The organism is Bacillus sp. EB106-07-01-XG149, from assembly GCF_058791555.1.
This window is the reverse complement of sequence record NZ_JBYTDP010000005.1, coordinates 497-58,167: the sequence shown is the minus strand read 5'-3', so window position 1 is coordinate 58,167 and position 57,671 is coordinate 497. Positions and strand designations below refer to the sequence as shown.

Genomic DNA, 57,671 nt, shown 5'->3' with positions numbered 1-57,671 from the left:
ACTTAACTTGATCTTCTTCTTTTAACTCTTTTTCAATTACTTTAGAAGCAATTTGAACAGATAAAGAAGCGACTTGTTCTTGTAAAGCAGCAATCGCTTGCTCTTTTTCGCGTTGAATTTCTTGTACAGCAGATGCTTTAATTGATTCTGCTTCTTCTTTCGCAGCAGCAACAATAACATCTTTTTGATCTACAGCTTGTTTTTTCGCTCTTTCGATTAACTCTTGTGCTTCAACACGCGATTGTTTTAACATTTCACGTTGTTCTTCTACTAATTTCTTCGCTTCAGCGTTACTTCTTTCTGCAGCGTCGATTTCATTAGTAACATGCTCTTCACGTTCTTTCATAATTCCCATTAAAGGACCCCACGCGAATTTGCGTAGCATTACTAATAGAAGTAAGAAAATGAACAATGTATAAGCAATCGTTCCAAATGGAATGGAAGCCCCTAATAATAAAGTTGGCACAAGGATTCACTCCCTTCAAAATATCTAAATTGATCATATGAAAAAAAAAGACATACGTTTCGTTCATAAAGCAATGGCGAAGAAAGTTCGGAAAAACACTCTTCGCCATCTATGTAAGGGGAGTCTCCCTTATTTGTTCATTACGATGAATGCAATAACTACACCGATGATTGGAAGTGCCTCAACTAAAGCAACCCCGATGAACATAATTGTTTGAAGCGCGCCTTTTAATTCTGGTTGACGAGCAACACCTTCGATTGTACGTGATACGATAAGACCGTTACCAATACCTGCACCTAATGCTGATAAACCAATTGCAATTGCAGCTGCGATTACACCTAAACTCATTTAATTTGTCCTCCTTTGTATTATAAAAAAATAAATTTTTTCTTACTTAAATTATATTAATGGTCATGGCTTACTTTATGAGCCATATAAACCATCGTTAACATAACGAAAATAAATGACTGGATTGATCCAACGAATACACTGAATCCCATCCATGCTAACATTGGTACAAGCGCACCTAATGCTCCAAGGAATGATGCCCCGCCTAACTTAGCAAGTAATCCTAATAAGATCTCACCTGCATAAATGTTACCGAATAAACGAAGACCTAACGTTAATGTGTTAGCAAACTCCTCAATAACCTTTAATGGGAATAAGAATTTCATAGGTTGGAAATAACCTTTTACGTATTCTTTCGTACCCTTCATCTTAATTCCATAATAATGGGTGAGGGTAACTACCATCACGGCTAATGTTAATGCAACTGCTGGATCAGACGTTGGTGATCTCCACCATGCAATATGTTCGCCAGCCTCAACTGTTGAATACATGAATGGTAAACCAAGGAAGTTCGATACGATGATAAACATGATAAGCGTAACGCCAAGCGTTAAGAAACGTCCACCTGTTTTCCAATCCATCGTACTATTGATAATCCCTTTCACGAAGTCAAACACCCATTCCATGAAGTTTTGCATCCCGGTTGGGCGAAGGGCTAAACTGCGAGTTCCAATAACAGCGATTAAGAAAACAATAACTGCTGCTACAGTAACCATCATAACTGATGACAAATCGAACGTTAAACCTAGAAATTCAACTAATTTACCGTGTTCCACTAGTAATTCACCTCTCTTCCCTGCTCTTATACTCTAAATAAAGAAAATCTATGATCATGACAAGGTATCCTGTCAGCAATCCTACACCTAGGCCCCACATCGCAATTAACTCTTGATATTTGGCTGCAAATAAAATTAATAATCCAATCGTGGCAAATCTCGAATATGTACTTACCGCTGTCGCCTTAAATTTCACGTTTTCTCCATTTGTTACGCGATCCAACAGCTTGTCTGTTCTACGTGCAATGATGCGCAAACTAAGAAAACTGAAAATCGTTCCGATAATCAGCCCAAGAAATACATCCTTGTAAGAGGTGAATCCCCATCCTAGCACTAGAAGCGCAAGCAAGTAGTACATATATTTCTTTTGTCTTTGGACAAGTCCATGTACGTCTATCATCATTGCTCTCCCGAATAGTAATGTCGAATGAGTCGAATCATTGCGTATATCCCTGTTCCTAATCCGAGTAATAACCCTATAATAAGAAACAATGGAAACGTTCCAACCTTACTATCAATCCACTGCCCACCAAAGATTCCAATAAGAATAGAACCGACTAACTGAGCAAGAATACCTGACATTAAAGCATAAGCTTTTATATGGCTGCGATCGTTTTTTTGCAAGGATTCATCCCTCCAATATGTAACCCTCATTCACGATGTGTTAATAATAACTCATTTTTTTGCATAAATCCTATACAAAATAAAAAGTTTACATTTTCGTCACGGAATAGATGTATTTTTGTCACTGAAAGCCCTACCATCTATCCCCGTTGTTAGCATACAATAGGGTATTAACAGTGTCAACGAGAAATCGTAAAAAATCAAAAAATTTGAGTATTAGTCATTTCCTCCCAAAAATGAAAACGTTCCCCTTCTAAATACTGGTTAGAGATATGCAATTTCTAACAGTTTTCTCTTTATAATAGAAGGAAATGTTCACAAGTTTGTCACTATTATATTTTTAAGATATAACGCTTTCCTTCCATAATATAGTGCTCTTTAGACGTAAGACTTCTATATTATATGTGATGTGTATGCAACTTATGTTGTATATACTATGTATATTTATCCCCCCTCCCCTACCTCATCAAGGTACAAAAAAACGAGAGGGAACCCCCTCTCGTCAGTTGTCTTACTTCGTTCCGAATAAACGGTCACCAGCATCACCAAGACCTGGTACTACATATCCGTGGTCATTTAATTTTTCATCTAATGCTGCTACATAAATATCAACATCAGGATGTTCTTCTTGTACTACTTTTACTCCTTCTGGAGCTGCAACGATACACATTAATTTAATTTGTTTTGCACCGCGCTTTTTCAGAGAGTTAATTGCTTCAGCTGCAGAACCACCTGTTGCTAGCATCGGATCTAGTACGATGAAGTCACGCTCTTCTACATCCGTTGGAAGTTTCACATAGTATTCTACCGGTTGCAATGTTTTAGGGTCACGGTATAAACCAACGTGTCCTACTTTTGCTGCTGGAATTAATTTCAGAATTCCATCAACCATTCCTAAACCTGCACGTAAAATCGGAATTAAACCAAGCTTTTTACCAGCGATCACTTTTGTTGTCGCTTTGCTTACAGGTGTTTCAATTTCAATGTCTTTAAGTGGAAGATCGCGAGTAATTTCGAAAGCCATTAAACTTGCTACTTCGTCCACTAATTCACGAAAATCTTTCGTACCTGTATTCTTATCGCGAATATATGTAATCTTATGTTGAATTAACGGGTGATCAAATACATACAGTTTTCCCATGTGAATCTCTCCTTTAGATGATATTCATGCGTTTGCACGCTTTTTTACACTATTTACGATTGTAAAGAAAACGCTACTAATATTCAAGGGCAAATTTGGCAAAATCATGATTTTACGATGAATCTATCTAGTATCTTTACCAATTATGGGAGCTGTATCCTTCATTATATCGCCAAAATTTATTCATCATTTGTATACATACTTAAAGAACAATATATGTCCAAAAAAAAAACTGCCAAAACAATTACGTCTCAGCAGTCTTCTTTAATCTATTATAGGTCTGTGTACATTGGGAATTTGCTCGTTAACGCTTCTACACGCTTACCTGCTTCTTCTAATGCAGCTTCATTTTCATGATTTTTTAATGTGTAAGCAATAAGTGACGCAATTTCATCCATTTCTTCTAAACCGAAACCACGAGATGTTACAGCTGCCGTACCGATACGTACACCACTTGTTACAAATGGGCTTGCTGTTTCAAATGGAATTGTATTTTTGTTCACTGTAATACCAACTTCATCTAATACGTGCTCTGCTACTTTACCTGTGATTTCTAAGTTACGAACATCAATCAGGATTAAATGATTGTCTGTTCCACCAGAAACAAGTGTAAGTCCTTCTTTTTGAAGACCTTCAGCTAAGCGGTTCGCATTATTAATGATATTTTGTGCATATGTTTTAAAATCATCTTGTAGCGTCTCACCAAATGCAACAGCTTTTGCAGCAATTACGTGCATAAGTGGACCACCTTGAATACCAGGGAAGATTGATTTATCAATTTGTTTTGCAAATTGCTCTTCACATAAAATCATACCACCACGTGGACCACGTAATGTTTTATGTGTTGTCGTTGTAACGAAATGTGCATGTGGTACTGGGTTTGGATGTAAACCAGCAGCTACTAAACCAGCGATATGTGCCATATCAACCATAAAGTATGCACCCACTTCATCTGCAATCTCACGGAATCGTTTGAAATCGATAACACGAGGATATGCACTTGCACCTGCAACGATTAATTTTGGTTTATGTTCTTTCGCTTTTGCTAATACATCATCGTAATTAATACGGTGAGATTCAGCATCCACGCCATATTCTACGAAATTATATTGTACTCCACTGAAGTTAACAGGGCTTCCGTGTGTTAAGTGACCACCATGAGATAAATTCATACCAAGTACTGTATCGCCTTGCTCTAAAATCGTGAAGTATACTGCCATGTTCGCTTGTGCACCAGAATGCGGTTGAACATTTACATGCTCTGCGCCAAAAATTTCTTTCGCGCGATCACGTGCGATATCTTCCACTACGTCTACGTGCTCACAGCCACCATAGTAACGTTTTCCAGGATATCCCTCAGCATACTTATTCGTTAAAACAGAACCTTGCGCCTCCATTACTGCTTCACTTACGAAGTTTTCCGAAGCAATTAACTCAATCTTTGAACGCTGTCTTCCTAGTTCTGCCTCAATTGCAGCAAATACCTTTTCATCTTGACGTTTTAAATGATTCACCAAAATCCCCCTTTTCTGAACGAATTACATCGATTCCCAATAGTTTTTTCTCATTTATTCAGAAAAAACGAAAATTCAGGTTGTAATTCTTTCGAACCTTCATGTTTTCAACTACATTCTAACATGACTTTCTATATCATAAAAGAAAAAAAAGACCGAAAATCGGTCTTTTCTTTCTTCTATTATAAGGTCAGACTACATACCTTTTATCTTTCGATATAAAGCTATTATGCGACTTTATAATTTTTCATGTCTAACGGCAAGAGATAGTCTCTTCCTTCGCCGCATAAACAGCACGTGCTCCACCAATTAGTTTTCCACGTGTAGTTGCCATCGTTACATGCGCACTTCCAATTTCCTTCACACCTGTACGAACCGGAACAGCTACATGCTTTAAATGCATACCAATAAATGTATCACCAATATCCATTCCTGCATCTGCTTTAATAAACTCAATTACTACCGGATCTTTCAAATTGTGATACGCATATGTTGCTAATGCACCACCTGCTGATCGAACAGGCGTAACTGTTACAATTTCAAATTGATATTTCATCGCTAACTCTCTCTCAACTACTAAAGCACGGTTTAAATGCTCACAACATTGAAACGCCAACTCAATACCTGTTTGCTCTTGAAATTGTTTTAACTCAGAAAAAATCGCCTCTGCTACTTCCATCGTTCCTGACGTCCCAATTCTTTCTCCTAGCACTTCGCTCGTGCTACACCCCACTACAAAAATTTGACCACTTTGTAATGAAGCTTGTTCTTGGAAATCAGAAAGCGAAATTTGTAACTGTTCTCTTACCTTTACGATTTCTGTCATTACGCCTCTTCCTTTCACAGGTTGGTTCACCAAATTATATTTAATACTACTTCTAGTTAGAATCTATTACTTTGTTTCGTATGTTTTAATTTTTCCTACGCGGTTTTCGTGACGGCCACCTTCATAGTCAGTTGTTAACCAAATTTTTGCGATGTCACGTGCTAGACCTGCACCAATTACACGCTCGCCCATTGCTAACATGTTCGTATCATTATGCTCTCTCGTTGCTTTCGCACTGAAAGTATCATGAACTAATGCACAACGAATACCATTTACTTTGTTTGCTGCAATTGACATACCGATGCCTGTCCCACAAACTAAAATACCACGATCTACTTCGCCATTCGCTACCATTTCCGCTGCTGGAAACGCAAAATCAGGGTAATCAACAGAACCAGCTTCACATTCACAACCTAAATCAATATATTCAATATTTAACTCTTCTAATAAACTTACAAGTTCTTTACGGATATTCATACCGCCGTGATCAGATGCTACTACTACTTTCATTTTTACCCCTCCAAAGTTTCAATCAATTATCTTCATTTCTCACTCTTTACCTTAATGGAACGAAGTGATCTCCAATATCGTATTATACACGAAACATCAACCTTCTGAATGTTTTTTCAGTAAAGTTTGTACAAGTTTTTCCATCTCTTCTAACGTTTCTTTATAAATAGAAAGTGACCCGCCAAATGGATCTGAAATATCCTTACTTATCCCCTCAGTTACTCCATATAATGTATCCACTTTCTTTTCAACCCTCGGATAATGCCCAAGTACAATTTGCTTATGGTTTTCCGTCATTGTTACTACAATATCTGCCCAATCAATCAAAGCTTCATTTATCTGCTGCGAAGCATGATCGATTGTAATTCCCTTTTCAGCTAAAGCTTCCTTTGCATATATCGACGCATCACTTCCAGGATAGGCGAAAACACCAGCAGATTGCACTTCAAACTTACCTTCTCCATGATGACGAAGTAACGCCTCCGCCATCGGGCTACGGCATGTATTTCCAGTGCAAATAAATAACACTCGTTTCATCCAAACCCACCCCTTTTCTTCTTTTTCCTATCTTTCATCATAACGTACATAAGAATAGAACAAAAGAAATGTGAATATACGAAAGGCACATTTCTCTTATATTTTTTCTAAGAAAAATGCGCCTTATCCACATATATGTGAAACCCTATTTCCAAGTGCCTAGAGTATTTTAACATACATAGCAAGCGTACTACAAAACAAAATAAGGAATCCATTTCATATGAAACGGACTCCTCTTATACAATAATTATTTCATTGTAACTTTCATTACTTCTGTTGAACCTTTTGTAGCTGTTACGCCTACAGTTGTCTTAATAGACTCAGCTGCATCTGTGTTTGTAATAACGATTGGAGTAATTGTGCTTTTCGCTTTTTCACGGATTAATTCTAAGTCGAATGAGATTAATTTATCTCCAGCTTTTACAGCTTGGCCTTCAGAAACGTGAGCTTCGAAACCTTCGCCTTCCATTTTTACAGTTTCTAATCCAACGTGGATTAAAATTTCTGTACCGTTTTTCGCTTTAATTCCAATCGCATGTTTCGTGTGGAATAATTGTACGATTTCACCATCAACTGGAGATACAACTACGCCTTCAGTAGGATCGATTGCAACACCTTCACCCATCATACGACCAGCGAATACTGGATCTGGTACTTCTTCAATATTTTTCACTGCTCCAGTTAATGGAGCTACGATTGTTTCTTCATTTGTTTTTGAACCAAAACCGAATAATTTTTTAAACATAGGATAGTCCTCCTCATAATTTACCTAAAAGTTTATAGGGCAATCCCTAGTAAAACTCGGGATACATGTAAGACTTCATACTTCGAATATTATACTGTAAAAACGCTTTCGAAATAAATTACGTCATTACTAATAGACTCTTATTGTAGCTCTTTGCAAAATTCCAGTCAATTCTGATTGTCTGAATAACAACAAGAAGTTAACTTCTACTTATATTTTCTCTTTTTTTATCCAACTTGTCTAGAGGTCTTCACTACATTTTGCTTTTTGTCGCTAATTTGTAAAATTAATTTCAAACTTTTTTCGAAATCCACTTGACTAAAGTAAGTAACTATTTTATTATTACTTACACAAGATAAGTTAATAACTTTTAGGGGGTTTTTGAAATGATGGATATCGGTCTTCTTATTATTCGTCTTATTATAGGTATTACATTCATGGGTCATGGTGCTCAGAAATTATTTGGTTGGTTCGGCGGTTACGGTTTAAAAGGAACAGGCGGCTGGATGGAGTCAATCGGTTTACGCCCTGGTGTATTCATGGCATTTATGGCTGGCGCAACTGAATTATTAGGTGGCTTCTTATTCGCATCAGGTATTTTCACTGCAATTGGTTCACTATTTATCGTTGGAACAATGTTAATGGCAATCTTCACTGTTCACGGAAAAAATGGTTACTGGGTAACACAAAACGGATATGAATACAATTTAATGTTAATCGCTGTTGCGATTGGTGTAGCTTTAATCGGACCTGGCGCATACGTTTTATTATAATTTTTATCTTGAATTCGAGATTATTTAGACAGAACTTACTTCATTGTGATTGAAGTAAGTTCTTTTCATGTAATAAAAATATTATTTTCAGCAGGAGTTTCCCACTAACATCTTGTAAACAAACAATAAGTCGTCATATTTAGAAAGGGGATTTCAATCATGTTATCCATTAATCCAAACGAACAAACAGAAAAAGAGAATTACAAATTATTAACGGGAAGTATCATTCCACGCCCTGTCGCATTCGTTACTTCTGTAACAAAAGACGGCGTATTAAACGGAGCACCGTATAGCTATTTCAATATTGTCGCTGCTAATCCACCACTTATCTCAGTTTCTGTACAACGAAAAGCAGGAACACCGAAAGACACTTCCCGAAACGCAATTGAAAAAGGTGAGTTTGTCGTACATATTTCTGATGAATCTTACGTAGAAGCAATTAACGAAACAGCGGCTAACCTCCCGCCAAATGAGAGCGAAATTGAACTAGCAAAACTAACACCAATTGAAAGTGATGTCATCTCCGTACCAGGTGTAAAAGAAGCAAATATCCGAATGGAGTGCGTACTAGAACGCGCAATCCCTCTTGGCGGAACAGAAGACTCACCAGCTTGCGATCTACTAATCGGGCGCGTCGTTCGTTTCCACGTCGCAGAACACCTATACGAAAACGGCCGCATTCATGCAGAAGGACTAAAACCAGTAAGCCGCCTAGCAGGACACAACTACGCGAAACTAGGAGAACAATTTGAATTGGTGAGGCCTGTTTAAAAGCGGAAGCGGCTCGCCCAGAATGGGAGGAGGATGGAGCTTCTGACGTAGAGGCGCTTTTTGCCTCGTAGGAAGACGCGAAGCCACCGACCATTCTAGCCGCTGGAGCTGGATATATTTTAAAGCAAATATAACTCAATTACTTCCATCACTCAAACATAAAATCCCCTGTCTTTTAGCAGGGGATTTTATCATTGTAATTCTTCCTTTTTTTCCTCTAAAGTAGGTACTTTTTCTTTTTTCGGTTTCCCAAGCTTAATTACTAAGAAATATAGGGAAAGCAATGTAATAAGAAAAACGATTATAAACGGATACGGAGAATAAAAGGCACGCGCCGCCTCCGTTTTTCCCGCAACAAACTTCAATGACTCAATATCTAAAAACTCAGCAAACATTTGTACACCGAGCATACTAAACCAAAAAACAAAAAAACTAATAATAATACCAAAAACTTGTTTCAATCTCGTCATTCATCTCATCCTTTCTATATGTGTAATTTTTTAGCGCAATCAGTATAGTATAAATAAAACTATGCACAGAAAGGAGCTATCTTACCATTCGCGAATTAACTTCATCCAACCTAAAATTGAAATTTGCAAAATAATACCCCAAATAACAAGCAGTCGCAACCATCTAGGAAAGAAAGTTACAAATCGAATATACCATTCCAATAGCTTGTTCATAACGCCCTCCTCCTTAAAATTATATAGGAAAAAGGAGATATAATCCAAATCCAACTAAAATGATACCGCCTACTATCTCGCCATATGTGCCGAGCATATCTTTCGCATGCCTACCAATTAATAAACCAAGCCACGCTAATAACATACTAACAAATCCAAAAAGTAATATCGTAATAAGTGTCTGCGCCCCGTAAATACCCAGACTAAGGCCTACTGAAAAACTATCTATACTAACACCAAATGCAAATACGAATAAACTAATTCCAATAGGGGCCGTTCTAGTCTCTTCATTCTCCAAAATAGATGAATATACAATATAAAATCCTAGTCCAATTAATAAAATAGCACCTGCAAAATGTGCAACATCTCCATACTGCTCTGATAAAAAACGACCTAATACCATCCCTATAAATGGCATGATAATATGAAATATCCCTATCGTCATACCGATATACAGGATTTGTCTTACTTTTAAGGTCATCATTCCCATACCAAGGCTCACCGAGAACGCATCCATCCCTAGGGCGAATGCCATAATTGTTAAAGGTATTAGCTGTTCAAACGTCATTCATGTCCCTCCTCGGACGTGCTACTTCAAAATATGCTTATCCGAGGAGAAATATTCGGTTTGCTAATCGTACCTTATGATTCAGTAATAACCTGATGTCCTGCCGCCTTCGTTAAGCGATTCATAATGGCATTCCCTATTCCTTCATTCGGGAATGATTCACTAAAAATAACATCCACTTCACTTGCATCAAACGTTCTAAGAACATCATATAATTTAGTCGCAACGCTAGCTAAATCACTTCGAACACCACAAGATAATACAACCTCCGCACTATATACATGCTGATACTCTTCTGTCGTTAATACACCTACTTTGAACCCTTCTTCTTTCTTCTCATCCACAAGGCGTTGAATAAATTCACGTGAACCTTCCACAATACTCAGTGGCGCTTTCGGTGCATAATGTGTATATTTCATTCCAGGTGATTTCGGTTTTTCCTTCTCGTCCTTTAAAGCCGGATCTAAAGAAACAGTACCGATTACCGCTTCCAATTGTTCTTTCGTAATCCCACCTGGGCGTAATATCGTTGGAACAGCGCTCGTACAATCAATTACAGTCGATTCAACACCTACTCCTGTTGCACCACCATCTACAATACCTGCAATTTTCTCATTTAAATCTTCATATACGTGAGAAGCTAGTGTCGGACTTGGGCGCCCAGAACGATTCGCACTCGGTGCTGCAACAGGTACATTTGCCTCTTCAATAAGAGCAAGCGCTACTGGATGATCAGGCATTCTTACTCCAACCGTATTAAGTCCTGCCGTCACCTTCTCTGAAATGCCTTCTTTTCTAGGTAAAATAATTGTTAACGGGCCTGGCCAAAAATGCTCCATTAACTTCTCTGCAACTGGCGGGATTTCTTTCACAATCCCATCTAACTGTGATTTTGTACCGATGTGGACAATAAGTGGATTATCACTCGGTCTTCCTTTCGCTTCAAAAATTTTCGCGATTGCTTCATCATTCATCGCGTTTGCGCCTAGTCCATATACCGTTTCTGTAGGGAAGGCAATCGCCTCGTTTTCCCTTAATAATTTTGCTGCTTCTTGTAACTGTGGATAATATTTTTTTCTTTCCACAACATTATCCACAACCCACATATTTGTATGCATTTTTTCCCACGTCCTTTTCTACCCTGAAATACTTGTCTATTTTTAGTTTACTATGAGATTTATCCAAAAGACAAACAAGGTTTATCCACAAAATGTGGATAAACCTAATTAATCCGTGGATAACTTTGTGAATAGCTGACAATTTAGTATTATTGCATTTGGCTCTTTTATATTTTTACAAAAATGTTCTAACTGTCGAATTCCCTCTGGTACGTTTTCTTTCTCTATAGTAACAAAGTCAAAAAACTGAAAGATTGTTATAGATTGTGGATGATTTGTTAGTAAGTACAATTGTCGAATATTCTTTTCTTTCATATACTGCAAAAACATTTCAAAAAAATATAAGAAAGTCTGTTTATCCACATTAGGTGTGAATAAACAAGAACGAATCAGTGCGTGTTCTTCACTTTGTTCATATCCGATAACAGCCCGTATTTCTTCCGCCTCTTCCAAAATCATAAATTGCGCGTACAACTCATTTATTTTATCATCTTTTTTATTAGCTTGTCCGAAAAAAGAATGCAATCTTTCCACATCTGCTTTCGTAGCAAAATATACTTTCTTCATAGTAAATCCCTCCTCTTTTTTATATATGAGAAGGTACCTACTAATAGTACTATTTAGAGAATAAAGATGTAAAAGCTTCTACAACAAATAACTTAACTTCTGGCTTTTCTTCTTCCTCCTCTACTTTTACATACTCATTTTGTTTTTCTTGCTTTTGTTCCACAGGTTTCCCCACTTTGTCCACAGTTTTTGTTTCTTCTTTACTTACAGGTTGTTCTTCTACTTTCGTTTCATTTTTTACTATTTTCTTTTCAGAAGCTGTTACTTTTTTTGTGACTTCCTGCTTTACAACTTTCGTTTCTTTCACTTTACCCTCTTTCTTCTCTGGTACATCCACTACTTCCTCATCTTGCTCCTTAACTTCCCCCTCTTCAGGAGATTCAGCCTTCACAACATGTTCTTCCTTCCTTACAGCTGTACCACTTGAAAAATCTAAGAAACACATCGGTGGAAATAATACACACCACCAGTTTGCCCCTTCACCTTCCCCAATTGTAATCAATACCGCCTCATATTCCCCTGCTGGATAAATAAAATTCCCATATACCTTTGTAGGAAACTTTACATTCTTACTAAATTTCACTTGAAATGAATCTTTACTTCCTTCTTTTTTCAACGTATTTGCCACTGTTTTTTCGATTTCTGGAATATGACTTTGAATGACTTTACGTGCCTCTTCAAAAGAAGTTAAATCCGCTACCCATCCATCAATTTGTGCTTTTACTTCATCACGCACTTTGCGCTTTAACGCCTGATCTTTATCTGAATCACTATTTGCTAAAATTCGTAATCGAACGGCCTCTTTCGGAATAACTGAAGGCCCTTTCGCATCAGCTTTCATATATCCAAACTGCACAAGCAACTGTGCACCAATTAATAATAGAAGAAGATAAGCAATAACTTGTTTTTTCATTTCCTCCACCGTCCCTTCTACAAACAGTGTGGACAGACTTTCATCTTTCTAAACTATTAAATTCAAAATCTATATAAATTTTTCCACAAAAAAATAAAGTAAGGTGTGAACCTTACTCCATCTCTGCAAATACCATACGATCTTTTCCATTAATATCAAAAACAACCTCAACATGAGCATGTGGAAAAGCTTGTTGTAACAACCCTTTTACATCCTCACCTTGCCCTACTCCAATTTCAAATGCCACAATTGCTTTCTTCTGCAACACATTCGGCAACTCTTCCATAAAACGGCGATAGAAATCTAATCCGTCTTCACCGCCAACAAGTGCTCTCTTTGGCTCATGCTCTTTCACCACAGGAGAAAGGCCACGCCAATCCTCTTCCGGTATATATGGGGGGTTTGAAACAACAACATCTAACTTTTGACCTGTTTTATAAAATGGTGACAATAAATCACCATGATAGAATGTTACTTCAGCGCCCAAAGTTTTTGCATTTTCTTTTGCAACTTCAATCGACTCTTGTGCAATATCTACCGTATACACATGAAGATTTTTATTTTCTAAAGCAAGCGTAATAGAAATCGCTCCACTACCTGTACCGATGTCCGCCACATGCAGTTTCTCATCACCGAAATGACGCTCGATTCTTTCTAACACTCCCACTATAAGCTCTTCTGTTTCCGGTCTTGGTATTAATACTTCTTCATTCACAAAGAACGACCGTCCATAAAACATTTCATAACCAATCATATATTGAATAGGAATACCTTCTACATGCTTGTGAATAAACTCCGTAAAACTTGTTTCTTGTTCCACAGTTATTTCTTCACGCATATTCATGAGCATTCCGGTTCTGTTCGTCTTTAATACATGACAAAGGACAAATTCTCCCGCATTTTCATCTCGTCCATTTTCCTGTAAAAAAGAAGAAGCCCATTTCAGGGCTTCATAGACACGCATTACTCAGCTGCCTCCATCTTTTGAGCCTGATCTTCCATCACTAAGGCATTGATGAAATCATCTAACTTACCTTGTAAGATTTGATCTAGCTTTTGAATCGTTAAACCGATTCGATGGTCTGTAACACGGTTTTGCGGGAAATTATACGTACGAATACGCTCTGAACGATCACCCGTACCAACAGCTTGTTTACGGTTTTGATCATACTCAGCTTGCGCTTCTTGTCTAAACTTATCATAAACACGTGCGCGTAATACTTTCATCGCTTTTTCTTTATTCTTGATTTGTGATTTCTCATCCTGACACGATACAACTACACCAGTCGGTAAATGCGTTAAACGTACCGCTGACATCGTTGTATTAACACTTTGTCCACCAGGACCACTAGAAGCAAACGTATCAACACGAACATCTTTTTCATGAATACTAATTTCTACTTCTTCTGCCTCTGGTAATACAGCTACAGTTGCTGTAGATGTATGAATACGTCCACCAGATTCCGTTTCAGGAACACGTTGTACACGGTGAGCACCATTCTCGAATTTTAGCTTCGCGAAAGCACCTTTACCGTTAATCATAAAGATAATCTCTTTATATCCACCTAACTCTGTATAGCTCGCTTCGATAATTTCAGTTTTCCAACCTTGTACCTCAGCATAACGGCTATACATACGATATAAATCACCAGCAAATAAAGCCGCCTCGTCACCACCAGCAGCACCACGAACCTCAACGATAACGTTTTTATCATCATTAGGGTCTTTTGGAACAAGTAAAATTTTCAGACGCTCTGACAACTCTTTATCTTGTCCTTCTAATTCAGAAACCTCTTCTTTTACCATGTCACGCATATCAGCGTCTAACTTATCTTCTAACATTGCTTTTGCATCTCTTAATTGCTCACGAACATCTTTATACTCACGGTACACCTCTACCGTTTCCTGCATATCAGATTGTTCCTTTGAATACTCACGAAGCTTATTCGTATCGCTAATAACCTCTGGGTCACTTAACAATTCATTTAACTTCTCATAACGATCTTCTACAGCTTGCAAACGATCTAACACACCATTCACCTCTACATCCTAGTATCTAATACAAATAGTATATGGTACTTAATCAAAAAAACGCAAATTATATTTAAAAGCGTAAGCGGCTCGCTCAGAATCGCAGGACATTGGAACTCTCGACCTTGAAGCGCTCTTTGCTTCGAGCGAGAGAGTGAAATGACCGGAGATTCTAGCCGCTGAAGCTAGATAATATTTAAAACCGTAAGCGGCTTGCTCAGAATGGGAGGAGGGTGGAGCTTCTGACAGAGAGGCGCTCTTTGCCTCGCAGGAAGAAGCGAAACCACCGAACATTCTAGCCGCTGGAGCTAGATAATATTTAAAAGCGTAAGCGGCTTGCTCAGCTCTGACTGCTAAAGTTCTTAGCTGTACGAAGAGCCGTCCAACAATCTTCATTTATTTTCGAAAAAAACCCGCTCTACATAGCGAGTTTCATTTATCTTTGTTTTGTAGGTACTGCATGACAATGACGACAACGTGGTTCATACGATTCTGAAGCCCCAACTAAAATAATTGGATCATCAAATGCCGCTGGTTCTCCATCGATTAAACGTTGCGTACGACTTGCAGGAGATCCGCATGCAGAACAAACTGCCTGCAACTTAGTTACATGTTCAGCAATCGCCATCAGCTGAGGAACTTGTCCAAATGGTAGACCACGGAAATCTTGGTCTAATCCAGCTACAATGACACGATAGCCACGATTTGCCAATACTTGCACCACTTCCACAATGTCCCCATCAAAAAATTGTACCTCATCGATTGCAATAACATCCATTTCTTCTGTTACATGGTTAAATATATCTTTTGAAGCTGAAACAGGAACTGCTTTAACCTTTAATCCATTATGTGATACAACATCTTCTTCACTATAACGATTATCAATACATGGTTTAAATACAATCGCATGTTGTTTCGCAAATTGCGTACGGCGTATACGGCGGATGAGCTCTTCTGATTTTCCAGAAAACATACTCCCGCAAATCACTTCAATCCAACCATTTTGATTCATTAAGTACATTGAGCTCTCCTTTCATCTACTTTCCTAATCCAAAGTAGGGTAAAGGTTTAATATTTTTGCAAAAAAAACAGACAAGCGAATACATACACTTGCCTGTTTTATGTTCTTTATTACTTGATACCGTATTTCTTATTGAAGCGGTCAACACGTCCGTCTGCAGTAGCAAACTTCTGACGTCCAGTGTAGAATGGGTGAGAATCAGAACTGATCTCAATTTTTAGTAATGGATAAGTGTTACCATCTTCCCACTCAACAGTTTCGCTAGAGCCTTTAGTAGACCCGCTTAAGAATTTGAAGCCTGTGTTCGTGTCCATAAATACAACTTTATTGTAATTTGGATGGATTCCTGCTTTCATTCTTTTCATCTCCTTCCGCCCTGAATCATTTTCGAAACAGAGTTTTTCATCTTCAGCTGCTTACACAACTATATTGATGAAACACATATGATGAAATTATAACAAGGCTAACTCCATTTTGCAACTACCTGTTTTTGTCTTTTTAAAATTTAAAAGCGCAAGCGGCTCGTTTAGAATCCAGGACACTTCAAACTCTCGACCCAAATATAATTTTCATCTCAAAAAATAAAATTTTTCCCATATATTACACTCTCTAATATTCCCTTAAAAAACATAAAAAACTCGCTTACCACAAAATAAGCGAGTCCCAATCGTTTCCCTTTACTTAGTTGTTACATATCTTTTTGAGTCTGCAACAATGTTTTGTAAAAATTCTTCATTTGTCTTTGTTTGACGAAGTTTACGTAAGAAACCTTCGACAAAGTCTGGTGTATCACGCATTGTTTTACGAATACCCCATAGCTTGTCTAAATGCTCTTTCGGAATTAATAGATCTTCTTTACGTGTACCAGAACGGCGAATATCAATTGCCGGGAAGATACGACGCTCAGCTAATGAACGATCTAAGTGAAGTTCCATATTTCCAGTTCCTTTAAATTCTTCGTAAATTACATCGTCCATACGAGATCCTGTATCAACAAGCGCTGTTGCTAAAATCGTTAAGCTACCGCCTTCTTCAATATTACGTGCAGCTCCAAAGAAACGCTTCGGTCTATGGAAGGCAGCTGGGTCGATACCACCCGATAATGTTCTACCACTTGGCGGAATAACAAGGTTGTAAGCTCGCGCTAAACGGGTAATACTATCCATTAAAATGATAACATCTTTTTTGTGCTCTACAAGACGCATTGCACGTTCTAACACAAGTTCCGCTACTTTAATATGATTTTCTGGCACTTCATCAAAAGTAGAGCTTACAACATCTCCTTTAACAGAACGTTCGATGTCTGTTACTTCTTCTGGACGCTCATCAATTAAAAGTACAATTAATTCAGCTTCCGGGTGATTTGTTGTAACACTGTGTGCGATTTCTTTTAATAGACTTGTTTTACCAGCCTTTGGAGGCGCGACAATTAAACCACGTTGTCCAAATCCAACTGGTGCGATTAAATCCATGATGCGTGTCGGTAACTTTTTCGGTTCCGTTTCCAATTTCATTTGGCGATCTGGGTATAATGGTGTTAATGCAGGGAAATGCACACGCTCTTTTGCTGACTCTGGATCATCTCCGTTTACAGCTTCAACTTGTAATAATCCAAAATAGCGTTCATTTTCTTTCGGAGGTCGTACTTTACCAGAAACCTTGTCTCCATTACGTAAATCGAAACGACGAATTTGCGAAGCTGAGATATAAATATCTTCTGAGCTTGGAGAATAGTTGATAGGACGTAGGAATCCAAATCCTTCTGATTGAATAATTTCTAATACGCCTTCCATGAAGAAGAAACCTTCTTTTTCTGCTCGAGCTTTTAGGATAGCGAAGATTAACTCTTTTTTCGTTAATTTGCTATAATACGAAATCTTAAATTCTTTCGCAAGCTCGTATAACTCTTTTAATTTCATGTTTTCTAATGCTGCAATTGACAAATTCATTCAGACACCACACTTTAACGTTATTCTCTTTTCACATGGGTAAAGGGAAAAAATACGGAAGGCAAATAATTAATAATGAAAGGCAATAAGTTCAAGTAGGGTAATATTCACTATTGTAACCCTTTTATCTAGTTTTAATCAATACGTTGAAACACAAATACAAGAAGCGAAGACAAGAAAATTTGTCTTCGCTTTTATTTAACCTAGTTCCAGTAGCTAGAATGGTCAGGAGCTACAATGCCCTGCGATTCTGAACGAGCCGCTTCCACTTTTTATTTAATAACCAAGTTTGGTTTTTTATTCAAGCTATGACGTCCGTCTACGAAGCGTACTGTGCCTGATTTTGCACGCATAACAAGGGATTGTGTTGTTCCTACGCTACCTTTAAATTGAACGCCGCGTAATAGTTCTCCGTCTGTTACGCCTGTTGCCGCAAAGATTGCATCGTCACCTTTTACTAAGTCTTCCATGCGAAGGATACGATTTATATCTTCAATACCCATTTTTTTACAACGAGCTAATTCAGCTTCATTTTGAGGCAGAAGCTTTCCGTGGATTTCTCCACCTAAACATTTTAATGCAACTGCTGCTAATACACCCTCAGGTGCTCCACCAGATCCGAATAAAATATCTACACCTGTGCGATCGAATGCAGTGTTAATTGCTCCAGCTACATCTCCATCGTTAATTAATTTAATACGAGCACCAGCTTTACGAATTTCTTCGATAATCGCTTGATGACGTGGACGGTTTAAAACTGTCGCTACAACATCTTCAATATCTTTATTTTTCGCTTTCGCAACCGCACGTAAGTTATCGATAATAGGCGCATCAATATCGACCGCCCCAACCGCTTCTGGGCCAACCGCGATTTTATCCATGTACATGTCAGGAGCATGTAACAAATTACCATGATCTGCAATTGCAATAACAGCAAGAGCATTCCATCCACCAGCTGCTACGATGTTTGTCCCTTCTAAAGGATCAACTGCAACGTCTACACGCGGTCCATATCCTGTACCTAATTTCTCTCCGATATACAGCATTGGTGCTTCGTCCATCTCACCTTCACCAATTACAACTGTACCCTTCATCGGGATTGTATCAAATACATCACGCATAGCTGATGTTGCTGCACCGTCTGCCTCATCCTTTTTCCCGCGCCCCATCCAACGCGCTGATGATAATGCTGCAGCCTCTGTTACACGTACTAACTCCATAGATAAACTTCTTTCCACGATAATCCCTCTCCTTTAAGTCTTTATATTTCTGCCGTATTTTGTGAACCGTGTTTCTCTACAAAGTATACTTCCGCAAGTAGTGATGCTTCGCTTCCCCCTTGCGGAAGTATCACTTATGCGTTCTTCATCTCTTCAATTTCTTGGCTTGTCATTTGTTCTCGCCAAATGTTTGCGCCAAGACCTTTAAGCTTGTCTACTATATTTTCATAACCTCGATCAATATGCTCAAGTCCGGTTACTTCTGTAATTCCATCCGCCATTAGCCCTGCAATAACAAGAGCCGCTCCAGCTCGCAAATCACTCGCTTTCACTTTTGCACCTTGCAATAAAACAGGACCAGTTACAATTGCCGAACGACCTTCCACTTTAATTTGTGCATTCATACGACGTAATTCATCGATGTGTTTAAAGCGTGCGCCGTAAATCGTATCCGTTACAACACCCGTTCCGTGCGCCTTTGTTAAAAGCGTCGTAAATGGTTGTTGTAAATCTGTTGGGAATCCTGGATATACAAGCGTTTTTATATCAACTACTTTTAACCTTCTATTACCGTTCACTGTAATTTGGTCATCGTTCGTTTCAACTTGGACACCAGCTTCTCTTAACTTCGCTGTAACTGACTCTAAATGCTGAGGAATCACATTATCAACCGTTACTTCTCCTCCTGATGCAGCTCCTAAAATCATATACGTACCCGCTTCAATACGATCCGGAATGATCGTATGGTGACAACCGTGCAGTGAATCCACACCATCAATTCGGATTACATCTGTGCCAGCACCTTTAATGCGTGCACCCATGCTTGTTAACAATGTAGCTACATCAATAATCTCTGGTTCTTTCGCTGCGTTTTCAATAACAGTTCTACCTTTCGCTCGCACAGCTGCTAGCATAATATTAATCGTAGCTCCTACACTAACAACATCTAAATAAATACGTGCACCGCGCAATTCATCTGCTCTTAAATAAATCGCACCCTGTTCATTCGTAACATGTGCACCTAATGCTTCAAACCCTTTAATATGCTGATCAATCGGCCTCGGTCCTAAATGACATCCACCTGGAAGCCCAATAACAGCTTTTTTAAAACGGCCAAGCATCGCACCCATTAAATAATAAGAAGCACGCAATTTTTTCACTTTTCCATTCGGTAAAGGCATTGCAACCATGTTAGAAGGATCGACTACCATCTCTTCCTCCTGTCCATAAGTTACTCTTCCCCCAATTTCCTCTAGCAAGTCTCCTAACATTTTCACGTCCGAAATATTAGGGACACCACCAATAGTTACTGGAGTATCTGCTAAAATTGTCGCTGGAATTAGTGCAACGGCGCTGTTCTTTGCACCACTCACTCGAATTGTTCCATTTAAAGCTCTTCCGCCTTCAATTAGCAATTTTTCCATATTGAGCTCCCTTCTTGTGAATGTATTTACTTTCTATATTTTTATAGAAAGCTCCCCTTAAGAATCTCAATTACTCTTTCCACCCTAAAACTCAATAAATAGGAAACCATTATCTTCATTTCTCCCGTAGTACGAATAGATAAAGATTAACTATTCATCGAATTTACTTTATCAATTTAGATACATTATCACATTTATTAATAGGACTATGCACATTATTTTCTATTTCAAAAACAAAATGATAAAAATCTTTAGACTTGTTCACGCTTTCATTATACAACGAAAGGAAACCGTCTAAAAGACTAGACGGTTTCCAAAACGGAATTTTATTCTTACGCTTTACCGTTAGAACCGAATTCACGCATTTTACCAGCAACAGTTGCTTTAATAGCGTCGCGGCCAGGTCCAATATATTTACGAGGATCGTAAACTTCTTGGTCTTTGCTTAATGCTTCACGAACAGCTTTTGTAAACTCAATTTGGTTCTCAGTGTTTACGTTAATTTTTGAAGTACCTAAAGAAATAGCTTTTACGATATCAGCAGTTGGGATACCAGTACCACCGTGTAATACTAAAGGTACGCCAGTGAAGTCACGAACTTGTTCCATTTCAGCGAATCCTAAGTTAGGCTCACCTTTGTAAGGACCGTGTACAGAACCTAAAGCTGGAGCTAGGCAATCGATACCTGTTGCTTCAACAAGGTGCTTACACTCTGCTGGATCAGCGTAAATTACGCCTTCAGCGATGATGTCGTCTTCTTGTCCGCCAACTGTTCCAAGCTCAGCTTCAACAGATACGTTACGAGCGTGTGCGTATTCTACTACTTTTTTAGTAGTTTCAACGTTTTCTTCGAATGGGTGGTGAGAAGCGTCGATCATTACAGATGTGAAACCTGCATCGATTGCTTCTTTACATTTTTCGAAGCTTGAACCATGGTCAAGGTGAATCGCTACAGGAACAGTGATGTTCATTTCTTCGATTAAAGCTTTAACCATAGCTACAACTGTTTTGAAACCAGTCATATGACGAGCTGCACCCTCAGATACACCTAGGATTACAGGAGACTTTTCTTCTTCCGCAGCAGCTAAGATAGCTTGAGTCCACTCTAAGTTGTTCATGTTGAATTGACCAACTGCGTATTTTCCTTCTAGTGCTGTGTTTAGCATTTCTTTCATAGAAACTAAAGGCATGGTGAATCCTCCTAAAAAACGTTTTTTGTATCCGATAAGTTCTTATCGCTGGTAGTATGACCAGAATAAGGTAAAATATGTATATTTACATACCGGACTTTTTTCTACACTCAATAGGATAACAACTTGTACTCAAAAACTCAACCGTATTCACCTGCTCAATAGTCCATGTAAACGCTTTTTTCCATATTTTTTATAAAAAATTCATTTTTTACGCCTCTACAGCAAGCTGTTCTCTCACCGCTTGACGAATCTCATCAATATCAAACGGTTTAGCAAAGTGCATTAAAGCTCCTAAATCTTTCGCTTCTTGGATCATATCAAGCTCTCCATAAGCAGTCATTAAAATTACTTTAATACTCTCATCAATTTCCTTTACATGTTTTAAAATCTCTATACCATCCATACCTGGAATTTTCATATCTAACACTACTAAATCTGGATTATCTTTTTTCACGATATCTAAAGCTTGAAATCCATTCGCTGCTTGGAATGTCTGATAACCTTCTTTTTGGAACACTTCATGTAATAACACACGAATGCCATATTGATCATCAACGATTAAAATTTTACCTTCCATAACTCCCAACCTTTCTGTGTAAATACAAGATTTAAAGCTTCTTATATCTTAACGATTAATTTTCGCTATTCTTTGGCAAATCCCTTCCTATTCTTTCTTATTTTACCGTTTCCTATTTTGTTATGCTACCCTTCGATTTCACCTTTCTAAAAAAATAAACTATAATGAAAGCCGGTAAACACGTACGAAAGGGAGTAACATTATGTTAAAAATTTTTTCAACTCAATTAAGTGGTTATTTCTCCAGAGTTTCTCAAAAAGAAGAAATGAATATAGAAGATAGCGCCCGTCTACTTGCTCAAGCATTAGTTGGCGACGGTTTCATTTATTTACATGGTACAAATGAAATGGAGGGCGTTGTTGCTGAAGCATTATTCGGTGCTGAGCCAATGAAGCAAGCAAAACGATTATTTAAAAATGGTAAAGAAGTAGAAGTAACTTCTGCAGACCGTGTACTTCTTATTAGCCGTTTTTCAACAGATGAAGAAGTTGTAGCAATGGCAAAAAAACTTCAAGCTGATGGACACTCTATTGTCGGCATCTCTGCTATTCAAGAAGGTACTGAATCACTAGAACAATATACAGATGTACATATTGATACTAAGCTGTTAAAAGGCCTTATTCCAGACGATGAAGGCAATCGCTACGGATTCCCAAGTTTAATGATAGCTTTATTTGCATATCATGGGATCAAATTTACAATCGATGAAATGTTAAATGAATATTAAAAAAAGCGCCCTATTTCAGGCGCTTTTTTTTTACTTGCTCTCTTTATTCGTAATAGAAGCACTTACGAAGTCATGGAACAATGGTTGTGGACGGTTTGGACGAGATACAAGTTCTGGATGGAACTGTGCTGCCACGAACCAAGGGTGGTCTTTTAATTCAATGATTTCAACTAGACGACCGTCTGGGCTTGTACCAGAGAATACAAATCCTGCTTTTTCCATATCCGGACGGAATTGATTGTTGAACTCATAACGATGACGATGACGCTCATATACAACCGGCTCGTTGTAAGCATTGTAAGCATTTGTTTCTTCAGCAAGCTTACATGGGTATAGACCAAGACGAAGTGTGCCACCTAAGTCTTCTACATCTTTTTGTTCTGGTAATAAGTCAATGATTGCATAAGGTGTGTCAGGATTAATTTCAGAAGAGTTAGCTCCTTCTAATCCTAATACGTTACGTGCGAATTCGATTGATGCAAGTTGCATACCTAGGCAAATTCCTAAGAATGGAACTTTGTTTTCACGAGCATATTGAATTGCAACGATTTTACCTTCTACACCACGATCGCCGAATCCACCAGGTACAAGGATACCATCTGTGTCACCAACTAATTCTTGTACGTTCTCTGGTGTTACGTGCTCAGCGTTTACCCATTTCACTTCTACATCTGTGTCGAATGAATAACCCGCATGACGAAGTGCTTCTACAACAGAAATGTATGCATCTTGAAGCTCTACGTATTTACCAACAAGAGCGATTTTTGTTTTCTTAGAAAGGTTACGTACTTTATTAACTAGCGCAGTCCACTCTGTCATATCTGCAGCTGGATTGTCTAATTTCAAGTGATCGCAAACGATTTGGTCCATATTTTGCTCTTGAAGAGATAATGGAACCGCATATAAAGTATCTGCATCGCGTGCTTCGATAACTGCTTTTGTATCAATGTCACAGAATAATGCAAGCTTGTCTTTCATATCTTGAGAAACAGGCAATTCTGTACGAACAACGATAATATTTGGTTGAATACCTAAGCTGCGAAGCTCTTTAACGCTATGTTGCGTTGGTTTTGTTTTCATTTCACCCGCTGCTTTTAAGTACGGGATTAACGTACAGTGAATGTACATTACATTGTCACGACCAATGTCGCTCTTAATTTGACGGATTGCTTCTAAGAATGGTAGAGACTCGATGTCACCAACAGTTCCACCAATTTCTGTAATAACAACGTCCGCGTTTGTTTCGCGACCAGAACGGTATACACGCTCTTTAATTTCGTTAGTAATGTGCGGAATAACTTGAACTGTTCCTCCTAGGTATTCACCACGACGCTCTTTTTGAAGAACTGAAGAGTAAATTTTACCTGTTGTTACGTTGCTGTATTTGTTTAAGTTGATGTCGATGAAACGTTCATAGTGACCAAGGTCCAAATCAGTTTCTGCACCATCATCTGTTACGAATACCTCACCGTGTTGGTATGGGCTCATAGTCCCTGGGTCTACGTTAATGTATGGATCAAACTTTTGAATAGTTACGTTTAAACCACGATTTTTTAAAAGTCTTCCAAGAGATGCTGCTGTAATACCTTTTCCTAAAGACGATACTACACCGCCTGTTACAAAAATATACTTAGTCATGAAAAAGCTCCCTCCTATTTTGCTGTTATATAATCACCGTTGCAAAGCGCAACGTATGTAGATAACACTGTATCCATCTTATTGTTAGACTCTTTTTATTTTCTAAACAAAAAACAAAAAAGAAAATTGCTCCCCTCATCACATAAAGTAATAAGTAGGGAGCAATTTTCTTTTATATTTACACTTTAAAAGTATTATCGTCCTTTTTTAAAGAGCCCAAAAATGATTCTACATGGACGATAATGAAAAGTCAAGAACTACAGTTCTTCCTCTTCTTCTTCTTCAGTTTCATCGTACTCAAGTTCTTCTTCGGCGAAGTCATCTTCATCATCTTCATCTAAATCATCAAGATCATCGTCATCTCCGTCTTCTTCTTCAAGAACCTTGTCCAAATCTTCTACCTCTTCTTCTTCATTTGCGTCTGCATCTTCGAAGTCTTCATCTTCTTCGATGTAGTCGTCAAAACCGTCCTCTTCAACTTTACGTTTCTTCTTCGGTTTTGGCTGAGGTAAGATTTCTTCATCAATTTGCTCATATGGGTACCAGCTACGTAGTCCCCAACGATTTTCTCCTAAATTAATGAAACGTCCATCGATGTTTAAATCTGTATAAAATTGTGCGAGTTTCGCATTAACTTGCTCTTGAGATAGTCCCAGCACTTGAGCGATTTCTCGAACCAACTCGTTGAATGTCGTTGCTTGTCTTTTATCCCCTAAAACGCTATGTACAACTTCAATCATTGAACATTCTTTTAGCTCTTCTGGTGAATATTGCTTAAAATTCACTTATGCGGCACTTCCTTTCTTCAAATATAACCTTATATATAACGGTCTGCTTAAAAAAATCCATACTATTCATTATAAACAAAAGTCGTACAAATATGCTACAAAAAAAACGGGAAACTTTAATATGGTAATAAAATTATAATTTGTCTATTCCTTATTTCGGAAACATATGCGCTCCTTGCAGTACATACCTAATTTGCATTTCTGTATATTCTTCAAGCGTATACAGTTTTTGCAGGGCCCAACGTCTAAATCCCCACATTTGTCCTTGTATGAAAATGTTATGTGCAAGAAGCTGTATCTCTTTTTTATTTAATGTAAATGTCCCATTTTCTGTACACTGCTCTAAAATATTCTCAAACATCCCGACCATTTGAAACTCTTTTTCTAATACATATGGAAGTGATTCTTTCGGTAAAAAACGTACCTCTTGATACATAATTAATACTTCTTCTTGCAATTCATCCATCACTTTAAAATAATTCGTTATCGCTATCTTTAAGCTTTCTATACTTCCCTTCTCTGTACACACTACTTCCTCTAATCTTTCTTTTACATGTTCATAAATACTATCACAAACTAAATATAAAACATCATCTTTTGTACGAATGTACTCATAAAGTGTTCCAATACTAAACCCAGCCGCCTTCGCAATCTCTCTCGTTGTTGTACGTGGGAACCCTTTTTGCTTAAACAATTGCACCGCACCTTTAATCATTTGTTCACGTCTTAACGCAACTAATTTTTCATCTTTCACGGACGCATGTACATTATGTTTAACCATCCCCTTCACCTCTCTCTATTATTTTTTGGAAGGAAAAAGCGTAGGAAAATACCTACGCTTTCATTCCTACTTCGTTAACATACGAGAAATTACAAGCCTTTGAATCTCTTGTGTTCCCTCATATATTTGTGTAATCTTTGCATCGCGCATATAACGCTCTACTGGATAATCTTTCGTATAACCGTAACCACCAAATACTTGTACCGCTTCAGTCGTCACCTTCATCGCTGTATCGCCTGCAAATACTTTTGACATCGCTGACTCTTTCCCATACGGAAGCCCTTCCGATTCAAGCCAAGCCGCTTGGTATGTTAGAAGACGCGCCGCCTCCACATCCGTTGCCATATCTGCAAGTTTAAAGCCAATTCCTTGCTGCGCCACAATTGGTTTCCCAAACTGATGACGCTCTCTTGCATATTCTACAGAAGCATCTAAAGCCCCTTGCGCAATACCGACTGCTTGCGCGGCAATACCGTTACGGCCGCCATCTAATGTTTGCATCGCAACTTTAAATCCTTGGCCCTCTTCCCCGAGTAAGTTCTCTACAGGAATACGGCAATCTTCGAACATAATTTCAGTTGTTGGTGAAGAGCGAATTCCTAACTTGCTTTCCTTCTTCCCAACTGAAAATCCTGGTGTATCACTTTCCACAATAAACGCGCTCGTACCACGCTGCTTCGATTCGGGATCAGTTAACGCAAAAACAACATAAATATCAGCAATACCACCATTTGTAATAAAGATTTTCGATCCATTTAAAATGTAATGGTCTCCATCTCGTTTCGCAGTTGTCCTCATTCCGCCAGCATCTGAACCAGAACTTGGCTCCGTTAAACCGTATGCGCCAATTTTCATTCCTTCTGCCATCGGTCGTAAAAACTTTTGCTTTTGTTCTTCCGTTCCAAATTTAAAAATTGGCCAACCAGCAAGTGAAGTGTGTGCAGACAGTGTTACACCTGTTGAAGCACAAACACGAGATAATTCTTCGATAGCAATTACATACGCTAAGTAATCGCTTCCAATTCCGCCGTATTCTTCAGGCCACGGAATGCCGGTTAAACCAAGCTCTGCCATTTGATCAAATAGTGCTCGATCAAATCTCTCTTCTTCATCACGCTCAGCTGCCGTCGGTGCTACTTCGTTCTTAGCAAAATCCCGAACCATTTTTCTTATCATTTCATGTTCTTCTGATAGTTTAAAATGCATTCCCGTCTCCCCCTTGTCCTTTTATAAAGCTCGACTAATAACAAGTTTCTGTATCTCACTCGTTCCTTCATATATTTGCGTGATTTTCGCATCACGGAAAAATCGTTCTACTGGATAGTCTTTCGTATAACCGTAACCGCCAAATACTTGCACCGCTTCAATCGCAACTTCAACAGCCGTCTTAGAAGCGAATAATTTCGCAATAGAAGCTTCTTTACCGCATGGTAATCCTTGCGCTCTTAGCGATGCCGCTCTGTATACAAGTAATCGCGCTGCTTCTACGCTAGTCGCCATATCTGCAAGTTTGAATCCGATTCCTTGCTGCGCCGCAATTGGCTTGCCGAATTGCTCACGCTCTTTCGCATAATCAATCGCACATGCTAGCGCCGCTTCCGCGATTCCTAATGCCTGCGCTCCGATTCCAATTCGTCCAACATCTAAATTCGCCATTGCCACCTTAAATCCTTGTCCTTCTTCACCAAGTAAATTCTCGGCCGGCACTTTCATATCTTCAAACGTAAGTTGTACCGTGCGAGAACCAAGAAGTCCCATTTTATGCTCATCTTTGCCGATAATTAAGCCCGGTGTATCTTTCTCTACTATAAATGCAGAAATCCCACTTTTTCCTGCCTCTGGATTTGTAGAAGCGAATACAATGTATGTACTTGCTTCACCGCCATTTGTAATAAATACTTTCGATCCATTAATAATGTAGTGATCGCCTTTCTTTACAGCTCTTGATTTCAAACTCCCTGCATCTGATCCTGCATTTGGTTCTGTTAATGCAAATGCACCTAAATATTCACCAGTCGCAAGTTTAGAAACATATTTCTGCTTCTGTTCTTCTGTTCCAAAATATAAAATCGGATTCATTCCAACTGACGTATGTACAGCTAAAATTACACCAACCGTTGCACTTACCTTTGAAATTTCCTCAATTGCTAAAATGTAAGAAATAAAATCCATTTCTGCCCCGCCATATTTTGCAGGCGCTGGAATACCCATTAGTCCAAGCTCACCCATCTTCTGCAAAATCTCTTTCGGGAACACCCCTTGTTCCATACTAGGAACAAAGGGAGCTATTTCCTTCTGCGCAAAATCTCGAACCATTTTCCTCATCATTTGTTGCTCTTCAGTAAAATGAAAATTCATGTACTCCGCCTCCGTTTGCTATATATCTTTTTAATAATTTGGTAAGACCACTATTTTAATAAAAGGAGGACTTTATTCGTAAACGTAGAAACCACGGCCTGTTTTACGTCCTAACCATCCTGCGTTCACATACTTGCGTAATAATGGACATGGGCGATATTTACTATCTCCTAATCCTTCATGCAACACTTCCATAATGTATAAACATGTATCTAAACCGATAAAATCAGCTAATGTAAGTGGTCCCATCGGATGATTCATACCTAGTTTCATTACTTCATCAATCGCTTCTTTAGTCGCTACACCTTCATATAACGTATAGATCGCTTCATTAATCATCGGTAATAAAATACGGTTCGATACAAATCCTGGGAAATCATTTACTTCAACTGGCACTTTTCCGATTTTTTTCGTAATATCTTCAATTGTTTCGTACACCTCATCATCTGTAGCTAAACCACGAATAATTTCAACAAGTTTCATAACTGGAACTGGATTCATAAAATGCATGCCGATTACTTTTTCTGGGCGTTTCGTTACCGCTGCAATTTCAGTAATTGGTAGAGAGGACGTATTCGTCGCTAAAATTGCGTGTTCTGGAGCGATTTCATCTAGATTCGCGAAAATTTTCTTTTTAATGTCCATTTTCTCAACAGCCGCTTCAATAACAAGATCCGCTTCCTTCACACAATCTAAATCAAGCGTTACTGTAAGGCGATTTAACGTCGCTTCCTTCTCTTCTTCCTTCATGCGTCCTTTTTCTACTTGGCGCGCTAAGTTTTTCGTAATAATAGCCAATCCTCTGTCTAATTGCTCTTGTTTTAAATCTTGTACCTTCACATCATATCCTGCCATTGCACATACTTGTGCGATTCCCGAACCCATTTGTCCTGCACCAATTACAACTATTTTTTGTACACCCATTCTTTCTTCCCCCTTAATATAAATTGTTAATAAATCAAAAATCACCTACACGTAAATTAACGAACTTCAATCATAATTGCGTCACCTTGACCGCCACCGCTACAAATAGAAGCAATTCCAATTCCGCCGCCGCGCTGCTTCAGTGCGTGGATAAGTGTAACGATAATACGCGCGCCACTTGCTCCAATCGGATGTCCCATTGCTACAGCGCCGCCATTTACATTCAATTTGTCTGGGTCAATTCCTGCGATTTCTGTACTTGCAATTGCTACCGCTGCAAATGCTTCATTAATCTCGAATAAATCGATATCTTCAATTGTCTTGCCTGCTTTTTTCAACAATTCGTTAATTGCATAACCTGGCGTTCTTGGGAAATCTTTAGACTCCACTGCAATTGCTGTATGTGCCAAAATTGTCGCTAATGGCTTTCTTCCTTCTTGCTTCGCTCTGTCTTCGCTCATTAATACGAGCGCAGCACCGCCATCATTTAGTCCAGGAGCATTACCCGCTGTCACTGCCGACGTCTTATCAAATACAGGTTTTAATTTCGCTAATTTTTCAATCGTTGTATCCGCGCGCGGTGCCTCATCTTTTGCAACGACGATAGGATCGCCTTTTCTTTGCGGAATCGTTACTGGCACGATTTCCTCTTCAAAACGTCCTTCTTTATGCGCTGAAACCGCACGCTGATGGCTACGATATGCCCATTCATCTTGCGCTTCGCGAGAGATTCCATCTTCCTTCGCAACTTCTCCGCCATAAACACCCATGTGTATACCTGAAAATGCGCATGTCAAGCCGTCAGCAACGTTTAAATCGATGATTTCGTTGTTACCCATTCTGTATCCCCATCTTGCACCTCGTAAAATGTAAGGACTGTTACTCATAGACTCCATACCGCCAGCTACAATTAGTGATTGATCGCCAGTACGAATAATTTGATCCGCTAACGTAACCGCACGAAGCCCTGATGCACAAACTTTATTCACTGTTTCCGTCTGTACTTCCCAAGGGATTCCAGCAGCCCTCGCAGCTTGGCGTGATGGAATTTGTCCCTGTCCACCTTGAATAACTGTTCCAAATATAACTTCCTCAACATCACTAGCAGAAACATTTGCTCTCTCAAGCGCCGCTTTAATTGCAATTCCCCCAAGTTCTGTTGCCTTCACGTCTTTTAAAGATCCTCCAAATTTCCCAACCGGTGTTCTTGCAGCGCTTAAAATAACTGTTTTACTCATATCTATTTCCCCCATCTCTTTTTTAGGACCGAGCGCTCGCTCGGTGTTCTTACGTTGAGAAGAGGTGCAATGATTGCACCTCTCTCTAAAGTTGTATTCATTCCTACAAATTACATCGCTTCTTTCTTCTGTCCGATAACAGAGCGTTCTAAAATCTCTGTTACATCAAGAGTTTGAACCTTCTCTTCTACTTCTTTCGCTTTCGTCCCATCGCTAATCATCGTTAAGCAATATGGACAACCTGTACCGATAATGGATGGTTGCACAGCTAGTGCTTGTTCTGTACGAGCAACGTTAATACGTGAACCTGCTGTCTCTTCCATCCACATTAAGCCACCACCTGCGCCACAGCACATTCCGGTTTCACGGTTACGTGCCATTTCTACAAGATTCACACCAGGAATTGCTTTCAAAATATCGCGTGGTGCTTCGTATACTTCGTTGTATCTTCCTAAGTAACAGGAATCATGGTACGTAACTGTTTCCTCAATAGCGTGAACGGGTTTTAAGCGTCCTTCTTTCACCCACTGAGCTAACAATTCTGTATGATGATAGACTTCTGCTTGCAAACCAAAGTCTGGATACTCATTTTTAAATGTGTTATAAGCGTGAGGATCAATCGTAACGATTTTCTTCACTCCTGCTTTTTCAAATTCCTCGATATTCTTTGTCGCCATCTCTTGGAAGACAAATTCATTTCCAAGACGTCGCGGTGTATCTCCAGAATTCTTTTCTTTATTACCAAGTATCGCGAATGAAATGCCTGCTTCGTTCATTAACTTCGCAAACGATATCGCAATCTTCTGACTACGATTATCATATGATCCCATTGAACCAACCCAGAATAAATATTCGAACTCCTCGCCAGCTTTCGATTTTTCTTTTACAGTTGGAACCGTTACTTCATCATCACCTTGGCGCCAAGTTTCACGCTCTTTACGGTTCAGTCCCCACGGATTTCCTTGACGCTCAATATTTGTCATCGCACGCTGCGCTTCCGCGTCCATCTTTCCTTCTGTTAAAACGAGATAGCGGCGTAAATCAATAATTTTGTCAACATGCTCATTCATAACCGGACACTGATCTTCACAGTTACGGCACGTTGTACAAGCCCAAATCTCTTCCTCTGTAATAACATCTCCGATTAAACTCGGATCGTAAGCAAGCGTTGTAGCTGCTGATTCTTGTTGCCCTTTCCCAGCTGCCATCATCGCTAACTGATTTCCTTGTGTATTATTAAAAGCAACTACTGGAACCCACGGTGCTTTTGATGTCACTGCTGCTCCTTTATCAGTTAAATGATCGCGAAGTTTTAAAATTAAATCCATCGGCGATAACATTTTCCCTGTCCCTGTTGCTGGGCACATATTTGTACAGCGACCACACTCTACGCAAGCGTATAAATCAATAAGCTGATTTTGTCTAAAGTCTTCGATTTTACCAACACCAAATGTTTCTTGCGTTTCATCTTCAAAGTCAATCTTTTCAAGTTTCCCTGGATTTGAAAGACGACCGAAGAAAACGTTAACTGGTCCCGCAATTAAATGCGCGTGTTTTGATTGTGGAACATACACTAAAAACGTTAACAAAATTAGTAGATGCACCCACCAAGAGAAATAGAACACAGAAATGGCTGCGGTTTCATTTATTCCCGAGAAAACGTAAGCGATTGCAGAAGCGATCGGTTCACTCCATGAAAGCTCCTCGCCGTGCCATATAATTCCCATCCCATTACCGAGTAGCACAGAAATCATTAAGCCACCAATAAAGATAAGAACAAGGCCTGATTTGAAATTACGTTTTAAACGAACTAGCTTCTCAACATAACGTCTATGAAAAGCCCAAAAGACTGCAATTAAAATAACAAGTGTGACAATTTCCTGGAAGAATGTAAATGCAGGGTATAGTGGTCCAAGTGGAAGATGTGATCCTGGTGCGAGTCCTTTCCAAACGAAGTCAATTGCTCCAAATTGGACAAGAATAAATCCGTAAAAGAACATAACGTGAATAATGCCGCTCTTCTTATCTTTCAGCAGCTTTTTCTGACCGAAAACATTGACCTTAAGGAGATCCCAACGCTCTTTAAAACGACGGTCAAATTCAATCTTTTTTCCTAACTGTATGTAGGCCATCCTCGTCCGTATAAGATACACAAACAAATATCCCGCATAAGCAATAACAGCAATGGCAGCCAGCCAATTAATGATCAGTAAGCTATTCATTTTTATGCTACCCCTCTCTTTGTAAGCCCTCTTTCTTTTTTAGAATCTTCAAAAACATATAATTTTCTGAATTTTTTCCCCTATCTTCATTATATAATGAGTGAGCATTCAGTCAACAGTTTTTTGTTATACAACAACATATTTTTTAATAAAGCTGTTTATTTCGGTGAAACTATAAAGTGAAACTTTAATCCGTAGGGGGTTGTTTCCTCTCGCCTGATTCCTTTAAGTAAGCCTAATTTTTAAGTAGGAGGCTTACCGCCCCTTAATATGGGATAAGGTGAAGCCAATCGGGATTTTCCGGGCAGCCAGCAAAATGAAGGCGAAAAGAATGCAAAGGAGGGAATTCACTTATGTTCTTCTTATCTCTCTTGTTAATATGCGTTACTCTTTGGATCACAATTGACCTTTTATATGGGAGGATTCTTCATTTAAAGCGTGTGCGCTCTCGTACTTTTCCTTTACGTCAAAGTAATTTTCACCTTTATACATACGGGCAAGATTTATATGATGCTTTATTTACTGATATACAACAAGCAAGGCACCATGTGCACGTTTTATTCTTCATTGTAAAAAACGATAAAATCAGTCGTGAATTTTTAAAGTTACTTATCGATAAGGCACAGGAAGGAATTGAAGTAAGACTATTACTCGATCGATTGGGAAGCCATTATTTATCAAACGAGGCAATTCGTTCCCTACAAAAACACGGCGTCTCTTTTTCATTTTGTCATAAAGTGAAATTTCCGTTCCTTTTCTTTTCTGCTAATCAAAGAAACCATAGAAAAATTACAGTTATTGACGGAAAAATTGGTTATATTGGTGGATTTAATATTGGAGAAGAATATTTAGGGCATAATCAAAAATTAGGATTATGGCGCGATTATCATTTACGTCTTACAGGCGAAGGTGTACAAGATTTACAAAAACAATTTTTACATGATTGGTTTGATGATACAAACCAAAACTTATTGGATACTTCTCTTTATTTTCCGAAACTGCAACCTGGTACCATCCAACACCAATTTATTCCGACCGATGGGGCCTATTTACAACATACTTTTCTACACTTAATTGAAAATACGAAAGAAGAACTCTTTATCGGTACACCATATTTCATTCCTGGAAAAAAAATTATGCACGCTTTATTAAAAGCACGAAAACGTGGGGTTCAAATAACGATTCTCGTTCCAGAAAAAGCTGATCACGCCCTTGTTCGAGAAGCAAAATTTCCATATTGCCGAAAGTTAATACAAGCCGGGTGTAATATTTATGCATTTCAACAAGGTTTTTTTCACGCTAAAGTTATTATAGTGGACGATTATATTTGTGATATCGGAACTGCAAACTTTGATATGAGAAGTTTATATATTAATCATGAAATCAACTGCCTTTTATATGATAAACATTTTATACAAACAGTAAAAAACAGATTCCATAAAGATTTAGAAAACGCGTCCTTACTTTCCTTTAAAGATGTTAGCCCCCTTTCTCTTATTGATAGAGGGAAAGAATGGATAGGAACGATACTTTCTTTCTTCTTATAGGAAAGATAATGAGTAAAAAGAGGTGTATCACATATGATTATGCGGTTCGGATATGTTTCACATGCAATGGCACTCTGGGACTGCTCTCCTGCCAAAACGATGACATTTACAAGCTTTCAAAAGCTCAGTAAACAAGAACGAGAAGATAAATTGTACGATGTTACAAGGCAAAATCTTGAGCATACAATACGTATTCTTCATTACAATATAGCGCATGAAATTCCGTTATATCGTTTATCCTCTTCCATCGTCCCACTTGCAACACATCCCGAAGTCGAGTTTGATTATATCGGGGCATTTACACCGCTTTGGCGTAAAATTGGGGCATTAATTAAAGAACACAATTTACGAGTAAGTTTTCATCCAAATCAATTTACGCTATTTACAAGCGACAAGCCACATATTACAACTAACGCTATTACAGATATGTCCTATCATTATAAAGTATTAGATGCCATAGGAATTGCAGATTCTTCTTATATTAACATCCATGTAGGTGGTGCCTATGGAAATAAAGAACAAGCGGTTGGACGTTTCCATGAAAACATAAAAAAACTTCCTGCACATATAAAAGAGCAAATGACGCTTGAAAATGATGATAAAACATATACAACTGCTGAAACTTTATCGATTTGCCAAAAAGAAAAGATTCCATTCGTATTTGATTATCATCATCACATGGCAAACCTTTGCGAAGAACCGCTAGAAGTATTACTCCCTGCAATTTTTGAAACTTGGTCACATACAAATGTCCCTCCTAAAGTTCACATTTCCTCCCCTAAATCAAAAAAAGAATTTAGGGCTCACTCTGAATATATTGATTTAGAGTTTATTAAGCCTTTCTTACACATTGCAAAAAAAATCAACCATAATTTCGATATTATGATTGAAAGTAAACAGAAAGATTTAGCAATGCTGCAATTAATACATGAATTATCCTCTATAAGAGGGATAAAAAGAATAAATAGCTCAACATTACAATGGTAAATTGTAATGTTGAGCTATTTTTTTCAAAAAAAGTAATTTTTATAGTAAAAAACAACCTATTGTATATGCTATGATTGGAATTAGCATTTTCCACCTGCGATTCAACTTTATTGAAACGGAGCCATAATATGATTAATCAAAAAAAATATGTACACTTTGTCATGATGTATATAATTATATTTTCCCTTTGGATATTTCTTATCCCTAAGGACTTGAATATAAAAGAAATTGGAATTCTCTTCTTATTTTGCTTTGCTACACTCTTTTCTTGCTACTGCCTATATAAGGCAATAAAAAAAATGAAGCGCGGTGACAAACTATTTTGGGTTTTAGTACTATGCACTTGCCTATGTGGATTGACAATGGAGATAACTTTATTCCTTCATTCACTTTCTATATATGACCAAGTCATATTCTCATATAAGGCATTGCCCTTTTTCATCGTACAATATATTTTGCTCTTCTCTGGCTTTGCTATCAAATTCATAAAACATTACTCTATTAGAGGCCTTGCTCAATTTTCATTCGATAGCATCTTTATTGTTATTATGAATATTTATTTTACTCTAACTTTTATTTTGGATCTTTCAAGCTTTCGTATGTTAACAACAGATACTTGGGTTTTAATTGGATACTTTATTGCACAATCATTAGTAATTTACGCCGTTATTAGCCTATATAGAAGAGAACAATATTCTTCAAGCAGAATTTCATTAATTATCGGCTTTACTATTATACTCGTTTACGGATATATACATCTGTTCCAACTAAACATGGGGATGAAAACTTCTTCTGAAGTCTCTTATTTAGTACATACTGCTTCAATTTTATTAATTGGTTTATCTTCCATACTATACATTTTGGACAAACCAATGCAGCATGAAACGAAAACAAAGTATTATCGATTTGATTATGTGCGCTTTATATTACCCTATTTCAGTATAATCATTACTTTTTTCTTTATTCTTATTCAACCTTGGGATGATAAGTTCATGCTAATTGGTCTAGTATTATCACTCATCTTATTATTCCTACGACAACTTTACATGTGGAAAGATAATCAAGCACTAATCGATACATATGAACAGTTGACTACACAACTAGAAGGCAAAGTAGAAGAGGGTGCATCTGCGTTATCAAAGAGTGAACAACGCTATAAATCTTTATTCGAAGATCATCCTGATGCCGTTTTCTCTTTAAATATGGATGGTATATTCCAACAATCTAATACAGCTTGTGAAAGCTTATTTACTGCCTACTATTGTGAAGTAGAAAGCTATTCTCTTCTACACTTTATTGACTCAAAAGACCATGATCTACTAAAGAAAGCTTTACAAATAACAAAAGAAGGTAGACCACAAACTTTAGAAGTTCGCACAAAAGAAAAAGAAGGCTACTACTATTACCTTCACGTTACACTCATCCCTACTTTCATAAACAAAGAAGTTGTTGGGATGTTCGGCATAGCACGTGATATTACAACTTTATATGAAAAACAAAAACAAGTAGAACATTTAGCCTTTCATGATGCACTTACTGGATTACCAAATCGCCGAAAGTTTGAAAAAGATTTAAAGAACATTTTAAATACAGCTCAAACTAGCGCAAATGATGTTGCCGTCATGTTCCTTGATTTAGATCGATTCAAAAAAATTAACGATAGACTTGGTCACGACGTCGGAGATCTATTATTAATTGAAGTAGCAAAAAAGTTACGCAGTTGCTTGCGTTCGAAGGATGTCGTTGCTCGCCAAGGCGGAGATGAGTTTACAATTCTATTACCAGATATGTACTCAGAAAAAAGTGCTGCTTTTATAGCTGAGCAAATTTTAACGGTTTTAAACAAACCATTCTTCATTAAAGATGAAGAACTTTCTATTACACCGAGTATCGGAATTGCAATGTACCCTGATTACGGAACAGATGTAACAGAATTAATGAAAAATGCTGATATGGCTATGTATCGCGCGAAAGCAAATGGAAAAAACAGATTTGTTTTCTTCTCAAAAGAAATGAGTATCGCCCAAAATGAAATTCAATTCTTAGAAGGCGAACTTGCAAAAGCATTACAACAAAATGAATTTTTCCTTGAATATCAGCCACAAGTAAGCACAAAAACAAAACAAATTATCGGTTTTGAAGCATTAATTCGTTGGAAGCACCCAAAACTCGGCATCGTGTCTCCTGCCCAATTCATTCCTCTAGCGGAGGAAACCGGATTTATTATTGAACTTGGAAATTGGATTTTACGTACCGCTTGCTTAGAGGCAAAAAGATGGCATAATCAAGGGTTTTCTCACTTAAAAGTCGGTGTGAATTTATCTGTTGTTCAATTTAACCATGCAGATTTAATCCCTACTATTTCAAAAGTGTTAGAAGAAACCGAACTAAAATCAGAAGCACTAGATATCGAAATCACAGAAAGTATCGCAATTAATCAAAATCAATCTGTCATTTCCAAACTAGAACAGCTTCAAAATCTCGGTATTCAAATTTCAATCGATGACTTCGGAACTGGTTATAGTTCTTTAGCTTATTTAACAAAATATCCAATCAACACATTAAAAATTGCTCGAGAGTTTATTTGCGGAATTACAACTAGTCCTTTAGAGGAAGCGATTATCTCCTCCATCATTACACTATCTAAAGAACTAAATTTAGAAGTTATTGCAGAAGGTGTAGAGACAGAAGAACAATGGAAGTTTTTATATGAACAAAACTGTGACCACATTCAAGGATTCCTTATTAGCAAGCCTGTTTCTAGTAAAGACGTTTGGATGTTACTACACAAAAAAACAACCGTCTAAGTAAGACGGTTGTTTTTTAATATTCAAAAGGTAGATCTCCAGCTAATTGTACCTCTTGATCATTATGAGAAATTACTTGGCTTTTCTCTAATGCTGTATTACCTAATGAAATACCCCATGCCATTGCTAACGTTAATAGGCTACCAATAAGTAGTTTCTTCATATTCCATCACCCACATTTTTTATTTTAATATATCATGAAAATTTATCCATATCCTATGCAATTATGCATATCCATTTTTTAGGTTATCTATCTACTGATTTTATCTGCGAGCGCTTCTTTATATGCATGCATTTCTAATATATCAAAAAAGAAACTTGCCTTTTTATATGCATCTTCAATCTCTGCCTCATCATACCCCAATTTTCCTAGGCATTCGCCTCTTTGATAATATAGCTGTCCAATTAATGCCATACTATTAATTCGGCATGATATTTCAATTGCTTTATTTACTTGATAAAGTGACCCCTCATATTGCTCGTCTAAGTATAATGCTTTTGCATGATTATATCTTACCTTCACGTCGAATTCTTCATTATCATGCAATGTCTCTAATTGTTTTAATATATCTTCAAATAACTCAATACTTTTCTTAAAATAATTATTTTCAGCATAAATATTTGCAATTGCATTTTCTATATAGAGATTTTGGTATACGTCTATTCCAGCTAATTGTTGATTTAACAATTTTTTCAATTCTAAAATACAATATTCGTAATCAATTTTCTTCAATATGTATGCTGCTACATGATATTGCCATTGAAGAAACTGCTGGAATTCAGGATGATATTCTTCCTTTTTTAGCTCATTCCATACTATATTATAAATCTCTTTATATTTTTTTTGCTTACACAGCATAATGACTTGATCTTTAAACTGTTTTTTTCTTTCAATATCAGAATAAATAAGTACCTCATAAAAGTGAATAATTGGAACTTGTAATTTTGCTGCGATACCTTGTAATATATCCATACTTGGGTATACCGCGCCCGATTCAATTCGACTCACTTCCGATTGATGACATATGTTATCGGATAACTGTTTTTGTGTTAATCCCCTCATTACCCTAATCTTCTTAATTTCACTTCCTAATTTTTCTGCGTGCATACTTACTCACCATCCCATTATAACAATCTAATTTTTTAAGTTGTCATACCACTACCATAATGTGAATTCGACAATTTTTGATATGAAATAATGCATAATATATATAAAATTCGGCAAATTCTTCATACAATCCATCTCACATACAATAATAGATTAGTAGTTTTATAGATAAATTATAGAATATTTGCCCGTGCCTTCGTTACATTCGGTCTTCTTTATCCTTTATCAGCAGAAGCTATTCACACCCAAAAACTAGATAAAAATGAAGTAAAAATTGAAATTGCTTAGCCTAGTTTAACGCTTAAAAAATTACACAACCTCAAAATGATACGAAAAATATGGCGAAAAAGTATTTAAGGGGTGAGATAAACGAGGCTAAAGCTCAACAAGGGTGAATGACAACTGAAATGAATGTAGATTCCCAACCTACAAATAAAGAAACAAAAGAAAATTAAACCGAAGTTCGCCTTGCACAAACTTACAAAAACTATAAAATATATAGAAAAGTAGATAAAAATGGAGTAATTACAACTGTTAGTGGCAAGGTTGTCCAAGATTTAGACCAATACCCTAATCTAACTATAACAAATTTTTTGTCGAAAAATGAAGTAAAATCTTCATTACGTACTACTCTTCAAATTCCAATCGATTCATCTGAGACAGAATTCTCTAATGAAACCGTTGTTTATAAGAAAAAAGAAGTTTACCACTCATAGGTAAACTTCTTTTCATATCCATCCCTTTTCTTCCGCAATTGTAATTGCCTCAATTCTATTTTTCGCATCGAGCTTCGTTAATACTTCAGAAATATAATTACGCACTGTTCCAGGTGAAAGATAAAGTGCCTTCGCAATCTCATTTGCCGTCTTTCCTTCTTTCGCAAGTAGCAATACTTCTTTTTCACGATCTGATAACGGATTTTGCTCCTGCCATAAGCCGAACATTAAATCTTGAGAAATCTCTCGCTTTCCTTTCATTACATTACGAATCGCTGCAGCTAAATCTTCACTTGGGCTATCTTTTAATAAATATCCGTGCACGCCAGCTTTCATTGCTCGTTCAAAATATCCAGGGCGCGCAAATGTTGTTAAAATCATTACTTTGCATGCTGATTTTTCTTTCTGTAACGTTTCCGCAACATCTAATCCGCTTTGAATTGGCATTTCAATATCCATAATGCTTACATCAGGTTTTAGCGATTCAATTAGTTTTAACGCCTCTTCCCCGTTCGCAGCTTGCCCAATTACTTCAATATCATCTTCTAGATCCAGTAGGGCCCCTAATGCACCACGAAGCATCCGCTGATCTTCTGCAATAATAATTCGAATCATGCCCTCACCTCATCTTTTCCTGTTCTAATAACAACTGGAACTTTTACTGTTAATAGTGTCCCTGGATTTATCGTACCCAGTTCAACAAACCCATCAATAAGAGCGATGCGTTCTTTCATGCCACGAATGCCATTTCCATCATGGTTTTGATCTGCTAAACCAATTCCATTATCTTCTACTGTCAAAATTAATTCACCTTGTGATTCTAAAACAGAAACTGTGCAACGTGTTGCCTTACTATGCTTTACAACATTCGTCACAGCCTCCCGTAAACACATTCCAACAATATTTTGCTCAATTGGTGATAACGAACTCGAACTTGCTTCCTGCTTCACTTCTAGTTCGATATTAGCCACTTGTAAGATCGCCCTTATTTGCTCTAGCTCTTCTTCTACTGTAATCATACGCATATCCGAAATTAATTCTCTTAGCTGCTTTAATGCTGTGCGGGATGTTTGTGTAATTTCCTTCGCTTCCACACTTGCGCGCTCTGGATTTTTTACAATTAACTTCTCCACGAGCTGACTTTTTAAAGTAATGAGTGATAACGTATGTCCTAATGTATCATGAAGATCCCTTGCAATCCGCTGACGTTCTTCACGTTTTACTAAGTCTTTAATTTGTTCGTTTGCTTCGTTTAATTGATTCTTTAACATCTTTTTTTGATTAAAGTTGCGCATTCCGAATGGTGTAAGAAGCATTAAAATAAACATTGGAACAATATTTACTAAACTTGTAGTTGTTAGTTGATTCATATTTACAAATAAAAATGCCCCCAGCATTATAACTAGCAAACATAATAGCACTCGAAACACTTTCTTATTTGGCGTAAATCCCATCGCACTTGCGGTGAAAAAGCCAAAGAATATCATGAAAGGATTGTAAAATAAAGCAAATAAAAAGATAAGTACCATTTGAATACATGCCCAAAAAACGAACGTCCTCTGCACAAAATAAAGCTGACGGTATGTGATAATAAAAACTATCAGCATACCGCTTCCAATTACAAGCTTCCACCCTGACGCCTGCACTAAATGGTAAATTGGAAATAACAGATACACGAACCACATATACGGGAAGAAACCCATATGTTTCGGAAAAATCTCAATCCTCTTCTTCTCTATCATTTATACCGCTTCCTGTCTTTTTCTTATATATATTGATACTACAACAAATATAAGGAAATAACCTCCTAATACCGCGATATTTTCCCAACCAACGGATTTCCCAGCTACAATATCCCATGCACCGCTTCCGAAGTGATATGTTGGTGTCCATTCACCAATCGTTCTTAATATTTTTGGGAATACTTCAATTGGCATCCATAGCCCGCCAATTACAGCTAGACTCATATTTAAAATATTCGCTAAACCGGCTGCTGCATCTGCCTTTTTAATAGAACCTATTACTGTTCCTAACGCTAAAAATGGTGTTACACCTAACAGCAACCATAATCCAGCGCCAATCCATTGCCCTACTGTTAACTCGACATGATTAATTAATATTCCTGCGATAAAGATAACTAAGATTGAAAAAGCATTCACTACAGTTTGAGCGATGATTTTGGCTGTTATATATGCCCCCTCTGGAAGTGGTGTAATTTTCAACAAATGTGTCCACCCTTGCCCCTTTTCCTGAGAAATCCTTACACCGAAACTAAAAAGTGCCGTCCCTACAATACTGAACGTCGCCATTGAGATTAAATAATGAGCTTTCCAAGCATCTCCGTTTTGTGGCACTTGAATAACATTTGTGAAAATATAGTAAAACATAACTGGCATTAGTAATGAGAAAAAGATAAACAATTTATTACGAAACGTACGTAAAATTTCTATTTTGCATTGCATCCATAAGGCTCTCATGCGATTCCCTCCTCCTGATTTGCGACAAACTGTTCAAATGCTTCATCAAGACTTCCACGTTCAACTGAAACATCTGTTACAGGTAAGTTCTTTTGATAAATCGCTTTTAAAGTTTCATCTGTATCTTCAGTTGTTAAAGTGAAGTGCCCTTCGTTTAATTGTACTTCTGTTACGCTCGGTAATTCTTTTAGTAATTTTGCAGGAATACTTTCCTTCGAATAAAACTTGATTGTTTTTCGCGAAATCGTTGCCTTCATCTCATCTGGTGTACCATCTGCGATAATCTTTCCATTCGCAAACAATAAAATACGATTCGCCAATGCATCCGCTTCTTCTAAATAGTGCGTCGTTAAAATAATTGTTTTCCCTTCACTTGCTAACTTTCGAATTGTTTCCCAAAACGTTCTTCGAGACGTAATATCCATCCCAACTGTCGGCTCATCTAAAAATAGCAAATCTGGATTTCCTGCAAGTGCGAGTGCAAAGTTTAACCTTCTTTTTTGTCCACCTGATAATTTCTCACATCTTTGCTTTCGCTCCGATTCTAAATTTGATAACTGTAGCAACGTTTCTTTCGCTACCGGATTCGTATAATAACTACGGAATAACTCAATTGCCTCTTCTACTGTAATGCTATCAATCACACTTACTTCTTGTAGCATCGCACCGAGGCTATTACGAACATCTCTATGCTTGGGACTCTTTCCAAATATAGAAACAGTTCCTTCCGTCGGATCCTTTAATCCAAGCATCATCGACATCGTCGTCGTTTTCCCTGCACCATTCGGTCCAAGTAGTGCTACAATTTCTCCTTTATTCACATAAAATGAGACGTTATTTACTGCCTTTTTATATTTAAATGTTTTAGAAACACCATTTACTTCTATAACCTTTTCCATCTCTCCACCCCCGCTGTTTCTTATATTTACATTGTATGTGTTGGAAAACTTAGGAAACAGTATGATGCGTCATGACATTGATATGACAATTGTCATGTATTCCTTATGAGAGGAATCAACCTACATACCGCAAGCGAGTAGCAGGACGAAAATAAACATGATACAATCGGGTAAGATATATATTCGAGGAAGGACAGTGGTTTTCATGATTATTCGTAATGAACAAGATTTAGAAGGCTTACGAAAAATCGGCCGCATCGTTGCACTTGCACGTGAAGAAATGAAAAAAGAAGCGAAGCCAGGTATGACAACGAAAGAGCTTGATTTGATTGGTAAAAAAGTATTAGATGAGCATGGTGCTATTTCTGCACCTGAAAAAGAATATGATTTCCCAGGTGTAACTTGTATTAGTGTAAACGAAGAAGTTGCTCACGGTATTCCAGGAGATCGCGTATTAAAAGAAGGCGACTTAGTAAATGTCGACGTATCTGCTGCACTTGATGGCTATTATGCAGATACAGGTATTTCATTTGTACTTGGAGAAGATGAAGCAAAAGAAAAGCTTTGCCAAGCAGCGGTTGATGCATTTTGGGCAGCAATGAAAAAGGTGAAGGCTGGTTCCAAACAAAACCAAATTGGTCGTGCTGTTTCAAACTTTGCACATAAAAATGGATATAATGTAATTCAAAACTTAACTGGTCACGGTATTGGTCTTAGCTTACATGAAGCACCGAACCACATTTTAAGCTACTTTGACCCAATGGATAATGCGCTTCTAAAAGACGGTCTTGTTATCGCTGTAGAACCATTCATTTCTATGAAAGCTGATCACATTATTGAGCGCGGTGACGATGGTTGGACATTCGTTACACCTGATAAAAGCCTTGTTGCACAATGTGAACATACAGTTGTTGTAACACGCGGCGAACCGATTATTTTAACAGAAATATAAAAAAGAACCGCTTCTTAGTAGGAAGCGGTTCTTTTTACATACTTTTTTGAAAAGAGGCAATACGGTTGAACTCTTTTTCATTTACGTATATAATTTTTAACGAAGGTTATTGATGATTATCTCTCATAAAAGATGATCAAGGGAGTACCTTCTTTTTTTGTTTAATAGCATCGATTAAAGTAACGCGTTCTATTTATTATAAAACGCTATCTTCGCTTTAATCTACGAATTGTATACTCTTTTAGATAGTACATATTTTCTTCATCCTGACCAAATTCAAGCTACATTTTATTACTACCTCAATACGAAAGACTTTTTTTACAATGGGATACATTATTTTGGTTAGCATGTATCGTAAAACTCACCTTTATAACGATTCTTTGCACATTGCAAGAATATAGATCATTATAAAATAGTTTAAGCATTCCACTGCATATTTTTTGTATGTACCTATTTTATAAAGAACCACGTAACAAGTCACATCCTATAAAGGTCTGATATCATTCCTTATCAGTATTTTTTTCGACATTTTTTGTCGAAAATTGTATATTCACTCCCTATATTATTAAAATATACATTTATTTTACGTTACAAAGCATCGAATATGAATACTTTTCCTAGAGAGTATATGCAGTAAAGGAGGAATCACGTAAAGCACATTGATCCATGACAAATAATCCCTTCACAAAGTATTTTTATGCAATAGAAGGATTCATAAAGGAGACACAATGAAAAAACTTTTCAATATATGTTTAATTGTATTCGTACTATTTTCGCAGCTTGCTAGTTTTCCATACAATCAAGTAAAAGCGGAAACATTAACAGGTAATTCATTATTTGACACTGTTGAAATGAAAGATGCAACGAATCATATTATTGACGAAGCATTAAATCCTAAAAACTTAATACAAGTAGGATCAACCATTCACCTAGAATATGCTTGGTCAATAAAAGATCAACAAACAGACTCAGCAGTGCTCCAAATACCTAACGCATTAAAAGTTAAAAGTAATCAACAAGGAAATCTGACGGCAGATCAGCAAATTATTGGTCAATATTTTGTTACAGCAAACGATAACAAAATGAAACTAGTATTTAACGATCAAGCAAAGGATTCCAAAAGTGCTAGCGGAAAAATCAATTTTGATACAGTATTCAATCCTGATTTAAAACCTGGTGCAAAATCTGTTCAACTCTCATTCCCTCTAGGCACAACAGCTAAGTCTATTTCAGTTCCTGTTCAAGTAGATAACCCAGCTTCACCTACTACGAATAAGGATACTGCCCAACAACCTACGGATGAGCAAAAGAACGGTGATGCTCAGCAACCTGCGGTAGAGAAAAAGAATGGCGATGCTCAGCAACCTGCGGTAGAGAAAAAGAACGCCGATGCTCAGCAACCTACGGAAACGCAAAAGAACGGCGACGCAGAGCAACCTGTGGTAGAGAAAAAGAACGCCGATGCTCAGCAACCTACGGAGAATCCTGTTGAGAATCCGGATCCATCACCTAAGCAAATTACAGAAAATATTTTAACAGGCGTAAAATTGACAGATAAAGACGGGAAACCATTTAATGATACGGATAATCGTCCCAATCCCGATTCTACTGCTAATATCGAATTTACATGGGAAATTTTAGAGTCATTAAAAGTAAAAAAGGGAGATTACTATACTTTCCAACTCCCAGAATATTTTATCGTTCACAACACCATTACAGAAACCTTAGTTGATGGAACAGGACAGGTGATTGGGGAATTCGTTGTTGGGTTAGATGGAAAAGTAACTATGACTTTTAACGAGTACGTTGAAGACCATCCCAATATAGCTGGTGATTTAAAGGTTGGTACGGAATTTAATAAAGTAAAAATTACAGGTACTACTGAACAAAAAATCCCTTTCCCAATTAAAGAAAAAGACGTTATTATTGAGCTTGATTTCAAACCAAATGTAAAGGAATCTGTAAATAAAAAGGGTGTACCCGATAGACCAATTAATACGAATCAAATTAATTGGAAAGTAGAAATGAACAAGACAAAAGATAAGCTTACAAATGCCGTCTTTCAAGATAACATTCCAAATGGGGCTAGCCTTAACGAAGATTCTATTAAGGTTTACTATTTAGAAGTGGATATTAATGGGAACACAACTCGTGGTGCAGAAGTTCCTAAGGAAGAATATGAACTTACTTCATCCCCTGATAAATTAAATATCGCCTTTAAAAAGGAAACGAATAAAGCATATGAAATAGAATATGCGACAAAGATTACAGATGAAAGTATTACAAGTTTCAAAAACAATGCAAAAGTATCTAGTGATAATCAAGATAGTGTATCAACAAATGCAACTGTAACTGTTTCACGTGGTACACATCTAGAGAAAACTAGCAAGTACAATCCAAAAACACAAACAATCGAATGGACAATCACTTATAACGGTGACCAGAGAGATATTAAAAAAGCTGATGCTCTTTTAAAAGATGTTTTGGATAAATCTCATAAAGTTGATAAAAATTCTATCGTAGTAAAAAATGCTTCTTATGATAATACAGGAAAACTTGTTACAGGTGACAACGCCACAAACTTTACTGTAAAGGAAACCGATGATGGATTTGATTTACAGTTTACTGAAGATATCAATAGCGCCTATGTCATTACTTATACATCGAAAGCTACGAGTGACGTCATAAAAGATGGCGAAATCGAAAATAAAATTATCGCAGATGGTAAGTGGAGTAAAACAAACAAAGTTACTTTAAAACAACAAAACATCATAAAGAAACATAATAAAAAAGATACGGATTACAATAAGAAAACAACAACATGGACAATTATTGTAAATGATAACAACTACGTGTTAAACGACGCTGTTATTACTGATACGTTTGACTTTGGTGGCCTAGCATTACAGGAAAATAGTTTCAAAATTACAGATGGATCGAGAGAGCTTAATCCAAATCTTGATTACACACTTCATGTAACAGATAAGGGATTTGAAGTGAAACTAACTGGTGATTATAAGTCTAATATGGATAAAACTTTAACTATCACATACACAACAGACTTTAATTACGAAAATCTATCCAAAGAGAAAGATAATAAATCCTTCAAAAATACAGCAAATTTATCATGGATAGACATAAATGATAACAAGAACAATAGTTCATCTGATGATACATTTGATCCTGATTACTACACAAAAGGAAACGGATTTAAATACGGTTCTTACAATGCCCAAACGAAAGAAATCAAATGGGACATTGGATTTAACTATAATAATAGGACGATTAAAGATCCTTCTATTGTTGACGTATTAAGAGATAACCAAAAATTAATACCGGAATCTATTGAAATTCGACATATGAAATTAACTGGTGGTGCACATGGATTTGAATTAGGTGATCCTGTTCCATCTAGCGAATATACGATAGAAACTCCAACAAAAGATAACAACAATACATTAACGGTTCATTTTAAAAATGAAATTAATTCTGCGTATTATATTAGTTTTAAAACTTCACTCGCAGGCGAACAAATTAATAAGCGCTACGATAATTATGCCGATGTAAAAGATGGATCGAAAACTGTTACTACTATCCATGGTGCATTTGAGATCAAAAACGGTGGTAGCGGTGTTACGAAAACAGCAAAGCAAAATGACAAGTACATTGATTGGAGCATTTCCATTAATGCGAGTCAATCAACTATTGAAAATGCTGTCGTAACGGATGATCCGACAGACAATCAAATTCTTGATGAAAAGTCCCTCCACCTATATCCGACAACAGTAGCCGTGGATGGCACTTTAACGAAAGATACAACAAATGAATTAAAAGAAGGAACAGACTATAAACTCAAAGTAACAACAGACAACAATACAGGAAAACAACAATTTAAAGTTGATTTTCTTCATACCATCGATCATGCTTATATTTTAGAATATCGCTCACTCATTAATGCAGACAATAATGAAACAGTGAGCAATAAAGTAAAGATTACTGGTAATCGTTTAACATTAACCCAGGTTGAAACAACAGAAGAAAAGGTAGTTAAAGTATCTTCTGGATCTGGAGGTGGTTCTGCTAACAAAGGACGCGGAAGCCTTCAAATTATAAAGGTTGATGACAAAGATCAAAAAGTACGATTAGCCGGAGCAGAATTTACTTTATATGATCAAACAGGTACAACCGCTATTCGACCAATTACAACAGGTGATGATGGTGTCGCTAAGTTTAACAACTTACGACGCGATAAATATATGATTAAAGAAACGAAAGCACCTAAAGGTTATGTAATTAGTAAAGAATTAAGAGAAGGTATACTTGTTGAGCTAGGTTCTGAAGAAATTACAAAATATACCCTTACAAATAAGAAATTTGTCGGGAAAGTAGTACTTACAAAAACTGATGCTAAGAGCGGGGAAAAACTTGAACATGCTGTTTTCTCTTTACTGGATCAAAACAAACAAGTCATTCCTGAACATAAAAAATTAACAACAAATGATAAAGGACAAATTACTGTAGATAATTTAAAACCAGGAACTTACTATTTACAAGAAACAACTGCTCCTGAGCATTATAAATTAGATGGTCGACTGATTGAGTTCAAAATTGAGGAAGATCAAACAACAGTAATAAACCGACCTGCAACAAACAGTTTGATTCCAGGATCGGCCATCTTAACCAAAGTCGATAAAGATGGAAAAACTTTAGCAGGCGCGGAGTTCAGTGTACGCGATCGACATAACAATGTAATTCGCGGCTATGAAAAATTAACGACAAATGACCAAGGTCAAATCGAAGCAAAAGATTTACTCCCTGGAGACTATCAATTTGTCGAAGAAAAAGCACCGAAAGATTACGACATAGATAAAAAACCAATTGAGTTTACAATTGTAAAAAGTCAAAAGAAAGCAGTTACTGTTACTGCGACGAATCACCTCATTAAAGGTGGCGTCACTTTAACTAAAGTTGATGATATCGATGGTACTGCCCTTAAAGGCGCAGTATTTAAAATTGTTGATGCTCATGATGAAAAGAAAGTCATTCGCGAAAATGTAAAAACTGGCGCAGATGGAACCGTTACTGTTAAAGACTTAGAGCCTGGCACATATAAATTTATTGAAACGAAAGCTCCACAGGATTATACGTTAAACACAGATCCTATTACGTTTACAATTGACAAAAGCCAACAATCTTTAGCTACCGTTACAGCAACAAACAGTTTAAAAACAGGAGAAGTGGAATTATTAAAAGTTGATGAGTTTGGTGAGAAAAAGCCGCTAGAAGGTGCAGTATTCAAACTTGTCGATGCTAATAATAATGAAGTTCCCCCTCACACTAACTTAACTACCGATAAAAAAGGGAAATTTAAAGTTAGTAATTTACGTCCTGGTACGTATAAATTTATTGAAACATCTGCTCCTGAACATTACGTTTTACGAGCAGAACCTATTGAATTTACAATCGATAGAAGTCAGAAAGAAACTCTACTTGTGAAAGCTGAAAATGCTTTAAAACCAGGGGATGTTGAATTAACAAAAGTTGATGATATCGATGGTACAGCTCTTGAGGGTGCTGTATTTAAAATTGTTGATGCTCATGATGAAAAGAAAATCATTCGCGAAAATGTAAAAACTGGTGCGGATGGTAAAGCTATCGCTACTGGCTTACGCCCTGGCGATTATAAATTTATCGAAGTAACAGCACCGAAGTATTATGATAAAAATACAACGCCTATCGAGTTCACAATTAAAGAAAGTCAAGGAACTTCACCAATTACTGTTACTGCTAAAAACAGCTTAACAAAAGGTGGTATTGAATTAACAAAAGTAAATGCTGCAGATGAAAGGGAAACACTTGAAGGTGCAGTATTTAAAATCGTTAATAGAGATACGAATGAAGATGTTCGTACGGACCTTGTTACAAATAGTAAAGGAATGTTAGCTGTAGATGACTTACGTCCTGGTAACTATAAACTTATCGAAACAAAGGCTCCAACTTATTACGACGTAAATGTAGAATCAATTGAATTTACAATCGAAAAAGGTCAACAAAAACTTCTTCCACTTACATTTAAAAATAGTTTAACGAAAGGAAAAGTTAAACTTATTAAAGAAGATGATGTGGAAAGTAGTATTGCTCTTGCCGGCGCGGTGTTCACATTAAAAGACGCAACTGGCAAAGAAATTGCAAAAGATTTAAAAACAGATGATTATGGAGTACTAGTTATTCCTGATTTAGCACCAGGAGATTACCAATTTATTGAAACATCAGCTCCTGAACATTATAAATTAGATCAAACACCTATTAAGTTCACGATTAAAAAAGGTAGCAAGGATGATCTGCCAGTCCCTGTAATTGTAAAAAACAGTTTACTTACAGGTGGCGTTACTTTAACTAAAGTAGATGACGTTGATGGCGTTACACTTAAAGGTGCAGAATTTATAATTGTTGATGCTCATGATACGAAAAAGGTCGTTCGTAAAGGGTTAACTACTGATGAACAGGGTAAAGTTTCTGCTTCTGATTTACGCCCGGGTGACTATCAATTTATTGAAGTAAAAGCTCCAAAAGACTATGATTTAAGCAAAAACCCTATTCCGTTCACTATCGGAAAAAGTCAACAAGAAAACATTACCGTTACCGCTACTAACAGCTTAACGAAAGGCGGCGTCATTTTAACAAAAATTGATGACATCGATCGTACAATGCTGAAAGATGCAGTATTTAAAATTGTTGATATGGACGGTAAAGAAGTTCGCACAAACCTTGTTACAAACGACAATGGTGAAATTTCTGTTTCTAATTTACGTCCAGGAGACTATCAGTTTATTGAAATAGCTGCTCCTGAACATTATGTGTTAGATGAGACACCGATTCCATTTAAAATTGAACGAAACCAAACGGCAAAAATTACTGTTACAGGTAAAAATACGTTGAAAAAAGGTAGCGTGGAATTAACAAAGATTGACGATATTGATACTGATACAAAGCTCGCTAATGCTGTATTTAATTTATTAGATGCAGACGGAGAACTAGTTGAAGAAGGCTTAAAAACAAATGATGAAGGAAAAATTATTGTTGAAAATCTACGTCCTGGTACGTATCAATTCGTGGAAACAATAGCTCCTGAACATTACGATTTAAATAAAAAACCGATCGAATTTACAATTAAGAAAAGCCAAACTGAAACTCTTCATGTTACGGCTAAAAACGCTCTAACAAAAGGTGCAGTGGAACTTTCTAAAGTAGATGACATCGATGGCACTACCCTTGAAGGTGCAGTATTTAACATCGTTGATATGAGGGGTACTGTAATTCATAAAGACCTTGTTACAAATGGTAAAGGGAAGATCGAAATTAACGACCTACGTCCTGGTGATTACCAATTCATCGAAACAGAAGCTCCTAAGCATTACGTTTTAGATGAAACACCAATCAATTTCACTATTGAAAAAGGACAGAAGAAAACTATTTCTTTAACTGCTAATAATAGTTTAAAACAAGGTAGTATCGAATTAATTAAAGTTGATGATTTAAACGATCAAACAAAACTTGCCGATGCTGTGTTTAATTTACTAGATCAAAACGGGAAAGTACTTAAAACGGATTTAAAAACGAACAGTGAAGGAAAAATCATTGTTGAAAACTTGCGTCCTGGTACGTATCAATTTGTCGAAACAACGGCTCCTAAACACTATGATTTAGACAAAAAGCCAATTGTAGTTACAGTTGAGAAAAGCCAGAAAGATATCGCTACTGTTACTATGAAAAATAGTTTAACAAAAGGCGGCGTGGACCTTACTAAAGTGGACGACATCGATGGTACTACTCTTGAAGGCGCAGTATTTAACATTGTTGATATGAAGGGTACTGTAATTCGCGAGAAGCTTACTACAAATTCACAAGGTAAAATTAGCGTTTCTGACTTACGTCCTGGTGATTATCAATTCATCGAGACGAATGCTCCGAAACACTACGATTTAAATAAAGAACCTATTCCTTTCACAATTGAAAAAGGACAAGCTGAACCGATTTCTGTTACTGCTAAAAATAGTTTAACAAAAGGTGCGGTAGAGCTTTCTAAAGTGGATGATATCGACGGTACAGCTCTTGAAGGCGCAGTATTTAAAATTGTTGATGACAAAAACAATGATGTTCGTACTGACTTAACTACTGTTAAAGATGGAAAAATCTCTGTTCCTGATTTACGTCCAGGGGACTATCAGTTTATTGAAATAAAAGCTCCTGAACATTATAAATTAGATAGTACACCGCTTAAATTTACAATTAAGAAAAGCCAAGCAGAGAAGCTACAAGTCACTGCTACTAACAGCTTAATTGAAGGTGCTGTTGAATTAATTAAAGTGGATGATATAAATCCAGATACAAAACTTGCTGATGCAGTATTTAACATCATTGATGCGAAAGGTAAAGTTGTTCGCACGAATTTAACTACTGATAAAGACGGGAAAATTTCTGCTTCTAATTTACGACCAGGAGATTATCAATTCGTTGAAACGAAAGCTCCTAAAGATTATGATTTAAATAAAACACCGATTCCTTTCACTATCGAGAAAAGCCAAACAGCTCACGTTTCCGTTACTGCTAAAAATGCCTTAACTAAAGGTGGCGTGGAATTAACGAAAGTTGACTCTCTAGATGCGAAAGAGACGCTGGAAGGTGCGGTATTTAAAATTACTGATATGAACGGTAACGATATTCGTAAGAATTTAGTTACCAATAAAGATGGAAAAATCATCGCTAAAGACTTACAACCCGGAGACTATCAATTTATTGAAACGAAAGCTCCGAAACATTATGACTTAAATGAAGAGCCGATTAAGTTCACAATTGAAAGAAGTCAAACAAAACATGTCTTCGTTACAGCTACGAACAGCTTAACGAAAGGTAGTGTGGAGTTAATTAAAGTTGACGATGTTGAAGAAAACACAACACTTGAAGGTGCGGTATTTAAAATCGTTAATAAGGATGGACACGATGTCCGTACTGATTTAACTACTGATAAAAACGGCCGTTTAGTTGTGGATGAATTACCACCAGGAGACTATGAGTTTATCGAAACAAAAGCTCCTAATCACTATGACTTAAACGAAACACCTATTAAGTTCACAGTTAAAAAAGGACAAGAAAAAATCGCTTCCGTTACTGCTACGAATAGCTTAACGAAAGGCGCTGTTGAGCTTTCTAAAGTGGATGACTTTGACGGTTCTGTCCTTAAAGATGCAGTATTTAAAATCGTCGATATGAACGGGCACGACGTTCGTTCTAATTTAACTACTGATAAAGATGGAAAAATTTCTGTTTCTGATTTACGTCCGGGGGACTATCAGTTTATTGAAACAAAGGCTCCTAAGCATTACGACTTAAATCAAAATCCTATCAAGTTTACTGTTGAAAAAAGTCAAACGACTAAAGCTTCTGTTACTGCTACAAATAGCTTAACTAAGGGCGCTGTTGAATTAATTAAGCTTGACGACGTTGACAACTCTACTCTTGAAGGTGCTATCTTTAAAATTGTTGATATGAACGGCAACGACGTTCGTTCTGATTTAACTACTGATAAAGATGGAAAAATTTCTGTTTCTGATTTACGTCCTGGAGACTACCAGTTTATTGAAACGAAAGCTCCTACTGGATACGATTTAAGCGCTAAGCCAATTCCTTTCACAATTACGAAAGGACAATCTCAAGTTACTTCTGTTACAGCTTTAAATAGTTTAACAACAGGTTCAATGGAGTTAACTAAAATTGATATGGATCACCATGGAACACTTGAAGGTGCCATTTTCAATATTTTAGATCAAGATGGAAAAGTAGTACGAGAAGGTTTACAAACAGACGGGCATGGTAAATTAATCGTAAACGATTTGAAACCTGGTAATTATCAGTTAGTGGAAACAAAAGCTCCTGAGGGCTATCAATTAGATGCATCACCAATAAACTTTACAATTGAAAAAGCTCAAGCTACACCACTACAAATTACAGTTTCAAATAAAAAAATCGATTCTTCATCAGGTGGAGATGATAAACCAGTTACTCCTCCTAATAAAGAAGGGGAAACAGGGAAAGAAACTTCTGAGAAACTAGAAAAAGGAAATCCTGACACACATGGTAAAGAAACTTCCGAAGAACTAGAAAAAGGAAATCCTGACACACATGGTAAAGGAACTTCCGAAGAACTAGAAAAAGAAAACCCTGAAACACAAATAAACAAACAGCAAGATGACCGAAATAAGGGTAAAGAACTTCCAAATACAGGTCACAAAAATGATCCTACTCAAACAGTAGGCATCTTACTTCTACTAGCTGGTTTGTTAAGTATTTTAGCTACAAAACGAAAAAAATATTATTAATAGTTTTTCACACCTAATCAAGTGAACATTTGATTAGGTGTTTTTTTATGCAAAAAAAGGACGATACATAAAGTATCGTCCTTTTAACGGGGTGAGGCTGCCCAAAAGTACGGAAAACCTTTGAACAGCCTCGTATTTTCATATGGATGCCTTACATATATCACTGATAATAAGTATGAAATGCGGAAACATATTTATCATCACATGATTCAAACATGAGAAAAGAAACCCTATGGGATTCTTTTCTCTACATAATCTAAAGTTTGGGTACACTAGATTCATGCAATGTAGGAGCTTTCCATGCAGAAAGCGAACCTTCATTTAAAATGATAGCATACATATCTCCATCAAAAATATGCAAATATGCATATAGCGTTTTTTTATTTCTCAATGTCAGAATATTGAAAATTAATGAGGATAACGGTAAAATGAAGTCGTTATCCGTCTTCTTTTGTCAGTCAGAGAGAATAGAAGAATAGGAGAGGAAAAAATGAAAAAATCTTTGAAACAAAAAATAGTAAGCTCTTTTCTTGCTGTATCACTCGCTGTTAGCTTAGCTCCAATTGGACAAGCCAAAGCTGATTCCACATCAGAAATCACACAGACTTCACCTATCACAAAACAAGTTGATGCAAGCCGCGCCATCGAACACATCCGTTTCTTATCCGAAACAATTGGTCCTCGCCCTGGTGGGACAAAATCAGAAGAATGGGCTTCTCGCTACGTTGGTATGCAGCTTAAATCAATGGGCTATGAAGTAGAATATCAACCATTTCAAGTGCCGGATCAATACGTTGGATTTATTGAATCACCATTATCCACAAAGCGTAATTGGCAAGCCGGCGCTGCCCCTAACGCACTAATTTCTACAGAAGCTGTTACAGCTCCTCTTATCTTTGTTCAAGGTGGAACAAAATTAGAGGATATCCCAAATGAAGTAAACGGAAAAATTGTTCTATTTGAAAGAGGAACAACAGTTTCAGACTATAATAAACAAGTTGAAAATGCTGTTAGCAAAGGAGCAAAAGGTGTCCTTTTATACAGTTTAATTGGCGGACGCGGAAATTATGGACAAACCTTCAATCCTCGCCTAACGAAAAAGCAGTCTATCCCTGTCTTTGGTCTTGCTTACGCACAAGGAAATGCATTTAAAGAGGAAATCGCTAAAAAAGGGACCACTCTTCTTTCTCTAAAAGCGAGACATGAATCTAACTTAACATCACTTAATGTCATCGCTAAAAAGAAACCCAAAAATAGTACAGGTAATGAAAAAGCTGTCGTTGTAAGTTCGCACTATGATAGTGTCGTTGGAGCACCTGGAGCAAACGACAATGCTTCTGGTACAGGATTAATATTAGAATTAGCTCGTGCTTTTCAAAATGTAGAAACTGATAAAGAAATTCGTTTTATTGCTTTTGGTTCTGAAGAGAGTGGCTTACTTGGCTCCGATTATTACGTTAATAGTCTATCCCAAAAAGAACGCGATCGAATTTTAGGTGTCTTTAACGCAGACATGGTTGCAACAAATTACGATAAAGCAAAGAATTTATATGCTATGACGCCTAACGGTTCTCCAAACCTTGTAACAGACGCGGCCTTACAAGCAAGTAAACAATTAAATAATGACCTCGTACTGCAAGGGAAATTCGGCTCTAGTGATCACGTACCGTTTGCTGAAGTCGGTATTCCTGCCGCTCTATTTATTTGGATGGGTGTCGATAGTTGGAATCCATTAATCTATCATATTGAGAAGGTATACCATACACCTCAAGATAATGTGTTAGAAAACATTTCGCCTGAACGTTTGAAAATGGCATTAGAAGTTATCGGGACAGGAGTTTATAATACACTTCAAAAACCTGTTACTCAAACAGAACAGAAAGCTGCTTAATACTATTTCAGACTACCGATTAATCGGTAGTTTTTTATTACATAACAATATTAACCTATTCAAAATTCTAATATATGCATAATTGCATGTATATTAATACGACTTATCTCTTATAATACAAATTGTACTATAATCATTCAACTATACCATTAAATGATATTAGCATGTAAAACAAAAATTTTACATCTAACAAATAAGATTTTCTATCATGAAAAAATTACTCCGACAGTTGCGTTAAATTTAATGTTTATTTCAGGAACTAATATTTTTATTCCTGAAATAAACATGGCTGCGACTACAGAAGAAAACAGCTTTACGGAATATTATTTCTAAATTAACTATAAAAGTGACAATGCATTCAACAAGAACTGAATGGAACAAAACGTTAATCCTAAATTACATGTGGCACCGTATTCTAAGCTTGATTTTATTGGATAATAGCCTTCATAGAGCCTATCTTGAAACTATTTCTCTTTTTCTATAAAAATACCCTTCAGGTAGCATTCTTCCATTCACTTTATCATGAAGTGTTTTTGAATACTTGCCTGAAGGGAGCAATATTAATAGTAATTTTTTTATTTGTCCTACTAAGATTACGTTGTAATCAATGATCTAAAGCTTTTATTATTTTATTCGTCGACGAGCGATTAGACTTCCACCTAAAAGGAACAATAGCATACCTCCAAAAATAGAAATCATTTCTGTTGATGTTCCTCCTGTGTTAGGAAGTAATGTTGGTTTATCCTTTTCTGTAGTAGGTGGGACCTGTGAATCGCTATTTTTATCTGTGCTTGGGTCTTTTGGATCTGTACTTGGGTCTTTTGGATCTGTACTTGGGTCTTTTGGATCTGTACTTGGGTCTTTTGGATCTGTACTTGGGTCTTTTGGATCTGTACTTGGGTCTTTTGGATCTGTACTTGGGTCTTTTGGATCTGTACTT

Annotated in this window: 50 protein-coding genes and 2 pseudogenes (1 of these 52 cut by a window edge); 10 read left to right on the top strand and 42 right to left on the bottom strand. The window is 37.1% G+C overall.

All coding sequences use genetic code 11. The annotated features are described in order from the left end of the window. The 12 genes from atpF to AC3WTA_RS19995 all read right to left on the bottom strand — a co-directional run. Positions 1-466 carry the 5' portion of a F0F1 ATP synthase subunit B gene (gene atpF / locus AC3WTA_RS20050; RefSeq protein WP_001142625.1) on the bottom strand. Its footprint begins 41 nt before the window's first position, so only the first 466 of its 507 coding nucleotides appear in the window; the start codon lies at positions 464-466; its stop codon lies off the left edge, out of view. Positions 467-595: 129 nt separating this feature from the next. Then, complete coding sequence (atpE, locus tag AC3WTA_RS20045) at positions 596-814, bottom strand: F0F1 ATP synthase subunit C (RefSeq protein WP_000052064.1); 219 nt, start codon at positions 812-814, stop codon at positions 596-598. A 56-nt stretch (positions 815-870) separates the two neighbouring features. Then, complete coding sequence (gene atpB / locus AC3WTA_RS20040; protein WP_000399874.1) at positions 871-1,590, bottom strand: F0F1 ATP synthase subunit A; 720 nt, start codon at positions 1,588-1,590, stop codon at positions 871-873. A 7-nt stretch (positions 1,591-1,597) separates the two neighbouring features. Beyond that, entirely contained in the window at positions 1,598-1,990 is a 393-nt protein-coding gene (locus AC3WTA_RS20035) for an ATP synthase subunit I (RefSeq protein WP_000567600.1), read from the bottom strand. Continuing rightward, the gene (locus AC3WTA_RS20030; protein ID WP_001171220.1) at positions 1,990-2,214 is read right to left on the bottom strand and encodes an AtpZ/AtpI family protein; all 225 of its coding nucleotides are present in this window, start codon (positions 2,212-2,214) and stop codon (positions 1,990-1,992) included. Before AC3WTA_RS20030 ends, AC3WTA_RS20035 begins: the two co-directional genes overlap by 1 nt. Before the next feature lie 26 nt (positions 2,215-2,240). Beyond that, complete coding sequence (locus AC3WTA_RS20025; RefSeq protein ID WP_000232961.1) at positions 2,241-2,354, bottom strand: DUF4024 domain-containing protein; 114 nt, start codon at positions 2,352-2,354, stop codon at positions 2,241-2,243. 371 nt (positions 2,355-2,725) lie between these two features. Beyond that, on the bottom strand, positions 2,726-3,355 hold the full coding sequence (gene upp, locus AC3WTA_RS20020) for a uracil phosphoribosyltransferase (protein WP_000517539.1): 630 nt from the start codon (positions 3,353-3,355) through the stop codon (positions 2,726-2,728). A gap of 272 nt (positions 3,356-3,627) precedes the next feature. Next, positions 3,628-4,869: a serine hydroxymethyltransferase gene (gene glyA / locus AC3WTA_RS20015; protein WP_001015987.1), complete on the bottom strand. Its 1,242-nt coding sequence runs from the start codon at positions 4,867-4,869 to the stop codon at positions 3,628-3,630. A 253-nt stretch (positions 4,870-5,122) separates the two neighbouring features. Further along, positions 5,123-5,695: a TIGR01440 family protein gene (locus AC3WTA_RS20010; protein ID WP_000136363.1), complete on the bottom strand. Its 573-nt coding sequence runs from the start codon at positions 5,693-5,695 to the stop codon at positions 5,123-5,125. 66 nt (positions 5,696-5,761) lie between these two features. After that, complete coding sequence (rpiB, locus tag AC3WTA_RS20005; protein ID WP_000869917.1) at positions 5,762-6,205, bottom strand: ribose 5-phosphate isomerase B; 444 nt, start codon at positions 6,203-6,205, stop codon at positions 5,762-5,764. A 96-nt stretch (positions 6,206-6,301) separates the two neighbouring features. Then, positions 6,302-6,742, bottom strand: coding sequence for a low molecular weight protein arginine phosphatase (locus tag AC3WTA_RS20000; RefSeq protein WP_000832348.1), 441 nt, complete (start codon positions 6,740-6,742; stop codon positions 6,302-6,304). 247 nt (positions 6,743-6,989) lie between these two features. Continuing rightward, positions 6,990-7,487, bottom strand: a complete 498-nt coding sequence (locus tag AC3WTA_RS19995) for a PTS sugar transporter subunit IIA (RefSeq protein ID WP_000473647.1) — start codon at positions 7,485-7,487, stop codon at positions 6,990-6,992. Between the two features lie 386 nt (positions 7,488-7,873). Here AC3WTA_RS19995 and AC3WTA_RS19990 point away from each other — a divergent pair, with 386 nt between their 5' ends. After that, complete coding sequence (locus tag AC3WTA_RS19990) at positions 7,874-8,260, top strand: DoxX family protein (protein WP_000968694.1); 387 nt, start codon at positions 7,874-7,876, stop codon at positions 8,258-8,260. Positions 8,261-8,419: 159 nt separating this feature from the next. After that, positions 8,420-9,031 (top strand): flavin reductase family protein, encoded by a 612-nt coding sequence (locus AC3WTA_RS19985; RefSeq protein WP_000949076.1) that lies wholly within the window; start codon positions 8,420-8,422, stop codon positions 9,029-9,031. Between the two features lie 191 nt (positions 9,032-9,222). On the opposite strand, the gene AC3WTA_RS19980 is transcribed toward AC3WTA_RS19985, so the two are convergent. From AC3WTA_RS19980 to spo0F, 15 genes are all read right to left on the bottom strand, one after another. Further along, positions 9,223-9,501, bottom strand: coding sequence for a DUF3935 domain-containing protein (locus AC3WTA_RS19980; RefSeq protein ID WP_000197467.1), 279 nt, complete (start codon positions 9,499-9,501; stop codon positions 9,223-9,225). Positions 9,502-9,582: 81 nt separating this feature from the next. Then, positions 9,583-9,714 carry a hypothetical protein gene (locus tag AC3WTA_RS19975; protein WP_001037631.1) on the bottom strand — a complete coding sequence of 44 codons (132 nt, stop codon included), beginning with the start codon at positions 9,712-9,714 and terminating at the stop codon, positions 9,583-9,585. 19 nt (positions 9,715-9,733) lie between these two features. Next, entirely contained in the window at positions 9,734-10,282 is a 549-nt protein-coding gene (locus AC3WTA_RS19970) for a manganese efflux pump MntP (RefSeq protein ID WP_000142487.1), read from the bottom strand. 74 nt (positions 10,283-10,356) lie between these two features. Next, positions 10,357-11,400, bottom strand: coding sequence for an L-threonylcarbamoyladenylate synthase (locus AC3WTA_RS19965; RefSeq protein WP_000557341.1), 1,044 nt, complete (start codon positions 11,398-11,400; stop codon positions 10,357-10,359). A gap of 108 nt (positions 11,401-11,508) precedes the next feature. After that, positions 11,509-11,967, bottom strand: coding sequence for a GNAT family N-acetyltransferase (locus tag AC3WTA_RS19960; protein ID WP_000758431.1), 459 nt, complete (start codon positions 11,965-11,967; stop codon positions 11,509-11,511). Positions 11,968-12,016: 49 nt separating this feature from the next. Further along, the gene (gene spoIIR / locus AC3WTA_RS19955) at positions 12,017-12,880 is read right to left on the bottom strand and encodes a stage II sporulation protein R (RefSeq protein ID WP_002203757.1); all 864 of its coding nucleotides are present in this window, start codon (positions 12,878-12,880) and stop codon (positions 12,017-12,019) included. 112 nt (positions 12,881-12,992) lie between these two features. Continuing rightward, entirely contained in the window at positions 12,993-13,844 is an 852-nt protein-coding gene (gene prmC, locus AC3WTA_RS19950) for a peptide chain release factor N(5)-glutamine methyltransferase (protein WP_001267020.1), read from the bottom strand. Beyond that, positions 13,844-14,911, bottom strand: a complete 1,068-nt coding sequence (gene prfA, locus AC3WTA_RS19945; RefSeq protein ID WP_002096180.1) for a peptide chain release factor 1 — start codon at positions 14,909-14,911, stop codon at positions 13,844-13,846. The genes prmC and prfA overlap by 1 nt, the downstream gene beginning before the upstream one ends. A 436-nt stretch (positions 14,912-15,347) precedes the next feature. Further along, entirely contained in the window at positions 15,348-15,932 is a 585-nt protein-coding gene (locus AC3WTA_RS19940) for a thymidine kinase (RefSeq protein WP_000281086.1), read from the bottom strand. A 110-nt stretch (positions 15,933-16,042) separates the two neighbouring features. Beyond that, the gene (locus AC3WTA_RS19935) at positions 16,043-16,288 is read right to left on the bottom strand and encodes a type B 50S ribosomal protein L31 (RefSeq protein ID WP_000643447.1); all 246 of its coding nucleotides are present in this window, start codon (positions 16,286-16,288) and stop codon (positions 16,043-16,045) included. A 321-nt stretch (positions 16,289-16,609) separates the two neighbouring features. Beyond that, on the bottom strand, positions 16,610-17,881 hold the full coding sequence (rho, locus tag AC3WTA_RS19930) for a transcription termination factor Rho (protein ID WP_001053898.1): 1,272 nt from the start codon (positions 17,879-17,881) through the stop codon (positions 16,610-16,612). Between the two features lie 272 nt (positions 17,882-18,153). After that, positions 18,154-19,119, bottom strand: a complete 966-nt coding sequence (gene glpX, locus AC3WTA_RS19925; RefSeq protein WP_000442336.1) for a class II fructose-bisphosphatase — start codon at positions 19,117-19,119, stop codon at positions 18,154-18,156. 116 nt (positions 19,120-19,235) lie between these two features. Then, positions 19,236-20,525, bottom strand: coding sequence for a UDP-N-acetylglucosamine 1-carboxyvinyltransferase (murA, locus tag AC3WTA_RS19920; RefSeq protein ID WP_000413265.1), 1,290 nt, complete (start codon positions 20,523-20,525; stop codon positions 19,236-19,238). A 332-nt stretch (positions 20,526-20,857) separates the two neighbouring features. Then, the gene (locus AC3WTA_RS19915) at positions 20,858-21,715 is read right to left on the bottom strand and encodes a class II fructose-bisphosphate aldolase (protein ID WP_001131858.1); all 858 of its coding nucleotides are present in this window, start codon (positions 21,713-21,715) and stop codon (positions 20,858-20,860) included. A gap of 211 nt (positions 21,716-21,926) precedes the next feature. After that, positions 21,927-22,295, bottom strand: a complete 369-nt coding sequence (spo0F, locus tag AC3WTA_RS19910) for a sporulation initiation phosphotransferase Spo0F (protein WP_000398593.1) — start codon at positions 22,293-22,295, stop codon at positions 21,927-21,929. A gap of 202 nt (positions 22,296-22,497) precedes the next feature. Between spo0F and AC3WTA_RS19905 the strand changes: the two genes are divergently transcribed. Then, on the top strand, positions 22,498-23,022 hold the full coding sequence (locus AC3WTA_RS19905) for a DUF2529 domain-containing protein (RefSeq protein WP_000912407.1): 525 nt from the start codon (positions 22,498-22,500) through the stop codon (positions 23,020-23,022). A gap of 30 nt (positions 23,023-23,052) precedes the next feature. On the opposite strand, the gene pyrG is transcribed toward AC3WTA_RS19905, so the two are convergent. The 8 genes and pseudogenes from pyrG to AC3WTA_RS19865 all read right to left on the bottom strand — a co-directional run bounded on the left by pyrG (position 23,053) and on the right by AC3WTA_RS19865 (position 32,971). Further along, on the bottom strand, positions 23,053-24,660 hold the full coding sequence (gene pyrG, locus AC3WTA_RS19900) for a CTP synthase (protein ID WP_000170450.1): 1,608 nt from the start codon (positions 24,658-24,660) through the stop codon (positions 23,053-23,055). Positions 24,661-24,917: 257 nt separating this feature from the next. Continuing rightward, a complete protein-coding gene (gene rpoE / locus AC3WTA_RS19895) occupies positions 24,918-25,445 on the bottom strand; it encodes a DNA-directed RNA polymerase subunit delta (RefSeq protein WP_001009785.1) in 528 nt (175 codons plus the stop codon). A 154-nt stretch (positions 25,446-25,599) separates the two neighbouring features. Further along, complete coding sequence (locus tag AC3WTA_RS19890; RefSeq protein ID WP_000238598.1) at positions 25,600-26,229, bottom strand: TetR/AcrR family transcriptional regulator; 630 nt, start codon at positions 26,227-26,229, stop codon at positions 25,600-25,602. 66 nt (positions 26,230-26,295) lie between these two features. Continuing rightward, positions 26,296-27,435, bottom strand: a complete 1,140-nt coding sequence (gene acdA / locus AC3WTA_RS19885) for an acyl-CoA dehydrogenase AcdA (protein WP_000545530.1) — start codon at positions 27,433-27,435, stop codon at positions 26,296-26,298. Positions 27,436-27,456: 21 nt separating this feature from the next. Beyond that, the gene (locus AC3WTA_RS19880) at positions 27,457-28,587 is read right to left on the bottom strand and encodes an acyl-CoA dehydrogenase (protein WP_001009066.1); all 1,131 of its coding nucleotides are present in this window, start codon (positions 28,585-28,587) and stop codon (positions 27,457-27,459) included. 72 nt (positions 28,588-28,659) lie between these two features. Then, on the bottom strand, positions 28,660-29,511 hold the full coding sequence (locus AC3WTA_RS19875) for a 3-hydroxybutyryl-CoA dehydrogenase (RefSeq protein WP_000538863.1): 852 nt from the start codon (positions 29,509-29,511) through the stop codon (positions 28,660-28,662). 56 nt (positions 29,512-29,567) lie between these two features. Next, positions 29,568-30,850: pseudogene (locus tag AC3WTA_RS19870) on the bottom strand (acetyl-CoA C-acetyltransferase). A gap of 9 nt (positions 30,851-30,859) precedes the next feature. Continuing rightward, on the bottom strand, positions 30,860-32,971 hold the full coding sequence (locus AC3WTA_RS19865; RefSeq protein ID WP_001086763.1) for a (Fe-S)-binding protein: 2,112 nt from the start codon (positions 32,969-32,971) through the stop codon (positions 30,860-30,862). A gap of 353 nt (positions 32,972-33,324) precedes the next feature. On the opposite strand from AC3WTA_RS19865, the gene cls reads away from it, so the two are divergent. From cls to AC3WTA_RS19850, 3 genes are all read left to right on the top strand, one after another. Next, positions 33,325-34,518 carry a cardiolipin synthase gene (gene cls, locus AC3WTA_RS19860; protein WP_000465812.1) on the top strand — a complete coding sequence of 398 codons (1,194 nt, stop codon included), beginning with the start codon at positions 33,325-33,327 and terminating at the stop codon, positions 34,516-34,518. A 33-nt stretch (positions 34,519-34,551) separates the two neighbouring features. Next, positions 34,552-35,505: a UV DNA damage repair endonuclease UvsE gene (uvsE, locus tag AC3WTA_RS19855; protein WP_000605887.1), complete on the top strand. Its 954-nt coding sequence runs from the start codon at positions 34,552-34,554 to the stop codon at positions 35,503-35,505. A 128-nt stretch (positions 35,506-35,633) separates the two neighbouring features. After that, positions 35,634-38,312 (top strand): DUF4084 domain-containing protein, encoded by a 2,679-nt coding sequence (locus AC3WTA_RS19850; RefSeq protein WP_002096177.1) that lies wholly within the window; start codon positions 35,634-35,636, stop codon positions 38,310-38,312. A 16-nt stretch (positions 38,313-38,328) separates the two neighbouring features. On the opposite strand, the gene AC3WTA_RS19845 is transcribed toward AC3WTA_RS19850, so the two are convergent. Next, positions 38,329-38,475 carry a quorum-sensing peptide PapR gene (locus tag AC3WTA_RS19845; protein ID WP_000734737.1) on the bottom strand — a complete coding sequence of 49 codons (147 nt, stop codon included), beginning with the start codon at positions 38,473-38,475 and terminating at the stop codon, positions 38,329-38,331. Positions 38,476-38,562: 87 nt separating this feature from the next. Next, positions 38,563-39,420 (bottom strand): transcriptional regulator PlcR, encoded by an 858-nt coding sequence (plcR, locus tag AC3WTA_RS19840; protein ID WP_000542914.1) that lies wholly within the window; start codon positions 39,418-39,420, stop codon positions 38,563-38,565. Between the two features lie 168 nt (positions 39,421-39,588). Between plcR and AC3WTA_RS19835 the strand changes: the two are divergent. Next, positions 39,589-40,133: pseudogene (locus tag AC3WTA_RS19835) on the top strand (M4 family metallopeptidase); the annotation flags it as partial. Between the two features lie 15 nt (positions 40,134-40,148). Here AC3WTA_RS19835 and AC3WTA_RS19830 read toward each other — a convergent pair. Genes AC3WTA_RS19830 through AC3WTA_RS19815 form a run of 4 tightly spaced genes read right to left on the bottom strand, consistent with a single transcriptional unit; the run spans position 40,149 to position 43,512 of the window. Continuing rightward, positions 40,149-40,751, bottom strand: a complete 603-nt coding sequence (locus tag AC3WTA_RS19830) for a response regulator transcription factor (protein WP_000619263.1) — start codon at positions 40,749-40,751, stop codon at positions 40,149-40,151. Continuing rightward, complete coding sequence (locus tag AC3WTA_RS19825) at positions 40,748-41,878, bottom strand: sensor histidine kinase (RefSeq protein ID WP_000570623.1); 1,131 nt, start codon at positions 41,876-41,878, stop codon at positions 40,748-40,750. The genes AC3WTA_RS19830 and AC3WTA_RS19825 overlap by 4 nt, the downstream gene beginning before the upstream one ends. Beyond that, positions 41,879-42,613: an ABC transporter permease gene (locus tag AC3WTA_RS19820; RefSeq protein ID WP_001202423.1), complete on the bottom strand. Its 735-nt coding sequence runs from the start codon at positions 42,611-42,613 to the stop codon at positions 41,879-41,881. After that, positions 42,610-43,512, bottom strand: coding sequence for an ABC transporter ATP-binding protein (locus tag AC3WTA_RS19815; protein ID WP_000416603.1), 903 nt, complete (start codon positions 43,510-43,512; stop codon positions 42,610-42,612). The genes AC3WTA_RS19820 and AC3WTA_RS19815 overlap by 4 nt, the downstream gene beginning before the upstream one ends. Before the next feature lie 157 nt (positions 43,513-43,669). Between AC3WTA_RS19815 and map the strand changes: the two genes are divergently transcribed. The 3 genes from map (at position 43,670) to AC3WTA_RS19800 (ending at position 56,731) form a co-directional block, all read left to right on the top strand. After that, positions 43,670-44,464 (top strand): type I methionyl aminopeptidase, encoded by a 795-nt coding sequence (map, locus tag AC3WTA_RS19810; RefSeq protein WP_002096176.1) that lies wholly within the window; start codon positions 43,670-43,672, stop codon positions 44,462-44,464. Between the two features lie 728 nt (positions 44,465-45,192). Further along, entirely contained in the window at positions 45,193-54,840 is a 9,648-nt protein-coding gene (locus AC3WTA_RS19805; RefSeq protein WP_492332974.1) for a SpaA isopeptide-forming pilin-related protein, read from the top strand. 490 nt (positions 54,841-55,330) lie between these two features. After that, a complete protein-coding gene (locus AC3WTA_RS19800) occupies positions 55,331-56,731 on the top strand; it encodes a M28 family metallopeptidase (RefSeq protein WP_492332973.1) in 1,401 nt (466 codons plus the stop codon). A 624-nt stretch (positions 56,732-57,355) separates the two neighbouring features. Here AC3WTA_RS19800 and AC3WTA_RS19795 read toward each other — a convergent pair. Then, positions 57,356-57,671, bottom strand: a 316-nt coding sequence (locus AC3WTA_RS19795) for an LPXTG cell wall anchor domain-containing protein (RefSeq protein ID WP_492332972.1), incomplete at its 5' end; no start/stop codon positions are given.

Coding starts and splice junctions, on each gene's coding strand:
- atpE (WP_000052064.1), bottom strand. CDS start 814: ATGAGTTTAGGTGTAATCGCAGCTGCAATTGCAATTGGTTTATCAGCA.
- AC3WTA_RS20035 (WP_000567600.1), bottom strand. CDS start 1,990: ATGATAGACGTACATGGACTTGTCCAAAGACAAAAGAAATATATGTAC.
- AC3WTA_RS20025 (WP_000232961.1), bottom strand. CDS start 2,354: ATGGTAGGGCTTTCAGTGACAAAAATACATCTATTCCGTGACGAAAAT.
- upp (WP_000517539.1), bottom strand. CDS start 3,355: ATGGGAAAACTGTATGTATTTGATCACCCGTTAATTCAACATAAGATT.
- AC3WTA_RS20010 (WP_000136363.1), bottom strand. CDS start 5,695: ATGACAGAAATCGTAAAGGTAAGAGAACAGTTACAAATTTCGCTTTCT.
- rpiB (WP_000869917.1), bottom strand. CDS start 6,205: ATGAAAGTAGTAGTAGCATCTGATCACGGCGGTATGAATATCCGTAAA.
- AC3WTA_RS20000 (WP_000832348.1), bottom strand. CDS start 6,742: ATGAAACGAGTGTTATTTATTTGCACTGGAAATACATGCCGTAGCCCG.
- AC3WTA_RS19995 (WP_000473647.1), bottom strand. CDS start 7,487: ATGTTTAAAAAATTATTCGGTTTTGGTTCAAAAACAAATGAAGAAACA.
- AC3WTA_RS19990 (WP_000968694.1), top strand. CDS start 7,874: ATGATGGATATCGGTCTTCTTATTATTCGTCTTATTATAGGTATTACA.
- AC3WTA_RS19985 (WP_000949076.1), top strand. CDS start 8,420: ATGTTATCCATTAATCCAAACGAACAAACAGAAAAAGAGAATTACAAA.
- AC3WTA_RS19980 (WP_000197467.1), bottom strand. CDS start 9,501: ATGACGAGATTGAAACAAGTTTTTGGTATTATTATTAGTTTTTTTGTT.
- AC3WTA_RS19975 (WP_001037631.1), bottom strand. CDS start 9,714: ATGAACAAGCTATTGGAATGGTATATTCGATTTGTAACTTTCTTTCCT.
- AC3WTA_RS19970 (WP_000142487.1), bottom strand. CDS start 10,282: ATGACGTTTGAACAGCTAATACCTTTAACAATTATGGCATTCGCCCTA.
- AC3WTA_RS19965 (WP_000557341.1), bottom strand. CDS start 11,400: ATGCATACAAATATGTGGGTTGTGGATAATGTTGTGGAAAGAAAAAAA.
- AC3WTA_RS19960 (WP_000758431.1), bottom strand. CDS start 11,967: ATGAAGAAAGTATATTTTGCTACGAAAGCAGATGTGGAAAGATTGCAT.
- spoIIR (WP_002203757.1), bottom strand. CDS start 12,880: ATGAAAAAACAAGTTATTGCTTATCTTCTTCTATTATTAATTGGTGCA.
- prmC (WP_001267020.1), bottom strand. CDS start 13,844: ATGCGTGTCTATGAAGCCCTGAAATGGGCTTCTTCTTTTTTACAGGAA.
- AC3WTA_RS19940 (WP_000281086.1), bottom strand. CDS start 15,932: ATGTACTTAATGAATCAAAATGGTTGGATTGAAGTGATTTGCGGGAGT.
- AC3WTA_RS19935 (WP_000643447.1), bottom strand. CDS start 16,288: ATGAAAGCAGGAATCCATCCAAATTACAATAAAGTTGTATTTATGGAC.
- rho (WP_001053898.1), bottom strand. CDS start 17,881: ATGAATTTGTCAATTGCAGCATTAGAAAACATGAAATTAAAAGAGTTA.
- murA (WP_000413265.1), bottom strand. CDS start 20,525: ATGGAAAAATTGCTAATTGAAGGCGGAAGAGCTTTAAATGGAACAATT.
- AC3WTA_RS19915 (WP_001131858.1), bottom strand. CDS start 21,715: ATGCCTTTAGTTTCTATGAAAGAAATGCTAAACACAGCACTAGAAGGA.
- spo0F (WP_000398593.1), bottom strand. CDS start 22,295: ATGGAAGGTAAAATTTTAATCGTTGATGATCAATATGGCATTCGTGTG.
- AC3WTA_RS19905 (WP_000912407.1), top strand. CDS start 22,498: ATGTTAAAAATTTTTTCAACTCAATTAAGTGGTTATTTCTCCAGAGTT.
- pyrG (WP_000170450.1), bottom strand. CDS start 24,660: ATGACTAAGTATATTTTTGTAACAGGCGGTGTAGTATCGTCTTTAGGA.
- AC3WTA_RS19890 (WP_000238598.1), bottom strand. CDS start 26,229: ATGGTTAAACATAATGTACATGCGTCCGTGAAAGATGAAAAATTAGTT.
- acdA (WP_000545530.1), bottom strand. CDS start 27,435: ATGCATTTTAAACTATCAGAAGAACATGAAATGATAAGAAAAATGGTT.
- AC3WTA_RS19880 (WP_001009066.1), bottom strand. CDS start 28,587: ATGAATTTTCATTTTACTGAAGAGCAACAAATGATGAGGAAAATGGTT.
- AC3WTA_RS19875 (WP_000538863.1), bottom strand. CDS start 29,511: ATGGGTGTACAAAAAATAGTTGTAATTGGTGCAGGACAAATGGGTTCG.
- AC3WTA_RS19865 (WP_001086763.1), bottom strand. CDS start 32,971: ATGAATAGCTTACTGATCATTAATTGGCTGGCTGCCATTGCTGTTATT.
- cls (WP_000465812.1), top strand. CDS start 33,325: ATGTTCTTCTTATCTCTCTTGTTAATATGCGTTACTCTTTGGATCACA.
- uvsE (WP_000605887.1), top strand. CDS start 34,552: ATGATTATGCGGTTCGGATATGTTTCACATGCAATGGCACTCTGGGAC.
- AC3WTA_RS19850 (WP_002096177.1), top strand. CDS start 35,634: ATGATTAATCAAAAAAAATATGTACACTTTGTCATGATGTATATAATT.
- AC3WTA_RS19845 (WP_000734737.1), bottom strand. CDS start 38,475: ATGAAGAAACTACTTATTGGTAGCCTATTAACGTTAGCAATGGCATGG.
- plcR (WP_000542914.1), bottom strand. CDS start 39,420: ATGCACGCAGAAAAATTAGGAAGTGAAATTAAGAAGATTAGGGTAATG.
- AC3WTA_RS19830 (WP_000619263.1), bottom strand. CDS start 40,751: ATGATTCGAATTATTATTGCAGAAGATCAGCGGATGCTTCGTGGTGCA.
- AC3WTA_RS19825 (WP_000570623.1), bottom strand. CDS start 41,878: ATGATAGAGAAGAAGAGGATTGAGATTTTTCCGAAACATATGGGTTTC.
- AC3WTA_RS19820 (WP_001202423.1), bottom strand. CDS start 42,613: ATGAGAGCCTTATGGATGCAATGCAAAATAGAAATTTTACGTACGTTT.
- AC3WTA_RS19815 (WP_000416603.1), bottom strand. CDS start 43,512: ATGGAAAAGGTTATAGAAGTAAATGGTGTTTCTAAAACATTTAAATAT.
- map (WP_002096176.1), top strand. CDS start 43,670: ATGATACAATCGGGTAAGATATATATTCGAGGAAGGACAGTGGTTTTC.
- AC3WTA_RS19805 (WP_492332974.1), top strand. CDS start 45,193: ATGAAAAAACTTTTCAATATATGTTTAATTGTATTCGTACTATTTTCG.
- AC3WTA_RS19800 (WP_492332973.1), top strand. CDS start 55,331: ATGAAAAAATCTTTGAAACAAAAAATAGTAAGCTCTTTTCTTGCTGTA.